This is a genomic window from Mangrovitalea sediminis, from assembly GCF_002514725.1.
GTDB lineage: Bacteria > Pseudomonadota > Gammaproteobacteria > Pseudomonadales > Oleiphilaceae > Mangrovitalea > Mangrovitalea sediminis.
This window is the reverse complement of record NZ_NTLB01000006.1, coordinates 287,485-344,626: the sequence shown is the minus strand read 5'-3', so window position 1 is coordinate 344,626 and position 57,142 is coordinate 287,485. Positions and strand designations below refer to the sequence as shown.

Annotated in this window: 53 protein-coding genes, 3 tRNA genes and 1 pseudogene (1 of these 57 cut by a window edge); 41 read left to right on the top strand and 16 right to left on the bottom strand. The window is 57.0% G+C overall.

All coding sequences use genetic code 11. The features are described from left to right. Positions 1–80: 80 nt before the first annotated feature. From CLR77_RS16650 to msrA, 3 genes are all read left to right on the top strand, one after another. Positions 81–1,802 (top strand): ShlB/FhaC/HecB family hemolysin secretion/activation protein, encoded by a 1,722-nt coding sequence (locus CLR77_RS16650; RefSeq protein WP_097461812.1) that lies wholly within the window; start codon positions 81–83, stop codon positions 1,800–1,802. A gap of 56 nt (positions 1,803–1,858) precedes the next feature. Then, positions 1,859–5,821 (top strand): two-partner secretion domain-containing protein, encoded by a 3,963-nt coding sequence (locus tag CLR77_RS16645; RefSeq protein ID WP_097461811.1) that lies wholly within the window; start codon positions 1,859–1,861, stop codon positions 5,819–5,821. A gap of 112 nt (positions 5,822–5,933) precedes the next feature. Continuing rightward, positions 5,934–6,569, top strand: a complete 636-nt coding sequence (msrA, locus tag CLR77_RS16640; protein ID WP_198962800.1) for a peptide-methionine (S)-S-oxide reductase MsrA — start codon at positions 5,934–5,936, stop codon at positions 6,567–6,569. Here the strand turns inward: msrA and pyk are convergent. Continuing rightward, positions 6,566–8,014, bottom strand: coding sequence for a pyruvate kinase (gene pyk, locus CLR77_RS16635; RefSeq protein ID WP_097461809.1), 1,449 nt, complete (start codon positions 8,012–8,014; stop codon positions 6,566–6,568). The two genes, msrA and pyk, sit on opposite strands and share 4 nt — an antisense overlap. Positions 8,015–8,201: 187 nt before the next feature. On the opposite strand from pyk, the gene CLR77_RS16630 reads away from it, so the two are divergent. The 3 genes from CLR77_RS16630 (at position 8,202) to CLR77_RS16620 (ending at position 10,677) form a co-directional block, all read left to right on the top strand. After that, complete coding sequence (locus CLR77_RS16630) at positions 8,202–8,801, top strand: 5' nucleotidase, NT5C type (protein WP_097461808.1); 600 nt, start codon at positions 8,202–8,204, stop codon at positions 8,799–8,801. 87 nt (positions 8,802–8,888) lie between these two features. Beyond that, the gene (locus tag CLR77_RS16625) at positions 8,889–9,668 is read left to right on the top strand and encodes a 3-hydroxybutyrate dehydrogenase (RefSeq protein ID WP_097461807.1); all 780 of its coding nucleotides are present in this window, start codon (positions 8,889–8,891) and stop codon (positions 9,666–9,668) included. A gap of 103 nt (positions 9,669–9,771) precedes the next feature. Continuing rightward, positions 9,772–10,677 (top strand): D-hexose-6-phosphate mutarotase, encoded by a 906-nt coding sequence (locus tag CLR77_RS16620; protein WP_097461806.1) that lies wholly within the window; start codon positions 9,772–9,774, stop codon positions 10,675–10,677. 4 nt (positions 10,678–10,681) lie between these two features. Here CLR77_RS16620 and CLR77_RS16615 read toward each other — a convergent pair whose 3' ends face one another. The 4 genes from CLR77_RS16615 to CLR77_RS16600 form a co-directional block, all read right to left on the bottom strand. Further along, the gene (locus CLR77_RS16615; protein WP_227519963.1) at positions 10,682–11,605 is read right to left on the bottom strand and encodes a DMT family transporter; all 924 of its coding nucleotides are present in this window, start codon (positions 11,603–11,605) and stop codon (positions 10,682–10,684) included. Positions 11,606–11,911: 306 nt separating this feature from the next. After that, positions 11,912–12,898 carry a bile acid:sodium symporter family protein gene (locus CLR77_RS16610; RefSeq protein WP_097461805.1) on the bottom strand — a complete coding sequence of 329 codons (987 nt, stop codon included), beginning with the start codon at positions 12,896–12,898 and terminating at the stop codon, positions 11,912–11,914. A 4-nt stretch (positions 12,899–12,902) separates the two neighbouring features. Further along, positions 12,903–13,103: a DUF2905 domain-containing protein gene (locus CLR77_RS16605; protein ID WP_097461804.1), complete on the bottom strand. Its 201-nt coding sequence runs from the start codon at positions 13,101–13,103 to the stop codon at positions 12,903–12,905. An 83-nt stretch (positions 13,104–13,186) separates the two neighbouring features. After that, positions 13,187–13,672: an Lrp/AsnC family transcriptional regulator gene (locus tag CLR77_RS16600; protein ID WP_097461803.1), complete on the bottom strand. Its 486-nt coding sequence runs from the start codon at positions 13,670–13,672 to the stop codon at positions 13,187–13,189. A gap of 297 nt (positions 13,673–13,969) precedes the next feature. On the opposite strand from CLR77_RS16600, the gene leuA reads away from it, so the two are divergent. Then, positions 13,970–15,664: a 2-isopropylmalate synthase gene (gene leuA / locus CLR77_RS16595; RefSeq protein WP_097461924.1), complete on the top strand. Its 1,695-nt coding sequence runs from the start codon at positions 13,970–13,972 to the stop codon at positions 15,662–15,664. 62 nt (positions 15,665–15,726) lie between these two features. Here leuA and CLR77_RS16590 read toward each other — a convergent pair whose 3' ends face one another. Next, positions 15,727–16,290: an acetate uptake transporter gene (locus CLR77_RS16590; RefSeq protein ID WP_097461802.1), complete on the bottom strand. Its 564-nt coding sequence runs from the start codon at positions 16,288–16,290 to the stop codon at positions 15,727–15,729. A 265-nt stretch (positions 16,291–16,555) separates the two neighbouring features. Here CLR77_RS16590 and CLR77_RS16585 point away from each other — a divergent pair, with 265 nt between their 5' ends. Further along, positions 16,556–17,197 carry a SagB/ThcOx family dehydrogenase gene (locus tag CLR77_RS16585; RefSeq protein ID WP_097461801.1) on the top strand — a complete coding sequence of 214 codons (642 nt, stop codon included), beginning with the start codon at positions 16,556–16,558 and terminating at the stop codon, positions 17,195–17,197. A gap of 41 nt (positions 17,198–17,238) precedes the next feature. On the opposite strand, the gene xseA is transcribed toward CLR77_RS16585, so the two are convergent. Beyond that, positions 17,239–18,603, bottom strand: coding sequence for an exodeoxyribonuclease VII large subunit (gene xseA / locus CLR77_RS16580; protein ID WP_097461800.1), 1,365 nt, complete (start codon positions 18,601–18,603; stop codon positions 17,239–17,241). A 167-nt stretch (positions 18,604–18,770) separates the two neighbouring features. Here xseA and guaB point away from each other — a divergent pair, with 167 nt between their 5' ends. The 6 genes from guaB (at position 18,771) to CLR77_RS16550 (ending at position 25,412) form a co-directional block, all read left to right on the top strand. Then, a complete protein-coding gene (guaB, locus tag CLR77_RS16575; RefSeq protein ID WP_097461799.1) occupies positions 18,771–20,234 on the top strand; it encodes an IMP dehydrogenase in 1,464 nt (487 codons plus the stop codon). 142 nt (positions 20,235–20,376) lie between these two features. Beyond that, positions 20,377–21,954: a glutamine-hydrolyzing GMP synthase gene (gene guaA, locus CLR77_RS16570; protein WP_097461798.1), complete on the top strand. Its 1,578-nt coding sequence runs from the start codon at positions 20,377–20,379 to the stop codon at positions 21,952–21,954. Positions 21,955–21,975: 21 nt separating this feature from the next. Beyond that, the gene (tadA, locus tag CLR77_RS16565; protein ID WP_227519962.1) at positions 21,976–22,515 is read left to right on the top strand and encodes a tRNA adenosine(34) deaminase TadA; all 540 of its coding nucleotides are present in this window, start codon (positions 21,976–21,978) and stop codon (positions 22,513–22,515) included. A 67-nt stretch (positions 22,516–22,582) separates the two neighbouring features. After that, positions 22,583–23,584, top strand: a complete 1,002-nt coding sequence (gene galE, locus CLR77_RS16560) for a UDP-glucose 4-epimerase GalE (RefSeq protein WP_097461797.1) — start codon at positions 22,583–22,585, stop codon at positions 23,582–23,584. 30 nt (positions 23,585–23,614) lie between these two features. Next, positions 23,615–24,952 (top strand): UDP-glucose dehydrogenase family protein, encoded by a 1,338-nt coding sequence (locus CLR77_RS16555; protein ID WP_097461796.1) that lies wholly within the window; start codon positions 23,615–23,617, stop codon positions 24,950–24,952. Positions 24,953–24,974: 22 nt separating this feature from the next. Continuing rightward, positions 24,975–25,412 (top strand): HIT domain-containing protein, encoded by a 438-nt coding sequence (locus tag CLR77_RS16550; protein ID WP_198962799.1) that lies wholly within the window; start codon positions 24,975–24,977, stop codon positions 25,410–25,412. A gap of 15 nt (positions 25,413–25,427) precedes the next feature. Here CLR77_RS16550 and fabR read toward each other — a convergent pair whose 3' ends face one another. Continuing rightward, positions 25,428–26,054 carry an HTH-type transcriptional repressor FabR gene (fabR, locus tag CLR77_RS16545; RefSeq protein ID WP_097461795.1) on the bottom strand — a complete coding sequence of 209 codons (627 nt, stop codon included), beginning with the start codon at positions 26,052–26,054 and terminating at the stop codon, positions 25,428–25,430. Positions 26,055–26,382: 328 nt separating this feature from the next. Here fabR and CLR77_RS16540 point away from each other — a divergent pair, with 328 nt between their 5' ends. The 16 genes and pseudogenes from CLR77_RS16540 to nadA all read left to right on the top strand — a co-directional run bounded on the left by CLR77_RS16540 (position 26,383) and on the right by nadA (position 38,867). Continuing rightward, positions 26,383–26,667 (top strand): FmdB family zinc ribbon protein, encoded by a 285-nt coding sequence (locus CLR77_RS16540; protein WP_097461794.1) that lies wholly within the window; start codon positions 26,383–26,385, stop codon positions 26,665–26,667. 53 nt (positions 26,668–26,720) lie between these two features. Continuing rightward, entirely contained in the window at positions 26,721–28,502 is a 1,782-nt protein-coding gene (aspS, locus tag CLR77_RS16535) for an aspartate--tRNA ligase (protein ID WP_097461793.1), read from the top strand. Between the two features lie 70 nt (positions 28,503–28,572). Next, entirely contained in the window at positions 28,573–29,322 is a 750-nt protein-coding gene (locus CLR77_RS16530) for a YebC/PmpR family DNA-binding transcriptional regulator (protein ID WP_097461792.1), read from the top strand. 66 nt (positions 29,323–29,388) lie between these two features. After that, positions 29,389–29,904: pseudogene (ruvC, locus tag CLR77_RS16525) on the top strand (crossover junction endodeoxyribonuclease RuvC); the annotation flags it as partial. A 62-nt stretch (positions 29,905–29,966) separates the two neighbouring features. Next, entirely contained in the window at positions 29,967–30,584 is a 618-nt protein-coding gene (ruvA, locus tag CLR77_RS16520) for a Holliday junction branch migration protein RuvA (protein WP_097461790.1), read from the top strand. A 109-nt stretch (positions 30,585–30,693) separates the two neighbouring features. Continuing rightward, entirely contained in the window at positions 30,694–31,731 is a 1,038-nt protein-coding gene (gene ruvB, locus CLR77_RS16515; protein WP_097461921.1) for a Holliday junction branch migration DNA helicase RuvB, read from the top strand. Further along, on the top strand, positions 31,731–32,150 hold the full coding sequence (gene ybgC, locus CLR77_RS16510) for a tol-pal system-associated acyl-CoA thioesterase (RefSeq protein ID WP_097461789.1): 420 nt from the start codon (positions 31,731–31,733) through the stop codon (positions 32,148–32,150). Before ruvB ends, ybgC begins: the two co-directional genes overlap by 1 nt. A gap of 73 nt (positions 32,151–32,223) precedes the next feature. Next, the gene (gene tolQ / locus CLR77_RS16505) at positions 32,224–32,913 is read left to right on the top strand and encodes a protein TolQ (RefSeq protein WP_097461788.1); all 690 of its coding nucleotides are present in this window, start codon (positions 32,224–32,226) and stop codon (positions 32,911–32,913) included. A gap of 36 nt (positions 32,914–32,949) precedes the next feature. After that, a complete protein-coding gene (gene tolR / locus CLR77_RS16500) occupies positions 32,950–33,381 on the top strand; it encodes a protein TolR (protein ID WP_227519961.1) in 432 nt (143 codons plus the stop codon). A 6-nt stretch (positions 33,382–33,387) separates the two neighbouring features. Next, positions 33,388–34,350: a cell envelope integrity protein TolA gene (tolA, locus tag CLR77_RS16495; RefSeq protein WP_158227227.1), complete on the top strand. Its 963-nt coding sequence runs from the start codon at positions 33,388–33,390 to the stop codon at positions 34,348–34,350. Beyond that, entirely contained in the window at positions 34,347–35,663 is a 1,317-nt protein-coding gene (gene tolB / locus CLR77_RS16490) for a Tol-Pal system beta propeller repeat protein TolB (RefSeq protein WP_227519960.1), read from the top strand. The genes tolA and tolB overlap by 4 nt, the downstream gene beginning before the upstream one ends. A 67-nt stretch (positions 35,664–35,730) precedes the next feature. After that, entirely contained in the window at positions 35,731–36,300 is a 570-nt protein-coding gene (pal, locus tag CLR77_RS16485) for a peptidoglycan-associated lipoprotein Pal (protein WP_097461786.1), read from the top strand. Positions 36,301–36,334: 34 nt separating this feature from the next. Continuing rightward, on the top strand, positions 36,335–37,171 hold the full coding sequence (ybgF, locus tag CLR77_RS16480) for a tol-pal system protein YbgF (RefSeq protein WP_097461785.1): 837 nt from the start codon (positions 36,335–36,337) through the stop codon (positions 37,169–37,171). Positions 37,172–37,256: 85 nt separating this feature from the next. Continuing rightward, positions 37,257–37,332: transfer RNA gene (locus CLR77_RS16475), tRNA-Lys, on the top strand. A gap of 123 nt (positions 37,333–37,455) precedes the next feature. Beyond that, positions 37,456–37,531, top strand: a tRNA-Lys gene (locus CLR77_RS16470). 274 nt (positions 37,532–37,805) lie between these two features. After that, entirely contained in the window at positions 37,806–38,867 is a 1,062-nt protein-coding gene (gene nadA, locus CLR77_RS16465; protein ID WP_097461784.1) for a quinolinate synthase NadA, read from the top strand. Between the two features lie 43 nt (positions 38,868–38,910). Here nadA and CLR77_RS16460 read toward each other — a convergent pair whose 3' ends face one another. Further along, positions 38,911–40,347, bottom strand: coding sequence for a M48 family metalloprotease (locus CLR77_RS16460; RefSeq protein WP_097461783.1), 1,437 nt, complete (start codon positions 40,345–40,347; stop codon positions 38,911–38,913). Positions 40,348–40,664: 317 nt separating this feature from the next. On the opposite strand from CLR77_RS16460, the gene CLR77_RS16455 reads away from it, so the two are divergent. Together CLR77_RS16455 and CLR77_RS16450 are read left to right on the top strand one after the other, a co-directional pair. Continuing rightward, on the top strand, positions 40,665–40,922 hold the full coding sequence (locus tag CLR77_RS16455; protein ID WP_097461782.1) for a sulfurtransferase TusA family protein: 258 nt from the start codon (positions 40,665–40,667) through the stop codon (positions 40,920–40,922). An 85-nt stretch (positions 40,923–41,007) separates the two neighbouring features. Continuing rightward, the gene (locus tag CLR77_RS16450; protein ID WP_097461781.1) at positions 41,008–42,072 is read left to right on the top strand and encodes an AI-2E family transporter; all 1,065 of its coding nucleotides are present in this window, start codon (positions 41,008–41,010) and stop codon (positions 42,070–42,072) included. Between the two features lie 58 nt (positions 42,073–42,130). Here CLR77_RS16450 and CLR77_RS16445 read toward each other — a convergent pair whose 3' ends face one another. Both CLR77_RS16445 and CLR77_RS16440 read right to left on the bottom strand, forming a co-directional pair. Then, positions 42,131–42,598 (bottom strand): peroxiredoxin, encoded by a 468-nt coding sequence (locus CLR77_RS16445; protein ID WP_097461780.1) that lies wholly within the window; start codon positions 42,596–42,598, stop codon positions 42,131–42,133. A gap of 77 nt (positions 42,599–42,675) precedes the next feature. Continuing rightward, positions 42,676–43,224 carry a glycine cleavage system protein R gene (locus tag CLR77_RS16440; RefSeq protein ID WP_097461779.1) on the bottom strand — a complete coding sequence of 183 codons (549 nt, stop codon included), beginning with the start codon at positions 43,222–43,224 and terminating at the stop codon, positions 42,676–42,678. A 291-nt stretch (positions 43,225–43,515) separates the two neighbouring features. Here CLR77_RS16440 and dapA point away from each other — a divergent pair, with 291 nt between their 5' ends. The 7 genes from dapA (at position 43,516) to CLR77_RS16405 (ending at position 49,031) form a co-directional block, all read left to right on the top strand. Next, on the top strand, positions 43,516–44,391 hold the full coding sequence (gene dapA / locus CLR77_RS16435) for a 4-hydroxy-tetrahydrodipicolinate synthase (RefSeq protein WP_097461778.1): 876 nt from the start codon (positions 43,516–43,518) through the stop codon (positions 44,389–44,391). Between the two features lie 96 nt (positions 44,392–44,487). Further along, on the top strand, positions 44,488–45,585 hold the full coding sequence (gene bamC / locus CLR77_RS16430; RefSeq protein ID WP_097461777.1) for an outer membrane protein assembly factor BamC: 1,098 nt from the start codon (positions 44,488–44,490) through the stop codon (positions 45,583–45,585). A 59-nt stretch (positions 45,586–45,644) separates the two neighbouring features. After that, positions 45,645–46,358 carry a phosphoribosylaminoimidazolesuccinocarboxamide synthase gene (gene purC / locus CLR77_RS16425; RefSeq protein WP_097461776.1) on the top strand — a complete coding sequence of 238 codons (714 nt, stop codon included), beginning with the start codon at positions 45,645–45,647 and terminating at the stop codon, positions 46,356–46,358. Positions 46,359–46,410: 52 nt separating this feature from the next. Continuing rightward, complete coding sequence (locus CLR77_RS16420) at positions 46,411–47,154, top strand: TIGR04219 family outer membrane beta-barrel protein (RefSeq protein WP_097461775.1); 744 nt, start codon at positions 46,411–46,413, stop codon at positions 47,152–47,154. Between the two features lie 41 nt (positions 47,155–47,195). Then, positions 47,196–48,203 carry an NAD-dependent epimerase gene (locus CLR77_RS16415; RefSeq protein ID WP_097461774.1) on the top strand — a complete coding sequence of 336 codons (1,008 nt, stop codon included), beginning with the start codon at positions 47,196–47,198 and terminating at the stop codon, positions 48,201–48,203. 172 nt (positions 48,204–48,375) lie between these two features. Then, positions 48,376–48,452: transfer RNA gene (locus CLR77_RS16410), tRNA-Val, on the top strand. Positions 48,453–48,617: 165 nt separating this feature from the next. Then, positions 48,618–49,031: a helix-turn-helix domain-containing protein gene (locus tag CLR77_RS16405; protein WP_097461773.1), complete on the top strand. Its 414-nt coding sequence runs from the start codon at positions 48,618–48,620 to the stop codon at positions 49,029–49,031. 5 nt (positions 49,032–49,036) lie between these two features. On the opposite strand, the gene CLR77_RS16400 is transcribed toward CLR77_RS16405, so the two are convergent. The 4 genes from CLR77_RS16400 to CLR77_RS16385 form a co-directional block, all read right to left on the bottom strand. Next, positions 49,037–50,023 (bottom strand): hypothetical protein, encoded by a 987-nt coding sequence (locus tag CLR77_RS16400; protein ID WP_097461772.1) that lies wholly within the window; start codon positions 50,021–50,023, stop codon positions 49,037–49,039. 58 nt (positions 50,024–50,081) lie between these two features. Continuing rightward, the gene (galU, locus tag CLR77_RS16395) at positions 50,082–50,921 is read right to left on the bottom strand and encodes a UTP--glucose-1-phosphate uridylyltransferase GalU (RefSeq protein ID WP_097461771.1); all 840 of its coding nucleotides are present in this window, start codon (positions 50,919–50,921) and stop codon (positions 50,082–50,084) included. 230 nt (positions 50,922–51,151) lie between these two features. Beyond that, the gene (locus CLR77_RS16390) at positions 51,152–51,838 is read right to left on the bottom strand and encodes a TSCPD domain-containing protein (protein WP_097461770.1); all 687 of its coding nucleotides are present in this window, start codon (positions 51,836–51,838) and stop codon (positions 51,152–51,154) included. A gap of 36 nt (positions 51,839–51,874) precedes the next feature. Then, entirely contained in the window at positions 51,875–54,013 is a 2,139-nt protein-coding gene (locus tag CLR77_RS16385; protein WP_097461769.1) for an adenosylcobalamin-dependent ribonucleoside-diphosphate reductase, read from the bottom strand. Between the two features lie 784 nt (positions 54,014–54,797). Here CLR77_RS16385 and CLR77_RS16380 point away from each other — a divergent pair. Then, positions 54,798–55,625 carry a DUF6160 family protein gene (locus tag CLR77_RS16380; protein WP_097461768.1) on the top strand — a complete coding sequence of 276 codons (828 nt, stop codon included), beginning with the start codon at positions 54,798–54,800 and terminating at the stop codon, positions 55,623–55,625. 99 nt (positions 55,626–55,724) lie between these two features. On the opposite strand, the gene CLR77_RS16375 is transcribed toward CLR77_RS16380, so the two are convergent. Further along, on the bottom strand, positions 55,725–56,045 hold the full coding sequence (locus CLR77_RS16375; protein ID WP_143269432.1) for a DsbA family protein: 321 nt from the start codon (positions 56,043–56,045) through the stop codon (positions 55,725–55,727). A gap of 255 nt (positions 56,046–56,300) precedes the next feature. Here CLR77_RS16375 and CLR77_RS16370 point away from each other — a divergent pair, with 255 nt between their 5' ends. Next, a protein-coding gene (locus tag CLR77_RS16370) for an AMP-binding protein (protein WP_097461766.1) crosses the window boundary here: on the top strand, positions 56,301–57,142 show its 5' portion. It continues 826 nt past the right edge of the window; only the first 842 of its 1,668 coding nucleotides appear in the window; it begins with the start codon at positions 56,301–56,303; its stop codon lies beyond the right edge, outside the window.

Genomic DNA, 57,142 nt, shown 5'->3' with positions numbered 1-57,142 from the left:
CACCGAAGGTCTGATCCTTCCTAAAGTTGGCGAAATAATACTAAACGTTTTGTACAAATCCTGAATTCGAAGGGGGCTTGATGCGTATCCGAGCAGGGCACCATGGCATGGTGTTCCGGCAGTCTTTTGCCGCAGTTTTTTCCATCCTATTGGCGAGCGGCGTTGCCGCCCAAACAGCCCCGAATGCAGGACAGTTGCTCCAACAACAGCCGAAACCTCCCGGCACGGCGCCCGCTGAACCTCAGCAGATCCAACCGGCCACACCTGAGTCGCCCCAGACTCCGCAGGGACCCACGATCCTCGTCAAGGGGTTTCGGGTCGAGGGGGCTGTCCTGGTCCCGGCATCTGAACTGCAGAACGTGCTGAAAGGTGCGATCGGCCACAAGCTTACCCTGAACCAGCTGCGTGCTCTGACCTATGTCATCACGAACTATTATGTCAGCAAAGGCTATATCGCACGCGTGATCCTGCCGCCGCAAGAGATTAAAGATGGCATCGTGCTTATCCGGGTCATCGAAGGCAAGCGGGGAAGTATAAAGATTGACCAGAAAGGCACGCGTATCGATGACGCGCGTGTAAAAGGCTTTATCGATCACCGCTTGCCAAAAGGGGCGCCGTTCAACCTTCCCCAGTTGGGGGAGGCGCTGAGCATCCTGAACGAGCAACCAGGCGTTAAGGTGAAGACCTCACTCGCGCCTGGCAGTGAAGAGGCGGAGATCAACCTGGACGTGCTGGCGATTGATCAGCCGTTGTTCAGTTATGGCGTGGGTGTGAACAACGAGGGCTCCTATGCGACGGGGCGTTTGCAGGCGAACGGTAGCATCCGGTTGAACAACCCCACCGGGCATTTCGATGCTGCGTCGCTGCTCGTCAACAAATCGCAGGGCAGTAACTATGTGCGGGCTGACTACGGCCTGGCGGTAGGCAATCGCGGTTTGCGCCTCGGTGTCAACGCGTCCTACCTGGATTATCACCTGATCACGTCGGCATTTTCCGCACTGGACTCCAAAGGGACCGCCAACACGGAGGGGCTCTCAGCGAGCTATCCCCTGGCACGACGTGTCGGCTTTAACCTGAGCCTCACCGGGAACTACAACGACCAGAAACTGGTGGAACGCACGATTGCCGGGGAAACCAGCAATCTTCGTGATCGCGCCTTCAACCTCGGCCTTTCCGGCTACACCGTAACGCCCCGCCTGGGTGGTGGGGTGCTGAGTTTTGGTGCGAACGTCTTCGCGGGTAACAGCGACGAGACAAATGCCACGGCACGAGCCACCGATACTGCGACGCGCCAGGCACAGGGCGCCTTCTACAAGCTGACCTATAACTTCGGCTGGTTGAGCAGCCTGCCTTATGACTGGAACCTCAATGCCACGCTGCATGGCCAGTTCGCCGGCGATAACCTCGACTCCGCCCAGCAGATATCCCTTGGCGGCCCCTATGGCGTCCGCGCCTACCCGGTAGGCGAAGCGACCGGCGATGAAGGCTGGCTCTTCAATCTCGATGTGAGCCGGTCGCTGGGGCAGGCCCTGACCGGTCACCTGTTCTATGACGCCGGTGGTATTCGGTTGAACCACAGCCTGTGGTCGACCTGGAATGCGTCCAATTCCGGACAGCCGAATAACTATACCTTGAGTGGTGCCGGAGCAGGTATGGACTGGCGTATAGCTCGTTCCTGCCTCTTGACGGGCAGTATCGCCTCTCCGCTGGGTTCCAACCCTGGAGCGGACAGCAATCATCATAACGTCGACGGTAGTGGCAACAGTGTGCGTGTCTGGGTAGCCCTAAACGCCCAGTTCTGAATCGAAACGCCCAGTGATCTCACACTAAAAGCATTGAAGTCTTCGGGAGCAGTAACATGAATAAGGTCTATCGCATTGTCTGGAGCAACGCTCGCCAGGCCTACACTGTGGCATCTGAACATGCGGTTGCCCATGGCAAAACTGCAAACACCGTAAAGCGCGTCGCGGGCGTTGTAGTGGGTGCTGTTATGGCGCAATCCGTCCTGGCTGCCCCGGCGCCGGGTGCCTTGCCGACGGGGGGGCAGGTTGTGGCCGGTCAGGCGGCGATTACGCAGTCCGGTAATGCCATGACGATCCAGCAAGGCAGCAATAAGGCCATCATCAACTGGAATTCGTTCAACGTTGGCAGCCAGGCCAGTGTCAAATTCCAGCAGCCTTCCAGCAGTGCGGTGGCACTCAACCGCGTCACCGGCAGTGATCCGTCGGCGATCTACGGCTCGCTGTCGGCCAATGGCCAGGTGTTTCTGGTTAACCCGAACGGCGTATTGTTTGCGCCGGGGGCGCAGGTCAATGTCGGCGGTCTGATTGCGTCCACGTTGAACATTCGCGATAAGGATTTCCTCGACGGCAACAATCGCTTTACCCGGGACGGCACCAGCGCCGGTGTCATCAACCAGGGAAGCATCAATGCGAAGTACGTGGCCATGCTGGCGCCGGAGGTCCGCAATGACGGCGTGATCGAGGCGAACATGGGTACGGTCGCGATGGCGGCGGGTGACGCGGTCACGCTCAACCTTACCGGCAATCAGTTGATCGACGTACAGGTGGACAAGGCGAGTATCAACACCCTGGTCGAGAACCGGCATCTGGTCAAAGCCGATGGCGGCAAGGTGATCATGTCCGCCCGGTCCGCGGACCAGTTGCTGGGGCAGGTGGTGAACAGCGGTGCCATCGAGGCGCAGGGCATCGTGAATGATGGCGGCACCGTGCGCCTCCTGGCGAGCAGCTCGGTGAATGATAGCGGCAGCATCAACGTGGATGCCGGTGCGAACGGCAAGGGCGGCACGGCCAGCCTGATCTCTGATTTGTCGAACAGCGCGAGCCAGACCGTGATCAGCGGCAGCATCAGTGCGCAGGGCGGCAGCCAGTCGGGCGATGGCGGCTTTGTCGAGACCAGCGGCACACACCTTGCCATTACTGACTCGGCCAGTGTCCGTACCGGTGCGTCGAATGGACAGAGCGGCCAGTGGCTGCTCGACCCCTATGACTTCACGATCGCGGCCAGCGGCGGCGATATGACGGGAGCAGCCCTGGCGACAGCCCTGGGCGCCGGGAATGTCACCATTCAGACCTCCAGCGGCAGCGTATCCTGTACCGGTGCCACCTGCGGTAGCGGCACTTCCTCGGGGAATGGCGATATCTTCGTCAACGACACCGTGAGCTGGAGTGCGGCCAATACGCTCACCCTCAATGCCTGGCGTAACATCGACATCAATTCCGCGATCAGTGTGCCGGCAGGCGGCGGGCTGGCACTGAAGTATGCGCAGAGCAATACCACCGCGAATACCCCGGCAGGGGACTATTTTGTGGATGCGCCGGTCAATCTGACGGCCACCTCCACCTTTACGACCCAGAAGGCCACTGACGGCACGCTGATCAACTACACCGTGTTGACCGATCAGACCGGACTTCAGGGCATGACGCTTGAGGACACGACGGTGCATTACGTTCTCGGCAACAATGTGACCGCCAGTGGGAGCTGGACACCGATTGGTGGGGCGACGGATCCTACTAACATCAACAGCCCAAATTACGGCTTTAGGGGAACGTTCGACGGTCTGGGCCATGTGGTCAATAAGATCAATATATCGTCAACAACCCTGGAATATCTGGGGATGTTCGGGAACATCGGTCCCTCTGGCCTTGTGCAGAACATTGGCATCACCAATGCCAGCGTCACCGGCACGCGCTATGTCGGTGCTTTGGCCGGAGACAACCAGGGTACGGTCAATCATGTTTACTCGACGGGGACGGTCACCGGCACCACCGCAACGTCGACGGCTATTACTGCCATCGGCGGCTTGGTCGGACAAAACGACGGCATCATTCAGCGTAGCCGCTCCTCCGCCACCGTAACCGGCACCAACGATACGGCCGGTAATACCTATAACGGGGGGGGGATCGATGGCGGTATTGGCGGCCTGGTCGGTATCCAGATGGCTGGCAGTACCACTGACAGCTACGCCACGGGTGCTGTCAGCGGTATTCAGGATGTGGGGGGGCTAATCGGTTATGCCGACGGTTCCGGTACCCTGAACACGAGCTATGCAGCGGGCAGTGTTACGCTGGCTTCGGGTGGGCACAACGCCGGTGGTCTGATCGGCGCCACAACGCCCGGACTGACCGGCGCCGGGAATTTCTGGGATACCACCACGAGTGGCCAGTCGACCAGCGCCGGCACGATCGCGACGGGCATGACGACGGCCAACATGCAGACGGCTGCGAACTTCACCAGCGCCACCACCGCCAACGGCAATGCCAATCCGAACTGGAATACGGCCTTTTGGACCCTCTCAAATGGCAGCTATCCCAGCCTGACGTTCTCAGCCGCCACGGCCTCGATTAACATCACACTGGCCTATGTCAACACCAGCCGCACCTACGGGGACACGTCTGCGCCCAGCCTGAGTGCGGGAAGTTGGACGATCACCAGTGGAAGCCTGGAGTCCGGGGATTCCCTGGGGGCGGGAAGCTGGGGTAGTGCGCTGACCAGTTATCTGGATGCGGGTACCTACTACTACGATACGACGGCCAACCTGTTGACCCCGTCCCTCAACCTGGCCACCGGCCATAGCTTGAGCGATTACACCATCACCCTGGCGCACAACAGCCTGACGGTGAACAAGCGGGCGCTCTCTGCCACCGTGTCCAAGACTTACGATGGGACCACGGGGCTGGGCAATGGAACGGTGACGCTGTCCAATCTGGCCGGCAATCAAACCCTCACCTACAGCGGCCTTACGCTCAGTAGCGCCCACGTCGCCACGGCCAATAAGACGGCCACGCTGACCCTGGGTGACGGTACCAATGGCGGCAAGGCCAGTAACTACGTGCTGCCGACCGCCAATACCACGGTGACCATCAACCCCAAAGCGCTGACGATGAGTGGGCTGACGGTGCCGGCCAGCAAGGTGTATGACGGGACAACGTTGGCGGTGGTCGGTGGAACACCGGTGCTGCTGGCGGCGGAGGCCGTCGGCTCCGGCACCGCTGGGGATGGCAAGCCGTTCTCGGGCGATGTCGTGAACTTCACCGGGACGGCGACGGGCACCTACAACAGCCAGGATGTGGCGACAGCCAAGACGGTCACGTTCGGCGGTTTGAAGCTGGATAACAGCGATTACGCGCTAACCATGCAGGGCAATGCCGCTGCCACGATTACCCCCAAACCGGTTACCCTGTCGCCTCCGGCGGCGCTCACTAAAACGTACGATGGCTCAACGGCATATACCGGGGACATCAATTATGCTTCCCTGACATCGGCTTTGGGCGTGACTGGAGATAGCGTCACGGGTATCACGTTGACCTACAAGACGCCGGATGCCGGCACGGGTATACAGGTCTCCGCTTCGAACGCGGATATTACGCGCAATGGGGTTGATATTGGCGGTAACTACAAAGTGAAGTATGGGACGACGAATGATGGAGTGATAAGGAAACCCTTGACCGCGGCCGATATCGTAGTTTATTTGCTCGATCACGGTAATGAACAGAAGTCTGACGCGACTAAGCAGATCGACGACTATCTTGCAGAAGATGAGGTTAAAAACTTCGAATCGTATAAAAGTTGTTTGGGGATGGCGTGTCTTACTGCCAATTTAGAGGGCGTTGTTGCAAGTTATGTAATGTACTTTCAGACCGTCAGTGCTGATACGCTGTCTTCAACCTCCTACGACTCTTATTACCGCGCGTTCAATGGTCTCTTGAGCGAATTTCATGTCGCGCCGGTGACTAAAGATGCATTTACATTTTTTTCTAACATAGCCATATTGCGCAACAAGATAAAATCCTCTCAATAATGAACATCGACCACATGCTGTGGGGCTTACCGTCACTTGGGGCAGCCTGTATCTGAATGAGTGGCAGCTTTTCAGCTACTGGCAGGCCCTCTGACATTGCAGGAGAGTGACCATGTTCGGTCTGGGTAAGAAACTGGAAATGCCGTCACCGGATCAGGCATTACCGGGACGGGAACAGGCGTTGCCGGTCACCAACCGGCATTACGTGAGCGGTGCTCCGATCCTGCCGCCGTTTCCTCAGGGGAGCGAGGAGTTGGTGGTGGGAATGGGGTGTTTCTGGGGGGCGGAACGCTGCTTCTGGACACTCGGCGGCGTGATAACCACAGCGGTGGGTTACGCCGGTGGTTATACGCCGAACCCGACCTATGAAGAAGTCTGCTCAGGAATGACCGGCCATACGGAAGTGGTTCGGGTCATTTACGACCCGCAGAAGATCTCCCTCGAACATGTGCTGCAGGTGTTCTGGGAATCCCACGATCCCACCCAGGGCATGCGTCAGGGCAATGATCGCGGGACCCAGTACCGTTCTGCCGTCTATGTCGACAGCCCGGCTAAACTCAAACAGGTACTGGCCAGCCGGGAGCGTTATCAGGCGGCATTGACTGCCGCCGGTCGGGATAGCATCACAACGGAAATCCGCGAAGCCGGTCCCTTCTATTATGCCGAGGATTATCACCAGCAGTATCTGGCGAAGAACCCCAACGGCTACTGCGGCCTGGGCGGCACCGGTATCCGCTGCCCCGGCTAGCGGATGGCGTCGCCGACCCTGACGATCTTGAGGCCGTTGGTACCGCCCTGGGCATTGACATAGTCACCCTTGGTGATGAGGACCAGATCCCCATCCTGGACAATGCCGTTTTGCTTGAGGATTTCGACAGCGCCGGCGTTAATTGCCTCGTTGGGCAGGGCTTGCGCATCGAACGGGATGGTCTGCACGCCGCGGTACATGGCGACCCGGTTCTGGGTACTGTGATGGCGCGAGAACGCGAAGATCGGCACGGACGATTTGATGCGTGACATGATCAGTGGCGTGGCGCCGGACTCGGTCATGCTGATGATGGCCCGTACCCCTTCCAGATGGTTCGCCGCATACATGGCCGAGAGCGCGATCGCTTCGTCGATGCGTTGCATCGTCAGGTTGATGCGGTGTCCGGATTGCTGAATGGACGGATTCTTCTCCGCGCCGAGACAGATCCGCGCCATGGCGCTGATTGCTTCCACCGGGTATTCGCCCACCGCGGTTTCCGCTGACAGCATAACGGCATCGGTATAGTCCAGCACGGCATTGGCGACATCGGACACTTCCGCCCGTGTCGGCATGGGGTTGTGGATCATCGACTCCATCATCTGGGTGGCAGTGATGACGGCACGGTTCAGGCGTCGTGCGCGGGCGATGATATGTTTCTGGACACCGACCAGTTCCGCGTCGCCGATTTCCACCGCCAGGTCGCCGCGGGCAACCATGACGGTGTCCGACGCTTCGATGACCGCATCCAGGCGCGCTTCGTCGTGAACCAGGTCAGCCCGCTCGATCTTTGCGACGATATGGGCCTGACAGTTCACGGCAGTGAGAAGCTTTCGTGCCTCGTGGATATCTTCGGCATCGCGCACGAATGAAACGGCGACATAGTCGATGTCCATTTTTGCGATGGTCTGGATGTCGCGTTTGTCCTTCTCCGTTAAAGCCGGAGCCGACAGGCCACCGCCTTGCTTGTTGACCCCTTTATTGTTGGAAAGCACGCCGCCAATCAGGACTTCACAATGGATGCGGGTACCCTCGATGCGTTCCACCCGCATTTCGAGGCGGCCGTCGTCGAGGAGGAGGGTATCGCCGGGTTCGACGTCCTGATGCAGGTTTTTGTAGTCAATGCCCACGCCGGCTTCTGTTCCGCCGTCCTTTGGCCAGGCCGCATCGAGGAAAAAGGCCTGTCCCCGCTTGAGGATGATCTTGTTGTCGACAAAACGGGCAATACGTAGTTTGGGGCCCTGCAGGTCGGCCAGTATGGCCACAAAGCGGTCGTGCTTATGCGCCAGCTCACGAACCAGCTTGGCGCGCTCGACGTGATCTTCCGCGTCGCCGTGGGAAAAGTTCAGCCGGACAACGTTGACGCCGGCTTTGATAATGGCCTCCAGGGCCTCCGGCGACTCAGTGGCGGGTCCCAGTGTTGCCACGATTTTGGTACGTCTCAACATCATGTGCCTCGAACGAAGGGGTAAAGGAGAGTATCTGAATACGGGTGTCAGCATGCATCGCTTTGACAAGGATCGCCAGTAGCCATCTTGCTGATAGTCCGGTAACGTCATTGTCATTCATTGCGTATTCAGTTGTTTTCAGCAGACGTTTTTCGTGAGGGACCCTTGCATTGGGAAAGGTGACGGGATGACATCCGAAGAAGGGCATGTGGTGTTAGGGGTGGATCTGGATGGCGTCTGCGCTGATTTCTATCAGCGGATGCGTGAAATCACGGCGGAATGGTTTGAGGTCGATGTCGAGACCCTGCCGACCGAGGTCTCCTTCGGCCTGACGGAGTGGGGGGTGAGGGATCCGAGCGTCTATGAAAGCATCCACCGTTTTGCCGTCACGCAACGAGCCTTGTTCGAGACGGTGCCGATGATCCCGGGGGCACGGAAATACCTCCGGCGACTGTCGGAAGAGGGCTATCGCATTCGCATCATCACCCACCGGCTGTTTATCAGCTACCTGCATGAAAAGGCGGTCCGGCAGACCATCAACTGGCTCGATATGAATGGCATTCCCTACTGGGACCTGTGCTTCATGAAGGAAAAGGATCAGGTCGGCGCCGATGTCTATATCGAGGACAGCCCGACCAACGTGCGTCGCCTGCGGGAGACCGGGCATTACACCATCTGTTTTGCCAATAGCACCAATCGTGATATCGCGGCCCCGCGGGCTGAGACCTGGGCTGATGTATATGAACTGGTGCGGCGCCAGTTTCCGCTTAAGACCCAGGCACAATAGCGGGTTGCTGGACGGCGCGCTAAAGTCTTCGTTTGCTAACCACTTTTCTTAACCCGTTTTTCCGTTCGTCTGATGAGAGGATCTTCCATGAAGCTAAAAGACAAGGTGGCTATCGTTACCGGTGCTGCCAGTGGTATCGGCAAGGAAATCGCGATGACATATGCCCGGGAAGGCGCCAAGGTTGCTATCGCGGACCTGAACTTGGAAGCCGCTCAGGCGACAGCTGCAGAAATCGAGGCAAAACATGGCCGTGCTATCGGTGTTGCCATGGATGTGACCGATGAGGATGCGGTTAATCGGGGTGTCGAACAGGTGGTTTCCGAGTTGGGTGGCGTGGATATCCTGGTCAGTAATGCGGGTATTCAGATCGTGCATCCGGTGGAGGAGTTTGCCTATGCCGACTGGAAAAAAATGCTGGCCATTCACCTTGATGGTGCCTTCCTGACCACCAAGGCCTGTCTGCCGCATATGTACAAGGCCGGTGGCGGCAGCGTGATCTATATGGGCTCTGTGCACTCCAAGGAGGCTTCGCTCCTGAAGGCGCCGTATGTGACGGCTAAACACGGTCTGCTCGGTCTGGCCAAAGTCGTCGCGAAAGAAGGCGCCAAGCACGGGGTCCGGGCCAACGTCATCTGTCCTGGCTTCGTACGTACGCCGTTGGTGGACAAGCAAATCCCGGAGCAGGCGCAGACCTTGGGCATTTCTGAAGAGGAAGTGATCCGCAATGTGATGCTCAAGGAAACCGTGGATGGCGAATTTACGACCATCGAGGATGTGGCCGAAGTGGCACTGCTGTTTGCCTCCTTCCCATCCAATGCGTTGACCGGCCAGTCGATGGTGGTCAGCCACGGCTGGTTTATGCAGTAATACTGTTCATGCCTCTGCCTGCGCAGGCCGTTGTCTCGACAGCGCCTGCGCATCTGTTCACAATGCCGGTCATCGTCTCTTCATTGGCATTGAATGGAACTCCATGAATCCCTCCTCCATGCTTTCTCTGCAGCATATGACCTTTTGCCGACCGGGCCGACTCGGTGAGCTGGATGCCATCCATGTCGACCATCCGGCCTTTACGGCAACAGTGTTGTTGCAAGGTGCGCAACTGGTTTTCTTTGCCCCCCGTGGACAGTCGAACTGGTTGTGGGTGAGTGGGGAGGAGCGCTATCTACGCGGGAAATCGGTGCGTGGCGGTGTTCCTGTCTGCTGGCCCTGGTTCGGAGCGGTCGAGCGCAACCCAGAGGCGGTCCGCCGACAGATCCGGACGGATCTCGCCCATGGCTTCGTCCGCACGGGGAACTGGACGCTGACGGGGATCGAGGAGCGGGTCGATGCCGTGTCGATGACCTTGTCGCTGGAGACCGACAGCGCTGCCAAGCGTCTCTGGTTGGGCCGTGCGCGTGCTGACCTGCACTTTCGGTTCACCGGGCGGGATGTTTCACTGACGTTGGTGAGCCAGAACCAGGGCGCCGAGCCACTGTCGCTGACGGCGGCGTTGCACAGCTATTTCCCGACCGACGATATTGGCAGCGTCACCCTGCATGGGTTTGAAGATGCCGAATACGTAGACACCCTGGCTGGCTGGCGGCGCTGCCGACAGACCGGAGCGGTACGATTCAGTGGCGAGACTGACCGTATTTACTTTGCCGACCGCACATTGCGGCTACGGACACCGGGCAGGACCTATATTCTGGAGCCCTCCGGAAGTGGCAGTGCCATTGTCTGGAATCCCTGGGTCGAGAAAGCGCGCCGCCTTTCCCATTTCGGGGATGCGGAATGGCAGCGCATGTTCTGTGTGGAAACCGCCAATGCCCTGGACGACAGTGTGACCCTGGCGCCCGGGCAATCGCACAGTTTGGGGTGTCGGCTCAGCCTGTCCTGAGACTTCAGGTCTGGTGGCCGCTCCGACGGGGCAGTACCGCAACGATCACGGCCCCGGTCAGGATCAGCGCTCCCAGTATGCCGATGGCCGTCATCGTTTCACCTAACACGACCCAGGCCAGGATAGCGGCGAACAGGGGTTCCAGGGTGACGATGATGCTCGACAGCGTGGCCGTTGTGGTCCGCATCCCCTGAAAGAAACAGACATAACTCAGGCAGGTGGGTATCAGGCCGATATAAAGCACCATCAGCCAGTCACGTAGTCCGAGTGTGCTCATCCCATCGAGGTTGCCTGTCGAGTAGGCAATCGGGAACACCATCAAGGCACCTACCAGGAAGCAGATAAAGGCCGCCTGGAAGGGGGCAAATACGCCCGCCGTATGTCGGCTGGTCAGGGTGAAACTGGCATAGATCACGGCGGCGAGTGTCGCGACACCCAGTCCCAGCAGCCAACCGTCCATCGGGTGCATGCCGCGCTCCATCGCCAGCATGGCGGTACCGGCAATGGCAGCCACCAGTGCGATCAGGGTGCTGCGGGTCAGTCGTTCTTTCAACAGGGGCACGGCCAGGATGGCCACTACGACGGGGGCCAGGCAGAGGGCAATCAATGTGGCGACGCCGGCGCCCGCCAGCTTGACTGCACCGAGATAGGCCATTTGATAGCCACCCTGCGTCAATCCCAACAGCAGCAACCAGCGTTTGTGTCCTTGATGTCTGAGCGGCAGCCGGTGTTCGCCCCGCCAATAGGAAAGCAGCAGGAAACAGGGGCAGGCGATCACCAACCTGAGCAGGGCAAGCCCCATGGGATGGAGTGACGAATGGGCAAACAGTAGCCGGGCGACGACACCCGTTGTCCCCCACAGCATAGCTGCGCAGGCGATGAGAAGAGCACCCTGTAATTCGGGAGCCATCTGAAAACGCGTTTTCATGGTGAATCCTTATATCCGGTCGTTGGGCATATCACGAGGTGCCGGGCATAAGGAGAACGCGCTACCTGAAAGGCATCAGGCAACGAAAGTGCACGTTATCCGCACCGGCTTAGTGAGCGACCGGCGGCGGAGTGCTGGAGGATAAGGTCGGAGAATAATGTCTGCTCATGGCCGCATCATATCGGCAAAAGGACAGGCAGGTAAACCCTCGTGCATCGCTTCGACAGGGGCAGGCTGGAAGTTCTTCGTTGAGTGCTCTTGTGCCCCGTTGATTGCCCATTCTTCAGAGCATGGCAGCGATGGGGGTCAGGCGGCCTCTTCTCCGGAAGGCGACTCCAGTCGTTTTGCATAGCGTCTGGCAATCAGGGGGCCGATGAGGATCTGCAGCTGGTTGTAGCACATGATGGGGAGAACGATGAGACCGAGGGCCGGGTTGCCGGCGAAGAGTACCTTGGCCATGGGTAGGCCGGAAGCCAGGCTCTTTTTCGAGCCGCAGAAGACCGCGGCGATTTCGTCGCCCTTTGTGAAATGCAGACGCCGGCTCAGCCAGCTCGTTGTCGCCAGAACCAGCCCCAGAACCAGCCCGCAGAATACAATGGTCCCGACAATCAGTTGCGTAGGCAGGTCATGCCAAACGCCTTCCCGCATCGACTCGGCAAAGGCGACGTAGACCACCATCAGTATCACCACCTGGTCGGTCAGCCGTTTGATGACGGGCGTTTTATCCAGCAGGTCCGCCAGTAAGGGCCGGCATAGCTGCCCTACAGCGAAGGGGAGCAGCAGTTCGAGAACGATCCGCTTTAGCGCCGTCGCGATATCGAAACTTTGCTGCCCCGCGGTATGGGCGAGGAGGGCGAGCAGGAACGGCGTCAGCATAAGCCCAAACAGGTTGGACAGTGCTGCGCTGCAGATGGCCGCAGGCACATTGCCCCGGCCCATGGCCGTGAAGGCAATCGAGGAGGATACCGCGGAAGGGAGAACCGACAGGTAGATGATGCCCAGCCGCAAGGGTTCGGGCAGCCACCCCCCTGCCAGGTGAGCGAGGGGCACCAGCAGGATGGGGAAGCCGATAAAGGTAATGCTGAAGATGAACAGGTGAAGGCGCCATTGCGTCATGCCGCGAATAACCGCCTGCCGGGGCAGGGCGGCGCCATGCACAAAGAACAGGATGGTGATGCCGATGCTGGACAAGGGGTTCAGGAGTGCAAGCACCGGGGCGCCGGGCGGCCATACGCTGGCCAGCCCAATTGCCGCCAGGAGCAGTACCGTGAAGGTGTCGAGTTGTTTCAGCATGAACTTACCGATTCAGGAACCATAGGATCAGCGACAGGACGGCGCTGACCAGCAGCATGGTCGTCACGGGGAAATAGAAGGCCATATTCTGCTTTTTGATCACGATGTCGCCGGGCAGGTGCCCCAGCGGCAATTTGCTGATCCAGGGCCAAAGCAGGCCTGCCAGGACGATCAGCAACCCTATTACGATGAGAAGGCGTGACATGGCGACCCTCGGGAAAATGGACTGTCTGTTGCGATCAACGTCGCCAGTATAAGAAGCGACGGCTATCCGTACAAAACCGTCGTTTACAGGTAACCGAGAGGCAGCTCGGTACTGTCGATGATCCTGCGCATGACAAAACTAGAGTGAACGCCGCTGACACCCGGGATGCGGGTGATCTTGTTCAGCAGGAACTCCTGATAATGCTCCATGTCCGGCACCACGACTTTCAGCATGTAGTCCGCGTCCTGGCCGGTGACAAGGTAGCACTCCTGCACTTCGGGATAGCTGCGTACCAGCTCGTCGAACCGCTCGAACCGTTCCGGTGTGTGGCGGTCCATGCCAATCTGGATGATCGCGATTAGCGACAGGCCCAGTTTCTTGGGGTCTAGGAGGGTGACCCGGCGCTGAATGATACCCGCGTCCTCCAGGGCCTTGACGCGTCGTGAACAAGGCGAGGCCGACAAGCCGACTCTTTCTGCCAGCTCCTGGTTGGACAGGCCGCCATCCCGCTGAAGTTGCTCCAGGATACGGCGATCCGTTCGATCGATATTGACCAGTTTTTCTTTCATGTCGCAATTATTTTTCAATAAAAGATGGTTTGTTGGTAAGTTCTGCCAAGTATTCGCGATTTTAGCCTGAATTTGCAAACACTTTGCGCGCGACCATGGATACACTGTTCAGGTATTGGGATACCCGTGACCGCACTATCTGCAGCGCTCACGTAGCCGGATCGCCCACGAAGCGACAATGGCGGGTAACAGGTCACAAGCCCGTTCCTGATGTCTTCTGTACCCGGGAAGTGGCGGCGCCGGCGAGGGCCGCCCGATCAATTTATGGAATTACCTTTCGGCAACGAGGCCATCGCTATGAGTTTTGATCATCGCAAGTACCGTCCCTTCTCACCCATCGGCAAACGCGATCGCCGCTGGCCGGATCAGGTTATCGAAAAGGCACCGCTATGGTGTGCCGTTGACCTGCGCGATGGCAATCAGGCCCTGGTCAAGCCGATGAATGTCGACCAGAAGCAGCAGATGTTCGATCTGCTGGTGAAACTGGGATTCAAGGAAATCGAAATCGGTTTTCCGGCCGCCAGTCAGCCCGATTTCGATTTTTGCCGCCGCCTGATCGAGGAAGGCCGTATTCCGGACGATGTCCGTGTTCAGGTTCTCACGCAGGCGCGCCCGGAACTGATCGAGCGGACCTTCGAGGCGCTGAAAGGGGCCAAGCAGGCTATTGTGCACCTGTATAACTCGACCTCCACGGTTCAGCGGCAGCAGGTTTTCAAGCTGGATAAGGCGGGTATTCGCGATATTGCGGTACGTGGAGCGGAACTGGTCAAGGCGCTGGCCACGAAGGAGCCAGGCGTAGAGTGGACCTTCCAGTATTCTCCCGAAAGTTTTACCGGGACGGAATTGGATTATGCCGTCGAAGTCATCGACGCGGTCAACGCTGTCTGGCAACCGCAGAACGGGCAGCGAGTCATCATCAATCTGCCGGCGACGGTTGAGATGGCGACACCCAATGTCTTTGCGGACCAGGTCGAGTGGGTCTGCGACCACATGCAGCACCGGGCGCACATTGAAATTAGCGTTCACACCCACAACGACCGGGGTTGTGGTGTCGCGGCTGCGGAACTGGCGGTGATGGCTGGCGCGGATCGGGTTGAAGGAACCCTGCTGGGTAATGGCGAGCGGACCGGCAACATGGACCTCGTTACAATGGCCATGAACCTGTATTCCCAGGGTATTGACCCAGAACTGGATCTTTCCGGAATGGCGGAGATCACCGATGTGGTCGAGCGTTGTACGGAGATCAGCACTCATCCTCGCCACCCTTATGCCGGCGACCTGGTCTTTACCGCTTTTTCCGGCAGCCATCAGGATGCGATCCGGAAATGCCTGGCACAATACCGTCCCGGCGATGCCTGGCAGGTCGCCTATTTGCCGATCGATCCGGCGGACCTGGGACGCCGCTACGAAGAAGTGGTACGGATCAACAGTCAGTCGGGCAAGGGCGGTGTGGCCCATGTGCTGGAACGGGATTACAAAATCAGCCTGCCGCGCTGGTTACAGATCGAATTCAGCAAGGTGGTCCAGCAGGAGGCCGAGCAGACGGGTGGCGAAATCAACTCGTTGGAGATTCATCGCCTGTTCGAGCAGCACTATCTGGCGGTGCCTCAGGGATGGCGTCTGAAGTCCTATGATCTGCATCGGACTGATGAGGGTGTGCAGGCTCAGGCTGAATTTGGTGAGGGTGCCAGCATCTCGGCGGTTCGCGGTCAGGGGCAGGGGGCGGTGGAGGCCTTGGCCGAGGCGCTCGAACGTCGCCAGGGCATTACCTTGTCGGTTGATGCCTATGAAGAGTTTGCGCTAGGTGAAGGCACCAATGCCAATGCACTCGCCTGTATCCGGCTGAAGATCGGTGGACGCTCATTTACGGCAGGTGCCTTGGCCGAGGATACGACGTCGGCGACCCTTCAGGCGTTGCTGTCAGCGGTTGGTCGCCATGCGGCGTTGGCGCCGGCCCGCACGCAGAGCATCGTGGAAAGCGCGGTGGGTTAACTCCGGTTTCTCCACCAACGAAAAACGGCGCCCTGGGGCGCCGTTTTCTATTGGGGCAGCAATCAGCTCTGATAAGGTCCAACCGGTAGTACGGTGCGCTCGAAGGATTCGTTGATCACTTCGGCGGCAGAGAGGTAGCCTGCCAGTATTGCTGTCAGCATGCCAACGTAACCGCCCGCATGAGTCAGTGCCGGCGAACTCATCCAGATGCCCAGGGCCAGGAGCAGGAAGGTGATCCACAAGGCCAGGAAGATCAATTGCAGGGCGCGGTTTTTACGGAAGGTTGCGATCCACATGTAGAAGGTGAATACGCCCCAAACGAAGAGATACCAGGCAATGAAACTTCCGGGTACTTTGGCGGCAAAGAAGTGCACAAAGAGCGCGAAACTCCACCAGAAAGCCCCGTAACTGATGAAAGCCACGGTGCCGAAGGTGTTACCGGTAGGATATTCCATGATGCCTGCAATCATCTGGGCTGTTCCACCGAAGGCAAAGGCCATGGCGAGAACCAGTCCGATCGCGTCACCGGAGAACCAGCCCGCATTATGCATGCTGAGGAGCCAGGTTGTTGAGGCGAAGCCTATCAATCCTAGCGGGGCCGGGTTAGCGAGTTTGTTGGAAGTCATAGATGTGCCTCTCTGTCGACTGTTACTGTTTGTTTTTATAAAGCGTCGTTCGAGGTGCAGAGCGAGAATGGAGATAAGCGGGGATTCCCTCGTCGGACCATGTCACCTCGATCTACACTTGCAGTTTTGATGAGGTCCCAAACGCTGGCAATGCGACTTTGGTGTAGGTGGATTCGGTTATGCCTGTCGTAAAAGGGGTGGGAGTGTCCGTATTTGCTGGGGCTGGAGAATCATTGGATTACGAGCGAAAGGTGAGGTGCATAGTATGGATATTGAACTTCCAAAGCCTGTTCTGACAGGGACACTCAGTCTGGAGGAGGCCCTGATGGCCCGTCGCTCGGTCCGTCATTATGCGTCTGACCCTCTGACTCTGGAGCAATTGACTCAGTTACTGTGGGCGGCGCAGGGTGAGACAAGCGGGGATGGGCGGCGGGCAGCGCCGTCTGCGCACGCGCTTTACCCACTGAAGTTGCAGGTTCTGGCGACACGCGTGGATGGACTTGACGCAGGTGCTTACGGTGTGACGCCTGGAGTACAGGGGCTTCAGCTGCTCCACCGCGGTGACGATTATCAGTCTGAACTACAGCGCGCCTGTCTCGATGATCAGCCCTGGGTTGGCGAGGCAGCCGCCGTCATTGTGATTCTGGCGGATGCAGAGCGTATGCGTCGCCATTTCGCCGAACAGCCGCCGCATAACCGCAAAGGTGAGCGTTACCTGTATCAGGAGCTGGGCGCGTTGGCGCAGAACGTCTATCTGCAGTCCGTCTCGCTGAGGCTGGGAACGGTTCTGGTGGGGGGCATCGACGAAGTTGCTGCGTCCAGAGCGCTCGAGATCGAGGCACCCTGGCAGGTGGTTGCGGTGATGCCTGTTGGGTTGGCGCCAGCCCGTGCAGCGGTCCCGAAATGATCTTGCGTTGTTAAGCTTCGCGCTTCGCTTGGCTGACCGGGTTAAGGCGGGGTGTTGCCGGTACCCGGGGCCGTCGACTCCACGACCGACGTCACGGTTCCCTGGCCCAGGCGCGTCTGGATTCGCTCTCCTGGCGCCACCTCGTCATGATGGCGGACCACGGCATGATGGTCGCTGGAAACAATGGCGTAGCCTCGGCCAAGTGTGGCAAGGGGGCTGACGACATGGAGCGTCTGCGCAGCCAGTTGCAGTCGTTGGCCGGTGCGTTCCAGGCGGCTTTGCATAACCCTTTCGAGTCGCTGTTGCAGCTGAATCACTTTTTCATTGGCGGTATCTACCCGGCGAGCCGGAGACTGGTTACCCAGGCGCAAGTCGACTTGGGTCAGATGCCGTTGTTCCTGTTGCAGGCGCGTCGTGATTCCCTGCTGCAGCCGCATCTCCAGTTCATCGAGTCGTTGCGCCCGTTCCTGCAGCTGTTGTCGTGGATCCCGCAGGCGCTGTCGCATTTGCTCGACCCGTTGCTGGCGTTCTCTGAGTTGACGCAGCAATAGGGTGTAGAGACGCTCCTCGGTTCGCGTCAGACTGTCCAGCCAGTCCTGGCGGTTGGGGGAAGCCTTTTCCGCCGCGGCTGACGGCGTTGGCGCGCGCAGGTCGGCGACAAAATCGGCAATGGTGAAGTCCACTTCGTGGCCAACAGCGCTGATCACCGGGATGCGACTGTCATAGATTGCGCGGGCGACGATTTCCTCATTGAAAGGCCAGAGATCTTCCAGGGAGCCGCCGCCGCGTCCCACGATGAGGACGTCGCAGTCGGACTGTGTGTTGGCCAGTGCTATGGCTGCGGCGATGTCGCCTGCAGCAGCCTTGCCTTGCACAGCGGTCGGAAAGAGCGTGACGGGGATGGACGGAAAGCGGCGGGCGAGTACCGTCAATATGTCATGGATCGCTGCGCCGGTGGGCGACGTGACAACGCCTATGTGGTTGGGCACGGCCGGGATCGGGCGTTTGCGTGCCGTGGCAAACAGGCCTTCGGCTTCCAGTTTGCGTTTGAGTTCCTCAAATGCCCGTTGCAGGGCGCCGAGACCGGCCGGCTCGATGTCATCGACGAGGAGTTGGTAGTCGCCACGTCCCTCGTAGAGACTGACCTTGGCCCGGATAAGGATCTGGTCGCCTTCGCGCGGGATGCTGCGAACCGACTGGTTTCGCCCGCGGAACATGGCGCACCGGACCTGTGCCTTTGCATCTTTCAGCGTGAAGTACCAGTGCCCCGAGCTTGGACGAGAAAAACTGGACAGCTCACCTTCCACGTAAACCTGAAGGAAACTCACTTCCAGTAGGTGGCGGACCTGATGGTTGAGTTCAGACACACTCAGGGCGTGACGATGACTCATGTTGGGCGAAGGCATGGGTGAGGGTCCTGGCAAAATTCTGCTAATGCATGTGCTTGTAGGTACTAATACTTGTAAGTAAGTACTGGTGCCGGCGGATATAGATGGTAATGCTCGGTTTACGGGGAAAACCTGCAGTTTTATAATAGTCCGATTAAATTTGGCAAGTTGAGAAGGCAGGTCCCATGCTGCGAATCGCACACGAAGCACTCACCTTTGACGATGTTCTCCTTATCCCTGGCTATTCGGAAGTGCTTCCCAAGGATGTCTCTCTCAAAACGCGACTGACGCGCGGCATAGAACTCAATGTGCCTCTTGTCTCCGCTGCGATGGACACCGTTACCGAAGCAGAGCTGGCCATTGCGATGGCTCAGGAAGGCGGCATCGGCATTATCCACAAGAATATGTCGGTCGAACAGCAGGCCTCTGCCGTTCGCAAGGTCAAGAAATTCGAAAGCGGCGTCGTCAAGGATCCGATTACCGTAACGCCGGACACCACGGTCCGGGAACTGCTCGATATTACCTTTGCCAACAAGATTTCGGGACTGCCGGTTGTCGACGGTCGCGATCTTGTCGGTATCGTAACCGGTCGGGATATCCGTTTCGAGAGCCGCCTGGATACCCGCGTCGCTGAAATCATGACGCCGAAGGAAAAACTGGTCACGGTCAAGGAAGGGGCGGACCTCGAAACCGTCAAGAACCTGCTGCACCGTAACCGGATCGAAAAGGTGCTGGTCGTCAACGACAGTTTCGAGCTCAAGGGCCTGATTACGGTCAAGGACATCCAGAAGGCCTCCGACTACCCGAATGCCTGTAAGGATGAGCACGGCCGCCTGCGCGTGGGCGCTGCGGTGGGAACCGGTGGCGATACGGAGACGCGTATTGCCGCATTGGTCGAGGCCGGCGTCGATGTGATCGTGGTCGATACGGCTCATGGGCATTCGCGGGGCGTCATTGACCGTGTCCGTTGGATCAAGCAGAGCTTCCCGGATGTTCAGGTCATCGGCGGCAATATCGCGACGGCGGAAGCGGCCATTGCACTGGCGGATGCCGGCGCGGATGCGGTCAAGGTTGGTATCGGCCCGGGGTCGATCTGCACGACCCGTATTGTGGCAGGTATCGGTGTGCCTCAGATTACGGCGGTCTCCAATGTCGCAGAAGCGTTGAAGGAACGTCAGATTCCTCTGATCGCCGACGGCGGCGTGCGTTTCTCCGGCGATATCGCCAAGGCGCTGGTAGCCGGCGCTTACTGTGTGATGGTCGGCAGCCTGCTCGCCGGCAGCGATGAGGCGCCGGGTGAGGTCGAGCTCTATCAGGGGCGGACCTACAAGGCTTATCGCGGCATGGGGTCTCTCGGTGCGATGGGGCAGGGTTCCAGCGACCGGTACTTCCAGGATGCCAGCGAAGGTGTCGAGAAACTGGTGCCGGAAGGTATCGAAGGCCGTGTCGCCTGCAAGGGGCCGATGCGCAACATCGTGCATCAGTTGATGGGCGGTGTGCGGGCTGCGATGGGGTACACCGGTTGTGCGAACATCGATGACATGCGTACCAAGCCGCAGTTCACCCGCATCACCAACGCGGGCATGCGTGAGAGCCACGTTCATGACGTTACCATTACCAAGGAAGCGCCGAACTACCGTATTGGCTGATGATGTAAGCCAGCGCGGGATGGATGGCGCATGCAGGGTAATGTATAGAGGACTGAAAGGCGCGGTTGGCATACAATAGCCAGCCGCCACCATGACGGGGCGACAGGCGCCCCGTTTGCGTTTCTACAATTCGAGGACCCTCATGGCCCATAACATTCACGATCATCGTATCCTGATCCTGGATTTTGGCTCTCAGTACACGCAGTTGATTGCCCGCCGCATACGCGAAATCGGGGTCTACTGTGAAATCAGGCCGTTTGATGTCACCTGTGATGAGATTCGGGCCTTTAACCCCAAAGGGTTGATTCTGGCCGGTGGTCCTGAGTCGGTGACCCAGCTTGGCGGTCCGCGCGCACCGGACGGTCTGTTCGACCTGGGAATCCCTGCGCTGGGGATCTGTTACGGCATGCAGACCATGGCGGAGCAGCTCGGCGGGCGCGTTGCCAGTTCTGAAAAACGTGAGTTCGGCTATGCGCAGGTCAAGGTGCGCGCTGAAAGCCCGCTGTTGCGAGGCATTGCCGATCACCTGACGGTGCAGGGTGAGACACTGCTGGACGTTTGGATGAGTCATGGCGACAAAGTCGTGGTCATGCCGGACGGCTTCGAACTGCTGGCATCGACCGAAAGCGCGCCCATTGCAGCCATGCAATCGGTCGAGCGCAACCTCTATGGTGTCCAGTTTCATCCCGAAGTGACGCATACCTTGCAGGGCAAGCGTATTCTCGAACACTTCGCCCTGAACATCTGCGGCTGCGAGGCGCTCTGGACACCGGGTCAGATCGTCGATGACGCTGTACGCCAGATTCGTGAGCAGGTGGGTTCCGATAAGGTGCTGCTGGGACTGTCTGGCGGTGTGGATTCGTCCGTTACTGCCGCTCTGCTGCATAAAGCCATTGGCGACCAACTGACCTGTGTCTTCGTCGATAACGGCCTGCTGCGCCTCAATGAGGGCGATCAGGTCATGGATATGTTCTCGAAGAACATGGGCGTCAAGGTCATTCGCGCCGATTCCGAAGAGCTTTTCCTCAGTCGCCTGAAGGGTGTGGCTGATCCCGAGCAGAAGCGCAAAATCATCGGCAATACCTTTATCGAAGTTTTCGATGAGGAGGCGGCACGCATCACGGGTGTGAACTGGCTGGCACAAGGCACCATTTACCCGGATGTTATCGAATCGGCAGCTTCGAAGACCGGCAAGGCTCACGTGATCAAGTCGCATCACAATGTGGGCGGTCTTCCTGAGACCATGAAGTTGAAGCTGGTCGAGCCCCTGCGGGAGCTGTTCAAGGATGAAGTGCGTCGGATCGGTCTCGAATTGGGGCTGCCGTACGACATGGTCTACCGTCACCCTTTCCCCGGTCCGGGGTTGGGCGTTCGTATTCTTGGCGAAGTCAAAAAGGAATTCGCCGACCTCCTGCGCCGTGCAGATGCTATCTTTCTGGAAGAACTGCATCGGGCTGAGCTATATCACAAGGTCAGTCAGGCCTTTGTGGTATTTATGCCGGTCAAGTCCGTTGGCGTGGTCGGTGATGCACGGCGTTACGAATATGTGGTGGCGTTACGCGCGGTGGAAACCATTGATTTCATGACGGCTCGCTGGGCACATCTGCCCTATGAGTTGCTGGAAACCGTCTCGAACCGGATTATCAATGAAATTGAAGGCATCTCCCGCGTTGCCTATGACGTTTCCTCCAAACCGCCTGCTACGATTGAGTGGGAGTAACGGTTCGGCGGGGCTTGCGTTGTGACCCGGCAGCATGAGCCAGAGCGTGTGGCTGAAGACGAGCGCTGGATGCGGCGGGCACTCGAACTTGCCGGAGAAGGCGAACGTCTCGGTGAAGTACCGGTTGGCGCTGTTCTGGTGCGCGATGGTCGCGAAATCGGGGCTGGTTTCAATCGGCCTATCGAGGCGCATGATCCCACGGCCCATGCGGAAATCGTCGCATTGCGGGCTGCCGCCAGCAATGAAGGCAACTATCGGTTGCCGGGTGCTACCCTCTACGTGACCATTGAGCCCTGCACCATGTGTGTCGGGGCCATCGTGCACGCCCGGGTTTCGAGGCTGGTATTCGGTGCCAGGGAGCCCAAGGCGGGTGCGATCGTGTCCAGCGACCGGTTGCTGGAGCGGCCGGCTGTCAATTGGCGGGTCGAGATCGATGAAGGGGTTCTGGCGGATGCCTGTGCCGACAAGATATCGACTTTTTTCCGGCAAAGGCGCGCTTTGACAAAGGCGTCAAAACTATCGCCGGGCCAGGATGGCAATGAGCAACACCTGAAGGATTGACTGACGAAGGGCTGTCCGTTTAACGGCGTTCTCCACAGTATTATCAGCAAAGGATATGGTTGAGACTATGAAGGTATTGGTGACGGGTGGGGCCGGTTATATCGGTAGTCATGTGGTTCGTCAGTTGGGTGCGGCGGGTCACGATGTCGTTGTTTATGACAACCTTTCCACGGGGCATCGCTGGGCGGTTACGACCGGTGAGTTGGTGGTGGGGGACCTTGCTGACGAGGCTTCTCTGGATGCGGTCTTCAGTAAGCACCGTTTCGACGCCGTGTTGCACTTTGCTGCCAATATCGTCGTTCCCGAATCCGTTGCCAATCCTCTCAAGTATTACAGCAACAATACCCGAAACACACTGAATCTTCTCAAGGCCATTGAGCGCCACGAGACGGCGTACCTGGTATTTTCCTCTACCGCTGCAGTCTACGGTATGCCGGCCATAACGCGCTTGTCCGAATCAACGCCGTTGGCGCCGATCAATCCCTACGGTGCCTCGAAGATGATGAGCGAGCGGATGATCACCGACCTGGGTCTGGCGTCGTCGCTCAACTATGTGCTGCTGCGCTATTTCAACGTCGCAGGAGCCAACCCCGATGGTGTTATCGGGCAGGCCACGCCGGATGCAACCCACCTGATCAAGGTGGCCTGTGAGTGCGCTACCGGTCAACGCGAGGGTATGAAGATTTTCGGGACCGAGTTCGATACTCGGGATGGCACTTGTATCCGTGATTATATTCACGTTGAGGATCTGGCCAAGGCGCACGTAATGGCGCTGGATTACATGGCTGGCGGTGGCGAGTCCGAGATACTGAATTGCGGTTATGGACGCGGTTTCACCGTGCGCGAAGTGATTGATGCCGTAAAGCGCGTTTCAGGTGTCGATTTCCCGGTCACGGAGACGGGGCCGCGGGCCGGAGATCCGATTGAATTGATGGCCGATAATACGCGTATTCGCGAGGTCCTCGGCTGGTCACCGGACTATGACGACCTCGACACCATTGTGCGCACGGCATACGAGTGGGAGCGCGTCTGGCTTCAGCGCAGAGAGCAGGCCTCTTCGGCGTCATAAAATTTCTTTCTTGAGTTAGGAATCAGTAGCATGCGGATAACGATCTTTGGAACCGGTTATGTGGGTTTGGTAACGGGCACCTGTCTGGCGGACGTCGGACACCACGTCATGTGCGTGGATGTCGATCAGTCTAAAATCGACGGCCTCAAGCGCGGTGTGATCCCGATCTACGAGCCGGGACTCGAGCCTCTGGTGAAGCATAATTTCGAGTCGGGCCGACTGACCTTCACCACGGACGCCGAAGAGGGAGTTAAGCACGGGGAGCTTCAGTTTATTGCCGTCGGTACGCCACCGGACGAGGATGGTTCCGCGGACCTGCAATATGTGTTGACGGTGGCCCGTACCATCGGTCAGTACATGACGGATTATAAGGTCATTGTCGATAAGTCCACGGTTCCAGTCGGTACGGCCGACAAGGTCAAAGAGGCCGTACAGGCCCAGTTGGACAAGCGTTCTGTCGATCTGGCATTCGATGTCGTTTCCAATCCGGAGTTCCTGAAGGAAGGTGCGGCCATCAACGACTTCATGAAGCCGGACCGTATCGTGGTCGGAACGGAAAGCGAGCGGGCGCAGGACGTGCTGCGCGAGACTTACTATCCGTTCAACCGCAATCACGACCGTATGATCTTTATGGACGTGCGCTCCGCCGAGCTGACCAAATACGCCGCGAATGCGCTGCTGGCGACCAAGATCAGCTTCATGAACGAAGTTGCCGGTCTGGCCGAGCGTCTGGGGGCGGATATTGAGGACGTGCGTAAAGGTATCGGCTCAGATCCCCGTATCGGTTACCACTTTATTTATCCGGGGTGCGGCTACGGCGGTTCCTGTTTTCCAAAAGACGTTCAGGCGCTGGCCCACACCGCACGCCAGTGCGGCTATGAGCCGCGAATCCTGGATGCGGTCGAGCGGGTCAACGGTGCACAGAAACACGTGCTGTTCGACAAGATTTCCCACTATTTCGGCGGTGCGCTGGAAGGCAAGGTCATTGCTCTTTGGGGGCTGGCATTCAAGCCCAATACGGATGACATGCGTGAGGCACCGAGCCGGGTGCTTATGGAGGCGCTGTGGAAGGCTGGCGCCCGCGTCCAGGCGTTCGATCCGGAGGCTATGCAGGAAACCCAGCGTATCTACGGGGATCAATCATCTCTGCAACTCTGCGGCACCAAGGAGCAAGCGCTGAAGGGCGCCGATGCCCTGGTCATCTGTACGGAATGGAAAGAGTTCCGCTCTCCCGATTTCCAGCAGATCGCAGAATCGCTCAAGGAACCGGTGATCTTCGATGGTCGTAACCTGTACGACCTCGACATGGTCAATCGTCATGGCTTGACCTATTACGCCATCGGCCGCGGTCGTAACCAGTTCCATTGATAACCCTGAGGTAGGCGTCGCCGTGACATTGGATACCTTCAGTCTGCATGAACAACTGGCCCGGGATACCATTCGCCTGGGTAGCTGGCCGTTGTGTGAAGTGTTGCTGATGAACGATAGCCAGTATCCCTGGCTGATTCTGGTGCCGCGGCGCTCTGGCCTGCGAGAGATATACGAACTCGACGATGCCGACCTGCAGCAGTTCATGCGGGAGTCATGCTGGCTGGGGCAGCGCCTGATGGCCGAGTTCGACGGCGATAAGCTGAACGTGGCGGCGCTGGGCAATCAGGTGCCGCAACTGCACGTTCACCATATTGTACGTTTTCGGGACGATGCTGCCTGGCCGGCCCCCATTTGGGGTAAATTCCCGGCGACGGCGTACGCACCGGAGGCGATGTCTGCCATTTGCGAGCGCCTTGCAGCCGTTGTGGACGCGTTTCCCAACGGAACTTCCTGTTAAGGGCATGTTGCTCGTTTAAGGCTGCAGCGTGTCATCTGCTGCCAGTGTCTGGGCACCAACCAGTACCATGCGTAATTCCTGCTTGAGTTTCCCCTGAACTTCCTGACGCTCCCGTGGCGTTGCGTCAAGCGCCTCTGCACCGTGATGGAAAACCAGCGTGACCATCGCTTCGGCGACCAGCTTTGAGTCTGACAGTGGGCGGCGGCGTTCTCCTGCAAAGCGAAGCAGGTCTTCGGCAAGTTCCGTGACAAAATGGTCGATTTCTGCCTGAATTGCCGTGCGAAACTGCTTGGATATGCCGGTTCGCTCGCGTAGCAGCAACCTGAACAGGTTGGCGTTATTTCCCAGATATTCCATGAAGGTGTCAACCGACGTCTCGATTGCGCTGCCGTTTCTGGCAATGCGTTTGCGTGCCTGCCGCATCAGTTGGCGCAGCGCCACGCCGGCTTCGTCGACGAGGGCCAGACCCAGCTCATCGAGGTCGGCAAAATGTCGATAGAACGAGGTAGGCGCGATGCCGGCTTCCCGGGCGACCTCCCGCAGGCTGAGACTGGCGAAGCCCCGGTCGGCGTTGATTTGCCCCAGAGCGGCATCCATCAGGGCGCGGCGGGTCTTGAGTTTCTGTTCGGCGCGGGCAGTCAAAAGCGTCTCCCTGTGGGATGGATGGTAAGTGTTTATCGCTGGACGAAAGCGCACATGGTAGCCAGCATGACCTCATTCGTCATCCAATGAGGCGTCAACGGTCAAATTCCGGAAACGGGAACCGCTCCCGGATGCGGGCAGGTTGTCCTGATTTTACCGGTCAATGTGTTTATAATACGACGCTTTTTACGGGATCGCCGAAGACGTGCCGGCGCAAGCTGGCGACAGTCACAGGTTGGGCGGGCGGTTCCGGAGTGAGAGAGAGGCCGGGGGCAGGGACCTCCGGTGCTGCATCGTTAAGCAATGGCTTTGAAAAGGTGATATTGCCATGCCTATCTATGAATACGTCTGTGATGCCTGTGGCCTGGAAAAGGAAATCCTGCAGCGGATGAGCGACGAGCCTTTGCGGGATTGCCCGGAATGCGGTAAAGACGCCTTCCGCAAGCGCATCTCCGCAGCTGGTTTCCGCCTCAAAGGCAGTGGTTGGTATGAGACCGACTTCAAAACCGGCAGCAAAAAGAATCTGGTGGATTCCGGCGGTACCGGAAGCGCCAAAGCGAGCGCCAGCGACAGTGGGTCGGGCAGCTCGGCGTCGTCATCGGCGGCGAGCTGATTTTCAACGGCCCTTGCGGCACATGAATACAAGCACAATCAACAGGTATCGGTATGCGCAGTCATTATTGCGGTGGAATCAACGAAACACACATTGACCAGGACGTGACGCTTTGCGGCTGGGTACATCGTCGTCGCGATCATGGCGGCGTTATCTTTCTCGACCTGCGCGACCGTGACGGTATCGCGCAGGTTGTCTTCGATCCCGATACCGAAGCCAGCTTTGCATTGGCGGAACGGGTACGCAGCGAATTCGTCCTGCAGGTGAAAGGGCGTGTCCGTCGCCGTCCCGCCGGCACAGAGAACAACAATATGCCGACCGGGCAGGTCGAAGTCCTGGGCAAGGAGCTGGTGATCCTTAATGCGGCGGCAACACCTCCGTTCCCGCTCGACGAGTATGTCGATGTGGGGGAGGACGTGCGTCTGCGTTACCGCTTCGTTGACCTGCGCCGTCCGGAGATGCTCAATCGCCTGCGTTTCCGTTCCCGCGTGACCAACTACATCCGCAACTTCCTCGACAGTCAGGGCTTTCTGGACATCGAAACCCCGATTCTGACCCGGGCAACGCCGGAAGGTGCACGGGATTATCTGGTGCCCAGTCGTACGCATCCAGGCTCCTTCTTCGCGTTGCCGCAGTCGCCGCAATTGTTCAAGCAGCTGCTGATGGTTTCCGGTGTGGATCGTTACTATCAGGTAGCCAAGTGTTTTCGTGATGAGGATCTGAGGGCAGACCGTCAACCTGAGTTTACCCAGGTGGATGTCGAGTGTTCCTTTATCGATGAAAACACCCTGACAGGTATCATGGAGCAGATGATCCGCGAGTTGTTCCATGACTTGTTGGAGGTCGAGCTGCCGGTATTCCCCCGCATGACCTACGCCGAGGCGATGCACCGCTATGGCAGCGACAAGCCGGACCTGCGTATTCCGCTGGAGCTGGTGGACGTTGAGGATCTGGTCGCGGATTGTGGTTTCAAGGTGTTTGCCGGTCCGGCCAGTGATTCGAAAGGGCGTGTCGCGGCCCTGTTGCTGCCGAACGGTGGCGAGCTGACCCGTAAGCAAATCGACGACTACACCAAGTTCGTGGGTATTTACGGGGCTAAGGGGCTTGCCTATATCAAGGTCAACGACATCGAGAAAGGTGCCGAGGGCCTGCAGTCGCCAATCGTCAAGTTCCTGGGCGATGAAGTGGCTATGGCTATCATGAATCGGCTGGGTGCGAAGAACGGCGACCTGGTTTTCTTTGGCGCCGATTCCATCAAGGTCGTCAACGAATCCCTGGGTGCGTTGCGTATCAAGCTGGGGCACGATCTCAAGCTGCTGGAAAAAGAGTGGGCGCCCCTGTGGGTGGTTGACTTCCCCATGTTTGAGGACGACGACAAGGGGGGGCTGACGGCCATTCATCACCCGTTCACCGCTCCGTCCTGTACGCCGGAAGAGCTGGAGCAGGCGCCGGAAAAAGCGTTGTCGCGTGCCTATGACATGGTGTTGAACGGGACCGAATTGGGTGGAGGCTCAATCCGTATTCACGACGAGAAAATGCAGGAAACGGTGTTCCGCATTCTGGGTATCGGGGAAGAGGAAGCGCGAGCCAAGTTTGGCTTCCTGCTGGACGCCCTGAAGTTTGGTTGCCCGCCTCACGGTGGTTTGGCGTTTGGCCTGGATCGCCTGATCATGCTGATGACCGGTGCTCAATCGATCCGCGACGTGATTGCCTTCCCGAAAACCCAGACGGCGACCTGTTTGATGACGCAAGCGCCGGGTGAAGTCGACGAAAAAGCGCTGCGGGAACTGCATATCCGTCTGCGGAAACCTGCAACTGAGCAAGCACAGTCCTGAGGTACCACGCTGCCACGACCGACCGTGGCAGCGTTTTCACGTGTTTTTAGTGTCTTAACGGAAGGACGATATGGCTGGACACAGTAAATGGGCCAATATCAAACACCGTAAAGCCGCACAAGATGCCAAGCGCGGTAAAATTTTTACCAAACTGATCCGAGAGCTAACGGTCGCCGCCCGTAGTGGAGGTGGCGATCCCAACGACAATCCGCGCTTGCGGGCGGCTGTCGATAAGGCTCTGACGGCAAATATGAAGCGTGACACCATCGACCGGGCGATTGAGCGCGGTGCCGGCGGCGGTGACGACAGTCAATACGAAGAATTAACCTACGAAGGGTACGGCCCCGGTGGCGTTGCGATCTATGTCGAGGCCATGACGGATAACCGTAACCGTACCGTAGCCGATGTGCGCCATGCTTTTTCCAGGCATGGCGGCAACCTTGGAACCGATGGTTCCGTGGCCTACCTGTTCAATAAGCGCGGACACCTTATGTTCGCTCCTGGCACTGATGAAGACCGTTTGATAGAGGTGGCACTGGAGAGTGGTGCTGAGGACATCGAGTCCCATGATGACGGCTCTTTCGATGTGCTGACCTCCGCGGAAGCGTTCCTGGATGTCAAAACCGGGTTGACCGAGGCGGGGCTTGAGCCGGAAATGGCGGAGGTGAGCATGGATGCCACCACGATGGTGACACTGGACACTGATGGTGCCGCGCCTGTTCTCAAGCTGATCGATATGCTGGAAGATCTGGATGACGTCCAGAATGTCTATTCCAATGCCGATATTTCGCCTGATGTCATGGACGCCCTGGCGGGGTGATCTTTCCCACTTGTTCCGTGCCACTGTATTGGCGCGGACTCTCTGCTAAGCGGACCGAGTAGCGGCATGACGATTATTCTAGGCGTCGATCCCGGCTCCCGTATTACCGGTTATGGCGTTATCCGACGGGAAGGCGGTAAAACCGAATACCTCGACAGTGGCTGTATTCGCATGGGCGAACGTCCCATGGCGGAGCGTCTGCAAATCATCTACAGTGGCTTGTCCGAAATCGTGGCGACTTATCGTCCCGCAGAATTTGCTATCGAGCAGGTTTTTTTGGCCCGTAATGCCGATTCCGCACTCAAGCTCGGACATGCCAGGGGTGTCGCCATATTGGTTGCGGCCAACTCAGGTCTTCCCGTATTCGAGTACTCTGCACGCCAGGTCAAGCAGGCTGTGGTTGGCAAGGGGAGTGCTGAGAAGCATCAGGTTGGGCATATGGTCCAGGTCATTTTGGCTTTGTCCCGCAAGCCGCAGACTGACGCCGCCGATGCTCTGGCCATTGCACTGTGTCATGCCAATATGCAGCAGAGCGTCTTGCGGGTGGCGGGAGCGGGCAAGGTTCGCGGTGGACGTTTGCGCACTATGCCTGTCGTAGAACGGGCGACGAGGGCGAGCGCCGATAATCAGGAGGATGGATCGCAGTGATTGGTCGTTTACGGGGCACGTTGCTGGAGAAGGCGCCTGGTTTGGTGCTGATCGAGGCAGCAGGTGTCGGCTATGAGGTGGATATTCCCTATACCACTTTCTTTCATTTGCCGGAAATCGGCGCGACGGTCACACTGCATACCCACTTCGCGGTCCGTGAAGATGCGCAATCCTTGTTTGGTTTTGTTGCCAGGCTCGATCGCGACCTGTTTCGTTTACTGATCAAGGTGAATGGTGTGGGGCCGCGTTTGGCGCTGGCGATCTTGTCCGGCCTGGAACCTTCCCGTTTCGTGCAGTGTGTTGAGCGAGCGGATACCGCGGCGCTGGTCAAAATTCCTGGTGTGGGCAAAAAAACCGCTGAACGCCTTCTGATCGATATGCGAGACCGTATCAAACAGCTGTCGGGTATGCCGGATACCGTGTCGTTGCCGCTGTCGCCCGGGGCTGTCCAGCGACAGGATTCCAGTGCTGTCGACGAAGCTGAGGCTGCGCTGATCTCTTTGGGGTATAAGCCGCAGGAGGCGTCCCGGGCCATTAGTCAGGTCGCTGAAGAGGGTATGTCGAGTCAGGAGATCATCCGGCAAGCCTTACGGAGCATGATTCCAGCGGGTTAGCGGGCACAGGAGTTGCAGCTTCCTGACAGTCCGGTAATGTGAAAGGTTGTGAACGGTCTGTAAAATGGCCGTCAATTTCAATAATGACTCGGGTCAATCGGCTGGCAACATGATCGAATCGGATCGTCTTATTTCTGCACAGACCTCCTTAAACGAAGAGTTTCAGGATCGGGCGATTCGGCCGCGTCTGCTGGCAGATTACGTCGGGCAGCCGGCGGTCCGTGAGCAGATGGATATTTTCATCAGTGCTGCCCGTGCACGTCAGGAAGCGCTGGATCACGTTCTGATATTCGGCCCGCCGGGTCTGGGCAAAACCACCCTGGCGAACATCATCGCCAACGAAATGGGCGTTGCAATCAAGGCAACGTCCGGTCCGGTTTTGGAAAAGGCGGGGGATCTTGCGGCCCTGCTGACCAACCTGGAAGCGGGTGATGTCCTCTTCATCGATGAAATCCACCGAATGAACCCGTCCGTCGAGGAAGTACTCTATCCGGCGATGGAAGATTATCAGTTGGATATCATGATCGGCGAAGGGCCAGCCGCCCGTTCCATCAAGCTCGATTTGCCACCCTTTACCCTGGTGGGGGCGACGACGCGAGCGGGACTGCTGACATCGCCTTTGCGTGATCGTTTTGGTATTGTCCAGCGCCTTGAGTTCTACAACACCGATGACCTGACGCATATCGTCAGTCGCTCGGCAAACTTGCTCGGTGTCGGTGTCGATGCGGCCGGAGCCCGGGAAATCGCAAGACGCTCGCGGGGAACGCCGCGTATTGCCAATCGCCTCCTGCGACGGGTACGGGACTTTGCCGAAGTCCGGCATGACGGGCAGGTGTCCAGTGAAGTTGCGGATCTGGCCTTGAATATGTTGAAGGTGGACGGTCTCGGTTTTGATCATATGGATCGCCGATTGCTGTTGGCGCTGATTGAGAAGTTCGGCGGAGGCCCTGTGGGCGTCGAAAGTCTTGCTGCGGCGATCAGCGAAGAGCGGGGGACTATCGAGGATGTTCTGGAACCCTATCTTATCCAACAGGGCTACATCATCCGCACACCGAGAGGCCGGATGGTGACTCCCCAGGCCTATCTCCATTTCGGGCTGGTACCGCCAGGTGGCGCTCAGGTCACCCCGGATCGGTTGGAGGATTGATGGCGGCGGATGCAGCTTTCAGCTGGCCCTTGCGCGTTTATATCGAGGATACCGATGCCGGCGGCATCGTGTTCTATGCGAACTATCTCAAGTACATGGAACGTGCCCGTACCGAATGGGCCCGCAGTTGCGGGGTTCAGGTGCGTGGTGAGATTCAAAATGGCATCAACTTTGTCGTTCACAGTCTGAATGTACGCTATCACCGTTCGGCGCGGCTGGACGACGAACTCGTCGCCACGGCGGCGGTCATAGCGTTGGGGCGTACCTGGCTGCTATTTCAACAGCGTGTGGAACGGTCGGTTGACGGCGAGCTTTTATGTGAAGCAGAGGTCAAGGTAGCCTGTGTCGGCCTGGAAAGCGGGCGCCCTTGCCGCTTGCCGGCGACGATGCAGTCGGCCGCAGAAAAAATTATGGTGTGACGTGCTCCTGAAGAGGGGGATCGTCAATAACAACATCGTCAGGATGATTTGGATTTAACAGCGGGAGAAAAGCGTGGACACACAATCCTCAGTGTGGAGTCTGGTTTCCGATGCAAGTGTGCTGGTGCAATTCGTCATGTTGCTGCTGGCTCTGGCATCCATTGGGTCCTGGTGGATCATTTTTCAGCGGATCCAGACGTTCAAGCAGGCACGCCGGGCCCAGTTGGCGTTTGAAGAACGGTTCTGGTCGGGTATGGACCTGGGGCAGCTCTATCGAGAAGTGTCCTCCAATCCTGTACCTTTCAGCGGATTGGAAAGCGTGTTTCGCGCAGGATTCAAGGAGTTCTCCCGTTTGCGCCAGCAGAGCCAGGATCCGGATGCAGTGATGGACGGGGCCTTGCGTGCTATGCGGGTGGCGTTGTCGCGTGAGCAGGAAAAGCTCGAGTTGCACCTGCCTTTCCTGGCGACAGTGGGTTCGACCAGCCCCTATGTTGGTCTCTTTGGTACTGTCTGGGGGATCATGACCGCCTTTCGCGGCCTGGCGCAGCTGCAGCAGGCGACCCTGGCCACGGTTGCGCCGGGTATTTCCGAAGCCCTGGTGGCTACCGCTATGGGGTTGTTTGCGGCGATTCCGGCGGTGATTGCCTATAACCGTTTCAGTTCCCGTGCCGATGCCCTGTTGAAGAATTACGACACCTTCGCAGAAGAGTTCTCCAGCATCCTGCATCGTCGTGTACACAGTGGCGAGCGACAAAGCGATTAACGGGGCGCTCTTCACCGTTCAACCGGAGCTGACGACATGGCTATGACTCCTCACCAGCGGCGCAAACCGATGTCGGACATCAATGTGGTGCCCTACATCGACGTTATGTTGGTGCTGCTTGTGATCTTCATGATTACAGCCCCCATGCTGAATCAGGGGGTGAAGGTGGATTTGCCGAAGACGGTATCCAAGCCGATTACACTGCAGAAAAATGCGGAGCCCTTGATCGTTTCCGTCGATGCCAACGGGGCTTATTTTTTGAATGTCGGCGGCAAGGGTAGCAAGCCGATGCCGCTGTCCGAACTGACTGACAAGGTGGCAAAGATTCTGAAGGCGAAGCCTCAAACGGATGTTCTGGTGCGGGGTGACAGTCACGTCGAGTACGGCACTGTGGTTTCGTTGATGGCTGCGCTACGGCAGGCAGGGGCGCCCAGCGTGGGGCTGATTACCGAGAAGCCGCGGAGTTAGATGGGCGTGGCGGACAACCTTCGTGATCCGGTCAAACAGGAGAGCAAGCCTCGGGCCTGGAAGTCCCTGGGACTTTCGGTTGGACTGCATGTCATCTTGCTCGGGTTGTTTTTTGTGGGCTGGCACTGGACAACGCCAACTCCCGAAAAGGAGCCAAACTTCATTACCGCTCGGCTTGTGCAGGAGCAGCGGCTGCCGACGGCGCCGCATCCGGTAAAACAGGAAGCGCAGGCAGCAACGCCCCCGGCGCCAAAGGCCAAACCCAAGCCGGAGCCGAAGAAACCACCGGAACCGACACCCCAGCAGAAAGCGTTGGCAGAGAAGAAGGCCGCTGAGGAAGCCGCGCGGCAAAAGGCTATCGCCCTGCAACAGGCCAAGGAGAAGAAGGCCGAGGAAGAAAAACGTAAGCAGGATGCTGAGCGTAAGAAACGCGAGGAGGCGAAGCGCAAGGCCGAAGCCGCGGAGAAGCAGCGCCTGGCGGAAGCTCGCAAGAAAAAGGAAGAGGAAGAGAAACGTCAGGAAGAGGCTAAGCGCAAGGAGCAGGAGCAGCGTCTACAAAACCTGGTGCAACAAGCGCAAGAGGCTCAGAAGAAACGTCAGGCCGAGGAGGCGCTCAAGGCTGAGCAGGAGCGGCAGCGAGCCGCGGCCGCCAAAGCGCAGCAGGCGAGGGCATTGACCGAGCGGGACAAGTATATTCTGTTGATCAAGCAGCGGGTAACGGACCATTGGTTCCGGCCGCCCTCGACAGACTCTAACCTTTCAACGGTCGTCACGATCAGGCTCTTGCCTACTGGTGAGCTGATCAGCGCGACCATTAAGGATAGTAGTGGTAATGCCGCTTTCGACAACTCTGTGTTGAGTGCGATCCGTAGTATCAGTCGTTTCCCCGTGCCGGATGACCCCACGGTGTTTAACGAGTATTTCCGGCAACTGAGCTTCCAGTTCTCGCCTCAGGGGAGCCCACAATGATTGCAGGATTGATGATGCGTATTATTCGTTTTCTGGTTGTTCTATGTTCATTCAGCCTGCTTGCCCAGAGCGCGCGGGCCGAGTTATTGATTCACATCACCAAGGCGGCGTCGGATGCGATTCCGATCGCCATCGTGCCTTTCGCTTCACCTAATGGAACCGGTCCTAACGAGGACCTGACGCAAATTGTCCGCGACGACCTGGATATGAGCGGTAACTTCAAGTCCCTCGATCCTTCTCGGATGCTGAGCCTGCCTTCTCAGGGCTCTCAGGTGTATTACCGGGACTGGCGACTACTTGGGCAGCGTTATCTGGTCATTGGCCAAATCCAGCGCGGGGCTACAGACCAGAATTATCATGTGCAGTACGAGCTGTTCGATGTGACTCAGCAAAAGCAGATGCTGAAGAGCAATTTGACGACGACGGCCAACAATCTTCGTTCATTGGCGCATGTCATCAGTGATCAGGTTTACAAGGCGATTACTGGCGTTCGCGGAGCCTTTTCCACCCGGCTGGCCTTTGTCACGCTGGATAAAGAGGGTGGGAAGTCGGTCTACCGGTTGCAGGTTAGCGATGTCGATGGGCAGCGTGCCCAGGTGTTGCTGAAATCGACCCAGCCCATACTGTCGCCGGACTGGTCGCCGGATGCGAAAAAGCTCGCTTATGTCTCGTTCGAGACAGGGCAGCCTGCTATTTATATCCAGGATATTGCAACAGGCAAGCGGCAGAAGTTGACGGATTTCCAGGGGCTGAACTCCGCGCCGGCCTGGTCGCCGGATGGCAAAGACATGCTGATGACGCTGTCCAAAGATGGCAATGCCGAAATCTATGAGATGGATCTGGCCAATCGCCAGCTGACGCGCCTGACGCACCATTGGGCCATCGATACCGAGGCAAACTGGGCTCCGGATGGGCGTCAGATCGTCTTTACCTCAGACCGTTCAGGCGGGCCGCAGATCTACCAGATGGATCTGCGGACTCAGGACGCCAAGCGGCTGACGTTTGGAGGGCCTTACAATGCCAGCCCGCGTTACAGTCCTGACGGGAAATACATCTATTACGTTCACCGTGACGGCGGTAATTTCAATATTGCCAAGATGAACCTGAGTACCGGTGAACAAACTATTCTGACGCATACCGACCTCGACGATTCGCCTAGCGTAGCGCCTAATGGGCGAATGTTGATTTACTGTACGCATCAGGGTACAAAAAGCGTTCTGTCCGTGATTTCCGTGGACGGCGGCTCCAAGTACTTTTTGCCGGCTAAGTTCGGCGATGTCAGGGAACCCGCATGGTCGCCGTTCGGGAGTTGATTCGCCAGATCGAAAATGTTGAATTGAACATCACCTAAACCAAGCTAGTCACAACCAAGGAATTAATATGATCGACTCAGTCAAGCAAAAAGCAGTGGTGCTGATTCTGTCCATGGCCGTCATGGCGGGCTGTAGTTCAACGGCAACGCAACCTGGCCAGGGCTCGTCGGAAGTGGCTCCGACGGATCAGAATGGTGGTGCGCAGGTTTATTCCGGCAACGGTGCCGGTGGCGTTTCCTCGTCAACGTCGACGGAAGGCCAGAGTGCTCAGCAACAGCAGACCAAGCAGCAGCAGGAAGCGGCACTGCGTCAGGTCCGCACCTTCTATTTCGATTTCGATACGGCTGAAATCAAGCCGGAAGCCCGCGATGCCCTGATGGCCCACGCCGCCTATCTCGCTGCCAATCCGAGCGCCAAGGTTCAGCTTCAGGGCTATACCGATGAGCGCGGTTCCAAGGAATACAACCTTGCACTGGGCGAGCGTCGTGGCAACGCTGTCAAGCAATTCCTGGTGCTGAACGGTGCATCCGCAGACCAGATTTCGGTCATCAGCTACGGTGAGGAAAATCCGGCAGATCCGGGTCACAATGAGGCGGCATGGGCCAAGAACCGTCGCGTTGTTCTGATCTACAAATAACATTCCGACTCAGACATAAGTTGTCGAACTGACCATGAGAAAACGACTCGTGGTTGCTATGGCGCTGTCCCTGTCCTGCTGGGGCGGCGCCTTTGCGCAACCGGTACCTGCGTATCAAACCGCTGACTCTGCGGCAGCGTCGGGTTCGAGTGGCGGTAATGCCACCTCCCAGCTGTACTTCATGATCCAGCAGTTGCAGCAAGAGGTTTCCCGTCTTGAGGGGAAACTTGAGGAACAGCAGCATCGTATCGATCAGCTGCAAAGCCAGGCCAAGGATCGTTATATCGACCTCGATCAGCGTATCCTGGATCTCAATAAGAAGCTGGCTGCCTTGTCTACGTCTGCGGCGCAGAATGCTCCCTCTTCGGCAAGTGGCGTGGCGGAGACTGGCAGTGCACAGGCTGGAGCCGGCGTTGCGGGCGCGAGTTCCGGGGCAGGGGGAGCCAACGGTAAATATGCGCCACCGACTGCACAGGAGTCAGCGGATTACGAGGCGATTCGCAAGCTGATCAAGGACAAGCAATACGATAGTGCCATAGATCGCTTGTATCAATTCATCTCGAAATATCCGCAGGGTGACCTGACTGTAAATGCCTATTATTGGCTCGGCGAAGTTTATCTCGCCAAGCCTCAGCTGGAGCAGGCGAAGCAGGCATTCACAATTGTGACCACCCAGTATCCTGATCACCGTAAGGCGCCTGACGCGCTGTATAAGCTGGCCGTCGTCAACAACCGGATGGGTAACACGGCTGAGGCGCGTAAGCTGCTTGGCCAGGTTCAGAGCCAGTATCCAAGCACGCATGCGGCAGATCTTGCGCAGGCGTACCTGGATGGTCTTGCAGGGAGTGGCAGCTCGTCCGCCAAGAAGTGAGGTGCAATCTATTGTATGGATTGTGGTTGGGTGTAAAAAAGGACTTGCCAACCCCGGAAAAATCCGTACCATATGCGCCTCGTTTGGGTCGTTAGCTCAGTTGGTAGAGCAGTTGGCTTTTAACCAATTGGTCGCTGGTTCGAATCCAGCACGACCCACCACCGAATTCCTGAGTCGCTCTATGCACCTCGGCCAAGGGTGGTGACAAAGTAAGGAATGTATTGTCGAGTAGTCTGTCGGTGATACTGAATGACACTGTCACAAAGAGTCCTCAGCACGTTTTTGGGTCGTTAGCTCAGTTGGTAGAGCAGTTGGCTTTTAACCAATTGGTCGCTGGTTCGAATCCAGCACGACCCACCATTCTTCGGGCCGGGTTGCCATTGGGCGCTCGGCCCGATTTCTTTAAAGCCTGCTATATCCTGCATTTTCCCCTACCGGTCCATTCGCGGAGAAACCGCTTGGGCAAGTATGGCGTATAATGCCTTTCCAAATGATAACCTGCGTATATGACCGTTATGCTGTGAATTTTACGTGGGTGAACGGTGTATAATTCCTGGCCCGCCCCCATATCTCGAGAGCAACCTATTGTATATGTGGGTGATTGAAGGGCAGAACTACGGTGAGCGAGAGCGCGATGAGTAATACCTCGAACCGGATATTCGTCCAGGAGTACCTGGCCCATGAGCATGAAGCGCCTGCGTTGAGTCCTGAGACTCGTGAGCGGCTGTTGGCGGATATCAAGGCCGAACTAAAGCGTCAGGACGCCGTGTTGGTCGCGCATTACTATACGGATGCGGATCTCCAGGCGTTGGCGGAAGAGACGGGTGGTTGTGTTTCTGACTCGCTGGAAATGGCGCGGTTTGGCAATAATCACCCTGCGTCCACGCTGGTGGTGGCGGGTGTTCGTTTCATGGGGGAGACAGCGAAGATCCTGAATCCGGAAAAGCGTGTTCTTATGCCGACGCTTGAGGCAACCTGTTCTTTGGACATCGGTTGCCCGATCGACGCCTTTTCGGCATTTTGCGATGCACACCCGGATCGGACCGTCGTGGTCTATGCCAATACCTCTGCTGCCGTGAAAGCCCGCGCCGACTGGGTGGTTACCTCAGGCTGCGCCCAGGACATTATTGAACACCTCGACCGGCAGGGTGAGAAGATCCTTTGGGCACCGGATCGGCACCTTGGTAGCTATCTACAGCGCACCACCGGCGCCGACATGTTGCTGTGGGATGGTTCGTGCATTGTGCATGAAGAGTTCAAATCTCGCGGCGTGGAAGACCTGAAGGCGCTTTATCCCGACGCAGCTGTGCTGGTACATCCGGAATCCCCGGAATCCGTGGTTGCCCTCGCCGATGTGGTTGGGTCAACGTCACGTCTGATCCAGGCAGTGCAGACTATGGAGCAGGAGCGCTTCATCGTCGCGACCGACAACGGCATCTTTTACAAGATGCAGCAGTTGGCGCCGAATAAAACACTGATCGAAGCGCCAACGGCTGGTAACGGTGCCACCTGCAGGAGCTGCGCGCATTGCCCCTGGATGGCCATGAATGGTTTGGAGAACCTGCTGCAGACGCTTCAGCAGGGTGGTCAGGAGATTCATGTGCCCGAGGATATGCGGGTTCGCGCGCTGGAACCGTTGCGACGGATGCTGGACTTTACCGCGCAGCGTCAGGTGAGGGTGGCGGGTAACGCTTGAGTCGCCTGCGCGCTTCCGGGCGCGCAGTGATAACCCTTGGCGATCAATGTGCTTCCCGCTGAAGCTTACGGGCCTCTTCCATTCTCTGTTGAATGATGTCCTGCACCGGGCCGTTGTCTCCCGCCTTGGCCAGGGCCTGCCGCAACTGCAGCATGGCGGATTGCGGATTCCCCATCAGCAGGTCGTACTGGGCGCGAGCCAAGTGCACTTCTACGATGTTTCCCGATTTGCCTTCGGCATCCGCCAGGCTTTGCCAGAGAAAGGCATCCTGGGGGTGGTCTGTAGTGAGATGACGCAGCAGTAGGGCGGCTTCTTCTGGTCGATTGTCGAGCATATCCACTTTGGCCAACTCCGCCATGATGGGAAGGTTTCCGGGATTGCGTGAAAGCGCGTCGCTCAGCCTGTTGTAGGCTTCGGCGGGTTCCCCTGCCTTTAGCTCAGCGTTACCCAGGGTGACCTCGTAGGTAATACGGTTGGGGTTTTCACTGAGAAGCCGCTGTAGTATCGGCATGGCCTTTTTGGGGTGGCCGTCCTGAATCAGGGCGACAGCGAGTCCGTAGCGTAAGGGCTGACTGCCGCCTTTGCTGGCATCATCTACGCGGGCCTGGAATTGACGCACTGCCGCATCCGGCGAATCCGCGAAATAGACCATCATCCGTGAACGCACCAAGTGATATTCAAGACTGTCGTGGTATTTGCGACGAGGATATTGCTCAGCGCGGTTGCGAGTGTCCGCTATACGCGACTCTGTCACCGGGTGACTCGAAAGATACTCTGGCAATTGCGTCCCCTGAATGCGGGATTCCCTGAGCAGTTCCTCGAACATCTTCGGCATGGCGCGGGGGTCAAAGCCCGAATCGGCCAAAATCTGCAGGCCGACCCGGTCTGCCTCGCGCTCGTTCTCCCGGCTGTAATGTAGCATTTTCTGGACGCTGGCTGCCTGGGTGCCGGCGATGGTGGCAATGCCGACATCTGAATTGGTGACGGCGGCCAGAATGAATCCGGTGATGATGCCGGCCACCGTCCAGGGCATATCGGATTTTTCCCGTTCTAACTGGCGGGCGAAATGTCGTTGGGACAGATGCCCCAGCTCGTGAGCCAATACGGCCGCGAACTCCTGTTCTGTCTGCGCATGGACAAAGAGACCGCCGTTCACGCCAATGATCCCTCCCGGCACGGCAAAGGCATTAACCTGCGGATCGTTGATGACGATTGTTGTCAGATTGCGATCGTCGAGAGGTGCGCTGGGAACCAGTCGGTAGACGAGGGTGTGCAGGTAGTCGAGGGTAAGGGTGTCGTTGAGCAATGCGCCTGACTTGCGCAGAGAGCGCAGTACCTGATGACCGATCTCGTTTTCCTGTTGGCTGGAAAACAGGCCGCCGCCACTGCCTCCCAAATTCGGGAGTGTCGTGTCGTCCGCCCAAGTGGCGGTGACTGGTATCGCCAGTAGCAGCAATACCCAGGACAAAAAAGTCGCCATGCAGGCGCTCGTGCGCTTCTTTGGCGGGCAAAAGTATCTTGGCGTCAGCTGCATGTGTCAGGTCGTGTCGGTTGTAAAATGCGTCTTTCCAACAGGGTTGTGCATTGGTGGAAGATGCGGTGGTCTGCCACCTTGTGTTATGGCATTGTACTGCCACTCAGCGGCTCGCTGTGTTTGCGTAATTCCCTCTGTTGTAGGGATTAAACCTGATTTTATGTCATTATCACAGGCGTCTCGATGAATTTACGGAAAGGCTGGCGAAACGGCGGCCAACGGTCCCGTTAATATCGTCGCGTCAGGAGGCTCGACTTAATTTCATGCGAAAAACTGAAGCCGTATCGACGCCGCAGCGTGTCCTGGATACTTCCGGGTTGACTTGCCCCATGCCGTTACTCAAAACCAAGCTGGCGCTTAATGGTATGTCTGCGGGAGATGTCCTTGAAGTGGTCGCTACAGACCCCGGGTCTTTGCGTGACATCCCTGCCTTTATCAAGTTGTCCTATCACGAGCTTGTCGATGTGGAAGAGGCTGCAGACCGCTTCCGGTTTTTTATTCGTTGTGGGCAGTCTTCCTGAGACAATTCCTGACCTGGACATCACCACTGGCGTTCGATGGCGCCGGTACGATGTGCCACCTGACGCTGATGGTGTGTAGATAGCCATGATCAAGGTTCTTAAAGCAATCGCGGAGAAGTATTTCTCAGACGAAGAGGCGATCATTCTGTTGTTGATGCTGGTGCTGGCGACGCTTGTCGTTGTCGTGCTGGGCGGAATTCTTGCGCCGATTATCGCTGCGGTGATTATTGCCTTTATCCTCCAGGGACTGGTCACTCGGCTGGTATCCTTCGGGCTGCCGGTGAAGTTGGCGGTCGTTGTCGTATTCCTGTTGTTCGTCGGCTTGTTGATGGGGTTTACGCTCGGGCTCTTACCCTTGCTCTGGACGCAGTTGACGTCATTGGTCAGCGAGCTGCCGCGAATGTTCAGTGCCACCCAGGACGCGATACAGCGACTCCCGTTCCAGTATCCACACCTGATCTCTGTCCAGACAATCAATGACCTGTTTACCCAGCTTACGAGTGAGGTCGGGCATATGACGCAGCGGGTCCTGTCGTTCTCGTTGCGGAGTATCCCCAATCTGGTGGCCTGGTTGATTTACCTCGTGTTGGTGCCGATCCTGGTGTTTTTCCTGCTCAAGGACAAAGTGGTTATCCTGAACGGGCTGGCCCGGCTGCTGCCACGGGAGCGGCCGATGATGCAGCGAATCTGGCAGGAGATGAATCTGCAGTTCGCCAATTATGTCCGGGGCAAGGCGCTGGAGCTCGTGGTTGTGGGAGGGGCGACCTACATTGCGTTCAAGGCGATGGGGTTGCACTACTCGGCCTTGCTGTCGATGCTGGTCGGATTGTCTGTGGTGATCCCGTATATCGGCGTGGCCGTGGTAACCATTCCGGTTGCCATGATCGCCTTGTTCCAGTTCGGTTTGAGTTCGCACTTTATCTGGCTGATGGTTATATATGCCGTGATTCAGGCGATCGACGGTAACGTCTTCGTTCCCTTGTTTTTTTCGGAAGTGAACAATCTGCATCCAGTGCTGATCATACTGGCAGTGTTGTTCTTTGGCGGGATCTGGGGGATCTGGGGCGTTTTCTTCGCGATACCGTTGGCGACCCTGTTGAAAGCGGTTCTATCGGCCTGGCCGGTGCATACGGCCGAAAACTCATCCTGACGGAAGCTGCCCGCCTCGGCATAGGTGGGCGGGCCGAACAGCTTACGGCGGGGTTTGCCTAGAGGGCTTTTACCGCCTCCAGAACCTCAGCCACATGGCCTTTTACCTTGACGCCTCGCCATTCCTTGCGCAGCACGCCAGTTTTGTCGATCAGGAAGGTGCTGCGATCGACGCCGATATATTCTTTGCCGTATAGCTTCTTCAGTTTCATGACATCGAACTGTTTGCAGACGGTTTCGTCTTTGTCGGAAAGGAGTTCGAAGGGGAAGCTTTGTTTGGCTTTGAAGTTCTCGTGGGACTTCAGTCCATCCCGCGAAATGCCGAAAATGACGGTGTCGAGCGCCTGGAATTCGCTGTAATGGTCGCGGAAATCCTGGCCCTCGGTGGTGCAGCCCGGGGTGCTGTCCTTCGGGTAAAAGTAGATGACGACATTCTTGCCGATGAGATCCGACAGGCGAATTTCCTGGTCGCCTGTTGCAGGGAGGGTGAAGTCATCCACTTTTTTATCGAGTTGTACTGTCGACATCTGCGGGTCTCCAACAGTTGATTTAGGGCGAATTCCAGGGCGGCGCAAAGAGGCTGACTGGACGCTGTTAGGGTACGTCAGGAGCCCCGTAATGGCTCAATTACGGCATCGAGATTGCGTTCGTCGCAGAACATCATGAACTCTTCACGCAGGGCAGGCAGGTGCGTGGTGGCCGGGAGGCGCAGAATCATGTTCATGGAAAAAACTCGGGTGTCGGACTGAGGCGCGCAGTAAGTGGTCGCCTGCAGGTCCTCGACGCCGATATTGCGTGCGGCAAAAAAGACAACGAGGTCATGGACGATGCCAGGACCGTCGGCGGCAACCACATTGACGCTGTAGGGCATTCCTGGACGGTTTGGGCGGCTGGGGGTGCGAACGACACACACCTCGAAATCGAGGCCACGTTTCCATTCAGTGATCGCCGACTCCAGCTTGGTCAGGGCGTCCCATTTACCGGTGACCAACATATAGACCGCAGATTCTTCGCCCAGTACGGTCATGCGGCAATCGAGAATGGTGCAACGAAGTGCTGCAACCTGATCGGAGATTTCGATCAGCACATCTTGTTCTTCTTTACCCACCGCCGTGATGACGAGGTAGTTTTCACGTTTTACCGGGTGCAGCATGGTATGGCCTTGTCGAGCAGGGAGTATCGTCACTAAAGACCGGGAGCGGTCCGTTGGGGGAAGGCCCGGCGACGGGACAGGAGCCCGCCGGAGCGGGCGCTTCGACGCCATCATGGTCGATGTGTGCGGTGGACAAGTCAAGCCTTGCCTGAGAGGGAACCTTCGAATGCGGCTCCGGTCGGGTATTGCGTGGTCCGATACTGTGGCTGAGTCTCCCTGGGACAGTTTGAGGCCTTGTGTCGGCTGCTATCCGCACATTACCATTAGCGTTTTACGAGTTTCGGAGCGGACATGATCACTGGAAGCCTCGTCGCCCTGGCTACGCCGATGCACGTTGACGGCGCCCTTGATTGGGAAGGGTTGGATAGATTGGTCGATTTTCATATCGATAACGGCACGAACGGTATCGTTGCCGTTGGGACCACGGGAGAGTCTGCCACCCTGGACCCGGACGAACACTGCGCGGTGATACGTCGGGTGGTGGAGCGGGTTAATGGGCGAATTCCGGTGATCGCCGGCACCGGCGCCAACTCGACGACAGAAGCGATCGACCTGACACGGGCGGCCAGCGAGATTGGTGCGAACGCCTGTCTGCTGGTTGTTCCCTATTACAATAAGCCGCCCCAGGAAGGACTTTACCGGCATTTTCGTGCTATCGCCGAAGCGGTTGATATTCCACAGATTCTTTATAACGTGCCGGGTAGAACCTCGTGCGATATGTTGAACGAGACGGTGGCTCGCCTGGCGGATATTCCCAATATTGTCGGCATCAAGGATGCGACGGGTAATATTCCCAGGGGCGAAGAGTTGATTGCCCTGGTGGGAGATCGTATGGCCGTCTACTCCGGCGATGACGCTACCGCGATGGAACTGATGTTGCGTGGCGGGAAAGGCAATATTTCGGTGACAGCCAATGTGGCGCCCGCGGAAATGGCTCGTCTTTGCGCTGCAGCCATGGCGGGTGATGCAGAAACGGCGGCGGCGATTAATGATCGGTTGATGCCGTTGAACCGCAAGCTCTTTGTCGAAGCGAACCCCATTCCTGTTAAATGGGCGCTTCAGCAGATGGGATTGATTGCGGAGGGGATTCGGCTACCCTTGGTTCCGCTGAACGAAAAGTACCATGCCGAAGTGCGCGAAGCACTGAATGCTGCGGGCTTGCTGTAAGCCGCGACCGCATTTGTCTTAGCGCCGACTGTAAACGGCGTCAGAAGGTTCCCTTGTCTCCGGCCACTGACGCCGTCTCTCGTTAAGGAAGTCTGCATGCTCCATAGCAAGTATTCCCCGTTGAATCTTCGTCGCTTTCTGATCGTGGTTCCGTTTTTTTTCAGTCTATCTGCCTGCGGCATCGTCCATGATCGCTCCAATGAATATCTTCAGGCTGCGTCGCTGCCACCGGTCAAGGTTCCAGCCAATGCCAATGACGACCAGATTAAACCGCTACACCCCATTCCCAAGGTCAACAGGGAGCGGGTCCTGAACAAACAGTACCAGTTGCCCAAGCCGCCGGATATCACCTCGGACATCCTCGATAAGAATTATGTGATCGAGCAGCTCGATGGGCAGACCTGGTTATTGGTGAATGAAGAACCTGGCCGTATCTGGCCGGCGACCATCGCTTTCCTGAAAGATCATGGCCTGGATCTGGCGCAGCAAGAGCCTCGTTCGGGCCTGATGCAGAGCGTGCCGACCAACGATCATCTGAAGGCCAGTCGCTGGCTGACGTTGAAAGGTGACGGTCAGGCCGCTGCATCAAGCGACCAGGCAATCGGCAAGAAGGTGAGGGTCGTCCAGGCTAAGCTGGCGCCCGGGTTGCGTCGCCGTACGACGGAGGTTCAGTTCCGCGTACGTGACCTTGATGCGGCTCCCGATAGTCTTTTGGCCTGGCCGAAGGGAAGCGAGCACGCTGCACTTGAGCGGCAGATGCTGAGTCAGTTTTCGGACTACCTGAAGACGCAGGAGAATACCAAGTCGTATTCGCGCCTGGCACTGCAGATTTCCAGTACGCCCAAGGTGAAATTGATCTCACAGGAGCATGGCCAGCCGCACCTGTTGTTGAATATGGGCTATGATCGTGCCTGGTCCGAGGTGGGGCGGGCATTGGGCGATGCACATGTCGATATTGTGGATATCAATCGCAGCCAGGGGCTGTGGTATGTTGATTTCCGGACCAAAGATGAAAAGTCCGGTGGTTGGTTCAGTTGGTTCCGCTCCAAACCCAAGTCGGAATATACGTTCCTGGTGCATTTGGCGAGGGACGACAAGAATGATCTTATTGTGACTGCGCAACGAGCACCGGACTACGACGGTACGGACCGCTCCGCGCGGTTGCTGTCGACGATTTACGAACATATGTATTAATCGACCAGGCTCATCCTTCAGTGGGAGGCCGGTTCGGTCATGGTATTTGGAGATGATTGATGGAAAAGCGTGACGAGTTGTATGCCGGCAAGGCGAAATCGGTGTACCTCACCGATGATCCGGACCGTTATATCATGGTATTCCGGGACGATACGTCGGCATTCGACGGCCAGAAGAAGGAGAAGCTGGCGCGCAAAGGTATGGTTAATAACCGCTTCAATGCCTTCGTAATGGAAAAGCTTCAGGCGGCCGGGATTCCTACGCATTTTGAGCGGGTTTTGTCAGATACCGAATCGGTGGTCAAGCGGCTGGATATGATTCCCGTTGAATGCGTGGTGCGTAACTTCGCAGCGGGGAGCCTGTGCCGTCGTCTGGGCGTTGAAGAGGGCCTGGCGCTGAATCCACCCACCTTTGAGCTGTTCCTGAAAAATGACGCGTTGCATGACCCCATGATCAACGAGTCACATGCCGCGGCTTTTGGGTGGGCTACCGAGTCCGACTTGGCGACAATGCGCACATTATCCTTTCGGGTCAACGATGTGCTTAAGGCGCTGTTTGACCAGGGGGATATGCTTTTGGTGGATTACAAACTGGAATTTGGCCGTTTTGGCAATGAGATTGTTTTGGGCGACGAGTTCAGTCCCGATGGATGTCGTATCTGGGACAAGAGCACCCGCAAGAAAATGGATAAAGACCGCTTTCGCCAGGATTTGGGGGATGTCATCGAAACTTATGAGGAAGTGGGGCGCCGCCTCGGTATTTCCTTTGATTGAGCGTCGGTGTCGGCAGCAATGGAAGTCATCATAATTCGAATAGGGGATCGGCATGCGTAAGGCAGGCTTGGTAGGCGTAATGGTTGGTGGGCTCTGTCTTTGGGGGCCGCTTCAGGCACAGGCGGAGACTTTCGGGGCTTCAGCGTCGGTGGCTTACTGGCAGGCGACGCATTCGGGCACTGTCAAGAACGGCGCAGACAATGTCAGCATCGACAATGATCTGGGATTTCATGATAGCTCCTTTGCCGTCATGAGTTTCTCCTTTCAGCACCCGGTCCCCTTCTTGCCGGATTTCAAATTCCAGTACTACAAGATGGACCAGGTGGCCAATGGCTCCATCCCGCTCAATAAGACCTATGATGGTTTTAACGGCGACGTCCATACCAATCTGGATTTGAGTAACTACGATCTGACCCTCTACTACCAGCTGTTGGATAACTGGGTGCATTTGGATCTGGGTTTGACGGGGAAGGTGTTTAGTGGGCATATCAACGTTCGCCAGGCCAACGGTACCCAGCAAAGCAATACCAGTATCAATACCGCTGTTCCCATGTTATACGCGGCTGCACGGTTCGACCTGCCGGCTACAGGTCTGTCCGTTGGGGCTGAAGGTAACGGCATTGCATACAGTGGCAAGCACCTCTACGACGCTTCTGCGTATGTGAATTACCGCTTGGTGGTCTTCAATCTCCAGGCCGGTTATCGGCAGATGGCCATGAAGGTGGACGATATCGACGGTATCGGGGTCGACGTCAAGTTACATGGCCCCTATGTGCAGGTTGGTGTGGCGTTCTGACGCGCCGACAATTGATTTTGGGCAAGAAGTGAGGATAGCTGGTGCGAGTGCTTGTGACCGGCACGGCAGGTTTTATCGGCTTTCATTTGGCACAGCGACTGTTGGCGCGCGGCGATGAAGTTATCGGCGTGGATATCGTCAACGATTACTACGATGTCAGCTTGAAAGAATCTCGGCTCGATCAGCTCAAGTGCCATGCCGACTTTACGGAAGTGCGCAAGGATATTGCAGACAGGGAAGCCATGGCGGATGTCTTCGCGCAGTACAAGCCCCTGCGCGTAGTGCACTTGGCGGCTCAGGCTGGGGTGCGCTATTCGTTGAGGAATCCGCATGCCTATGTTGACGCCAATGTGGTGGGCTTTCTCAATATCCTCGAAGGATGTCGGCATAACCAGGTGGAGCACCTTTTGTATGCCTCCAGCAGCTCCGTGTATGGCGCGAACGAGGCTATGCCGTTCTCGGTTCATGATAACGTTGATCACCCGGTAAGCCTGTATGCGGCGACCAAGAAAGCCAATGAGCTGATGGCGCATACCTATAGTCATCTATATGGGTTGCCCACGACTGGTTTGCGATTTTTTACTGTCTATGGCCCTTGGGGGCGTCCCGATATGGCGCTCTTCACCTTCACCAAAAAGATATTGGCAGGGGAGCCTATCGACGTATTCAATCATGGGCATCATCGGCGGGACTTTACCTATATCGACGATATTGTGGAGGGGGTTGTTAGAACGCTTGATCATGTTGCTGAGCCTAACCCTGATTGGAATCCGCAGCAGCCGGATCCTAGTACCAGTAAGGCGCCGTTTCGGCTGCATAACATCGGTAGCAACAATCCGATCGAGTTGTCGCGCTTCATTGAGATACTCGAGACGCGTTTGGGCAAAACTGCACAAAAGAATCTGCTTCCTTTGCAGCCTGGCGATGTGCCCGCAACATACGCAGACGTGCAATCCTTGATTGACGATGTTGGCTATCAGCCGACAACGACAGTGGAAGAGGGCGTCAGTCGCTTTGTGGACTGGTATCTGGCGTATTATCACGGGTGATGGGGACGGCTTTAGCGGGGCTTGAGGCGTACTGTACTGGGTCGGTGCGGACTCGGGCCCAGCCGTAGGGGCTGAGACATTTCGGTATCCACGGCAGGAAATTTTGAGGAATGATAAAAAACGGGTTGACCGCCCCCATCTACCTCGTTATATTACGCACCCGCAGCGCAGTAGGACCATAGCTCAGTTGGTTAGAGTACCACCTTGACATGGTGGGGGTCGGCGGTTCGAGTCCGCCTGGTCCTACCAACCTTTTCAATAGGTTGGCCCCTCTGGATATATTCTTTTCGAAACACTTTCAGTTTACGCATACCGCCTGTTCGGGTTTATGGCAGAAGGCGGTTACGCCGTTACTTTGCCTGTCGATCCATCTCAGCGCATAATGCGCGGGGAGACTTTTCAGGGTGGGGTGCCATGCGTTACCTGCGGTCGTTCAATCGTCGTTTGCAAGAATTTCGGGATGCCAGACATCTGACGGACAGTGATATCGCTGCGCTGCTTCGGGTGGATGATGCTGTCATTCGATATTGGGAGATGAACGACGAACGCAAGCGCACCTACCCCTCAATCGATAATCTGCTCGATCTCTGCCTGAAGACGGAGACGCCGCTAGAGCACTGGCTGGACCTGGATGGAATTCCCAATGGTACCCAGTTGCAGCTGCCGGGCTTGGCGATGGTGGAGGAGAGTGACCTCGGTCCCCTGTTGGAGCAATTGCAAATGGAGGTCTTGCGTCTGGTTCCGAGCGAAGAGGAAAAGGAACTATTGAGACGCTTTAGGCGTGCCAACGATGAGAATCGGCGCTTGATCCTGCAATTGATGTCCTGATTGGGTTATTCGTGCTTGAGCGATATGTGGGCAATACGCTGCTCGGTGTCCTGCGCCAGCAGGATGTCGGCTGTTGAGGGTAAGGTGCGCAGCATATGCCGGGTGATGCGCTCATAGTGGTTGATAAAACGCATCAGTTGCTGAGGGTTATCCAGCCCTCCCCGGTAGTTGGCGCCTTGAGCCCGCATCAGTTTAGCTTCCTGCAAACGGCGCCATTCCATAACGACGTCCCAGTTGGGGGCTTGCATGAATATCAATCGGTTCAATGTTGAGAAGAGTGGCTCATAACGCTCGGCCAGTTGTCGATTGACCCAGCGTCGCCAGGCGCCCTGTGGGTCTTCGTCCAGCTCCAACGGGTTGATGGGTTCCTCCAGGGCGTCATTGGCTTCTGCATGGGCGCCTACACACCAACCCTCGAGAAGCACAATATCCGGTCGGCCGATGAAGCGGCCCCACTGAGTTTCCGGACGCCGGTCGTCGATACCCTTGTCGAACAGCGGCATTATCGTTTCCGAGCCTTCGTCCGCATGGAGCAACGCTCTCAGGGTGTTCCCAAGAAGCGCCGTATCATGGGTGCCAGGAACCCCTCGTGTAGCCAGGAGAGGGTGAATATCTTTGGCCAGTTGGTGTCGATAGGCTTGCGGCCAGTAATAGTCGTCCAGTGAGAGATGGCAGCAGGATAAGCCGAAGACATATTGGAACACGAGCTGGAGCGCCTGTGTCAGCGTGGTCTTGCCAGCGCCCTGGCAGCCTGCAATGCCTACCACCAGAGGCGATCTCTGTTGTTCGGTAAAGTGGCGAAGGTGTGCGGCGAGAGGCACCAGCAGGCGCGGGAAAAGTTCAAGGTATCGTCTGGGAAGCTGGTGGTGCGCCAGGAAACGTTCTCCAGCCACGGAGATATGCTGGCAGGCCGAGTGGATGTCGGTCTCTGTGAGTGTCTGAGAGGGCCATTGGGCCGTATCGGCAATAAGCGGTAGCCTTGCGGAAATCACGGCCCTTGCTCCCTGGTTGCCCGAAGAGGCGGCGCCGATGGCGCCGCCTCTTCGGGGATTATTTTGCCGACTTCTTATAGATGTTTTCGTAGACGTAATTGGTTGCCTCGACGAAACCATCGATACTGCCGCAGTCGAAACGGCGTCCCTTGAACTGATAGGCGAGTACGCAACCCGTACGTGCTTGTTCCAGCAGGGCATCGGTGATCTGAATCTCGCCATTCTTGCCCGGGGTCGTACGCTCCAGGATTTCAAAGATGTCCGGTGTCAGGATATATCGGCCAATAATCGCCAGATTTGAGGGGGCTTTATCGGCGGAAGGTTTTTCAACCATGTCGGTAATGCGGTAGAGGCCGTCTTTCATCGACTCACCGGCAATGACACCGTACTTGTGAACTTCCTCTTTGGGCACTTCCTCTATTGCGACGATAGAGCAGCGGAACTGATTGTACAGATGGACCATCTGGGCCAGAACGCCGTCTTTAGCGCCGTCAGTCACGCAGAAGTCGTCGGCAAGGACAACCGCGAAAGGGTTGTCGCCGATGAGGTTGCGCCCGGTCAGGATGGCGTGACCAAGCCCCTTCATCTCATTTTGCCGGGTGAATGCGAACGTGTTGTTGTTGATCAGGTCGCGGATTGACGCCAGAAGCTCTTCCTTACCGGTACCCGCAATCTGGTTTTCGAGCTCGTAACTGATGTCGAAGTGATCTTCCAGGGCCCGCTTCCCCCGCCCAGTGACGAAGCCGAATTCATGAATGCCTGCTTCAGTGGCTTCCTCTACACCATATTGGACAAGAGGCTTGTTCACGATCGGCAGAATTTCTTTCGGCATTGCCTTGGTCGCGGGCAGGAAGCGGGTGCCGTAACCGGCAACCGGGAAAAGGCACTTTTTGATCATCTGTACGTCCTTTCAGATTTAGCGGCTTTGAGTTCTGTGGATGCACCCATCCAGAAGCGCCTGAGGGGCTTGGCTGGAGGTTATCCGGTGATGAATGTTGCTGTAGTGTAAACAAACCCATCCCTAAAAAGGAATTGCAGTATCCCCGGACATGAAAAAGCCCGGCTGTAACAGCCGGGCTTTTGTGGTGCTGAGGGGGCTGCCGCTGGAGAACTAGCGCTTGAGTGCGGTCAGCCGCACTTGCTATCGCCGCAGGCCAGGCAGGTCTTGCAGCCGTCCATGATGATAACGGCCTTGGTCTGGCATTTGGCGCACAGCGTAGCGTTGGCGGGGTAGTTTGTGTCGTCGCCATCGTTGCTGCTGTTGTCGCGTAATTCGAACTCGGCCTTCTTCTCTGCCAGGATGCGCTTGGTCAAATCGCTCATCTCTTCACTGGCGATGAGGCCGATCGCCTTCATGTGTTTCTCGATAATGGCGCCGATCTCCGCCACCAGGGATGGCATGAATACGCCGCCTTTCTTGAAGTAGCCACCGTTGGGGTCGTACACGGAGCGCAACTCTTCCACCAGGAAGGTGACGTCGCCACCTTTGCGGAATACGGCGGAGATAACGCGAGTCAGCGCGATAACCCACTGGAAATGTTCCATCGACTTTGAGTTGATGAAAATCTCGTACGGGCGCCGGACCTCGTGGTCGGTATCCTCGTTCAGGATGATATCGTTGATCGTGATATACATCGCGTGCTCGGAGATAGGCGGCTTGATCTTGTAGGTGGTGCCCAGCAGGAATTCCGGGCGCTCCACGCTTTCGTTCATTTCGACCGGCTGCGGAGCTGCCGGTGCCGATGTTTCGTTGGCGGCATTGTCATTGCGAATGACGCGGTAGCCTACGATTTTCTTGTCGATTTTGACGGTCATGCTCATTGTCCTGTCTCTGACGTTGTCGGCGGCGGCTCAGTACTTACCGTAGGTGCCTTCCTTGAGGGCATCGAACAGGTTGGCGGCCGTATGGATTTCGCCGTCGTACTCGACTTCCTCATTCCCCTTTAGGGTGACCTTGGTGCCGTCTTCCAGGGTGAATTCATATTGCGTGCTTTCCAGGTCTTTCTGCTTGACCAGAACGCCCTGGAAGGCTTCCGGGTTGAAGCGGAAAGTCGTGCAGCCCTTGAGGCCTTTCTCATAGGCGTACAGATAGATATCCTTGAATTCCGGATAAGGGAAATCGGTCGGCACGTTAGCTGTCTTGGATATCGACGAGTCGACCCATTTCTGCGCTGCGGCCTGAATTTCCACGTGCTGCTGCGGTGTCACATCGTCAGATGTCGTGAAATAGTCCGGTAGTTTCTGGTCGTCTTCTTCGCTGAACGGCATCGCCTTGGCATTGATCAGGTGGCGATAAGCCAGCAGTTCGAAGGAAAAGACGTCGACTTTTTCCTTGGTTTTGCGGCCAGCGCGAATGACGTTCCGAACATAGTGGTGCGAAAAACTGGGCTCGATGCCGTTGCTGGCGTTGTTGGCCAGGGACAGCGATATGGTACCCGTAGGCGCTATCGATGTGTGGTGCGTGAAGCGAGCACCTTTTTCGGCGAGTGCCGCAACCAGTTCCGGTTCAACCTCGGCAATGCGTTGCATGTAACGGCTGTAGCGTGCATGCAGAATGCGTCCCTTGACCTTGTCGCCGACCTTGTAACCATCCTCGCGCATCTCCGGACGCTTGGTCAGTATCTCCTCGGTAACGTCAAAGTCCTGCTCCATGATCGGCGCCGAGCCTTTCTCTTCAGCAAGAGCCAGGCCCTGACGCCAGCCTTCCAACGCCATCTCCCGCACGACATCTTCTGTGAAGGTGACGGATTCGGCGGTACCGTAGGGCATTCTCAGCATGGCCAGGGTTGATCCCAGTCCAAGGATGCCCATGCCATGGCGGCGCTTGTGTGTGATTTCATGGCGCTGCTTTTCCAGCGGCAATCCGTTGATTTCAACAACGTTATCCAGCATGCGGGTAAATATCGCGACGACTTTGCGGTATTTCTCGTAGTTGAAGCGCGCCTTGTCGGTAAAGGGGTCGTCGACGAACTTGGTCAGGTTGATCGAACCCAGTAGACAGCTACCATAAGGGGGCAGAGGTTGTTCGCCACAGGGGTTGGTCGCGCGGATATTTTCACAGAACCAGTTGTTGTTCATCTCATTGACTTTATCGATGAGGATGAAGCCGGGTTCAGCATAATCGTAAGTCGACGTCATGATGCTGTCCCAGATAAACCGCGCCTTAAGGGTGCGGTAAATGCGACAGGCGACGCGCCCCTGCTTATCTGTAACGTATTCGTCTTTGATCGGGAATTCGCGGTAAACGAACTGGCTCTTGTCCGTCAGGTCCAGTTGCTCTTCCTCGACTTCGGCCTCTGTAACAGGGAAGGACAGGGCCCAGTCGCCGTCCTGTTTGACCGCCTGGATAAAGTCTTCGGTGATCAGCAGTGACAAATTGAACTGACGCAGGCGACCGTCTTCACGTTTGGCCTGGATGAAATCGACGACATCGGGGTGATGGATGTCGAACGTTGCCATCTGGGCACCACGCCGGCCGCCGGCAGAGGAAACGGTAAAACACATGCGATCGAAGATGTCCATGAAGGACAGCGGGCCGGAGGTCGTGGCACCGGCGCCAGCCACGTATGCCCCGCGGGGGCGCAGCGTGGAGAATTCGTATCCGATACCGCAGCCGGCCTTGAGGGTGAGTCCGGCTTCATGGTTTTTCTCGAGAATATCGTCCATGGAGTCATGGATGCTGCCCGATACGGTGCAGTTGATCGTCGACGTGGCGGGCTTGTGTTGCTCTGCGCCGGCATTGGATGTGATACGGCCGGCGGGAATAGCGCCATTCTGGAGGGCCCAGACGAAATCCTTGTAGACCTTGTCGCGCTTGCTCTTGTTCTCGACTTGGGCGAGGGCTTTGGCTACGCGGTCGTAGGTCGCGTCGATGGTGACGTCTACCGGGTCGCCATTTTTGGTTTTCAATTGATACTTGCTGCTCCAGATATCCTGGGACGCGTCTTGCATCGGGATGACGGTAGTGAGTTCCTGCACTTTAGCGTTCATGTCTGCCCTCTGATCCAACCCTGAATTTAACCTGCTGCCAGCTTTATCGCTTTTCGTTTTTTACGGGTGACGCGATGCCTTGTGCTTTCCATTGCATTGGCTGATACCGGCGTCCTTCGCTCATGCTGTGCGGTCGATATCACCCGATGTGGTGGGATACCACATGTTGTGCTTGTAAGACTTGCGTTTTGTGGGCGTAAAACCGGAGATTGCCGGTCTTATTTGGGGTTTCGTCGATGACTTTCGCTCACCGTCGTGGCAACGAATCAGCGGTGTAAACCACAATTTCTACCGATGTTCTGTCAAGCTTGACATTTTCGGTCTGGTTTGATCGAAACCCAATATATCCGTGTTTTCGGTGTGAAGTATAACACTATATTGTGGTCTGTGAAGATGATTTACCGCTGTTTGTTGTCGTCACCGATGAGCAAGAGGAGACCGCCGCGTCCGGCCAGTCCGCCGCAAAGTCGTGCCAGCTCAATGCTCTGTTCGTTGATTGTTCAGTGTGTTCTGGTTGAAGGTCCGATTACTAGATCTTGTGTTTCTTGGCAAGAGAATTGAGATCACTTTTTGGCATATATAGAGTGAGGTGATGAAGGAACGGTGTGCCACAGTGGCGATGTCGGAGCGTTTGTTCATATTGCGATCGATGTTCGTGACCGATGTCACAGTTGAGTTTTTCAACTCTATCTAGACTGGCATTGTGGGGAAATATTAAAAATTCTTAATTTCCCGCCTGCAAGGACAAGCTGAATAACAACCAGAATAAATAAGGGACATAACAATGAGAGGCCTGAAGAACGGCGTTGTGGCGTTGGCAGTAGCTGCACTGCCCGCTTTTGCGCAAGCAGAGGTCCATCCACTGGACGATGCTGCATTGGGGGAGGTTACCGGCCAGTCCGGAGTAACCATCGAACTTCAAACCAAAGTGAGTATGCAACAATTCAAATATACGGATGAGGGTTCGCTGACGATCGATAACGTAACGCTTGGCGGTGCCAACAAGTCTGATATGTTTGGTTTTACCGGTCTGGTGGCCAGTCCGGGGCAGGGCAATGATCTTCTCGATAATATCAAGTTGAATATCGACATCCTGAGTACCGGGGACGCAGTCATCAATATGTTGCCGGTGGTGTTCCAGGCGGTGGATTTCAAGATCACAACCGGTGCCTGGAAACTTAACGGCACTAACGGTTCGACGACCGTCCTGAATAACCTGAGCATCGAGGGCGCGGCGGGGTCTGGTTATGTCTGGATCCACAATGCCACGCACAAGATGGAGTTGCGTGCCGGTTTCGCGATCGACGACATGAGCGTCGACGTGCCCTTGCTGGCAATGTCGCTTAGGGGGATTACGGTAACGGGCGCGAATTTCGATCCGATTGTGCCGCAGCCGCTGGATCTCTTTCTCGATACCAAATGGGATATCTACAAGAGCACGAACGCGGCCGGTAATGATGCGCTAGCCATTGACCTCACGCAGTTCGGGACAGGAAATTCCGGGGCCAATATCAACATCAGCCAGTTTATGGTGGGTGGGGTGTCGTTGGGGTCGGTCAATATACACCAGCTCCAACTGTCCAACACCTCGTTACGGATCTACGGACACTGACGCGGTGAGGCTTGCCCTGGCGGTCACCGAACGGTGTGAGTTCGGTGCAGGGCTGTTGTGGCATAAGGATCGGGTGGTGAACGTCGAACGAGTAGCCTCTTAGACGCCAGGGTGTAGATAGATGTGGCGACGGTAGAAGTTTTGTCCTGCCCGATAGAGGGTATATCCAAATCCCGCCAGCAAAATGCCTGCAGCCACGACCAGCACAATATGCTGGAGGCTTCCCTTGTCTTCATCAAATTGCCATGCAGACATGGCGGCGCTGAGGTGTGTCAGCATGAGGTATAGCGCTACGCCGCCACCGATCAGTGCGGACACCAGTTGGCTGAAGACAATGAGTAGTGAGGGTATGGTGGCTGAATGTCCACAATGCCCGCACTGATACCTGTCCGTGTATTCAGGTTCTTCTTCATTTCGCACCGGGTCCATGAGTCCCTGGCGGCAATTGATACATATAAACATAACCGGTGTCTTCCGGGTTTTCGGTCAAGAGCCGATGATTCGAAGGCGATTTTCGCGTTTTGCACTGCGCCGGATTATTACTGATATCATAGTTTTCATGGCTACTGCTACGCTGAACGGGTCACTACATTAGCATCATCTGAAGCTTCACTTCTTATGATAGTCAATGACGGGACTGGTGGCGTCAATAACAAGAAATACAGGGGAAGAGCGATGCAGAAGACAATAAGCTTGCCGCTGGAAAAAGTGTACCACTGGGAAACGGCTCGGGCAGAAGAGGTTTATTTGACCCAGCCGATGGGCGATGGCCGCACAGAGGATTTCACGTGGCGGCGAGCCGTAGGCGAAGCGCGCCGCATGGCCTCTTACCTGAAGTCACTTAACCTGCCGCCTCGTAGCCGAATCGGGATTCTATCCAAAAACTGTGCGCACTGGATCATGTCCGATTGGGCGATCTGGATGGCCGGTTATATTTCAGTGCCATTGTATCCGACGCTGAGTGCGCACTCCGTCCGCTACATCCTTGAGCACAGTGAGGCCGAGGTGCTTTTCGTTGGCAAGTTGGATGACTGGGACTCGATGAAAGAGGGGGTTCCGGGAACGGTACACTGTATCTCTTATCCGCTGAGCCCTCCCAATCAATTTCCGACCTGGAACGACATCATTGAGCGGTTCCCGCCTTTGCCTGACAACACCGCCACCAAACCTGAGGATCTTGCCACTATCGTGTACACCTCCGGCAGCACCGGCCAGCCGAAGGGGGTGCAACTGACTTTCCAGAATATGGCTTATGCCGCAGAGGGGGGCGTGCAGGCGCTGGATATCACGGCCAGCGAACGCATGCTGTCCTATCTGCCGCTGTCTCATGTATTCGAACGCTTTGTCGTGGAAATGGGCTCGCTGTACCGAGGATTCCGCCTATATTTCGCCGAGTCACTGGAGACCTTTGTACGTGACCTGAAGGTCGCGCGCCCAACCTTGTTTATGGGAGTGCCGCGGATCTGGACCAAGTTTCAGCATGGTGTTTTCGAGAAGGTGCCGCAAGAGAAACTTGC

Excerpts from the sequence above, each read along its gene's own strand:
- CLR77_RS16650 (WP_097461812.1), top strand. The coding sequence starts at position 81 with ATGCGTATCCGAGCAGGGCACCATGGCATGGTGTTCCGGCAGTCTTTT.
- CLR77_RS16645 (WP_097461811.1), top strand. The coding sequence starts at position 1,859 with ATGAATAAGGTCTATCGCATTGTCTGGAGCAACGCTCGCCAGGCCTAC.
- msrA (WP_198962800.1), top strand. The coding sequence starts at position 5,934 with ATGTTCGGTCTGGGTAAGAAACTGGAAATGCCGTCACCGGATCAGGCA.
- pyk (WP_097461809.1), bottom strand. The coding sequence starts at position 8,014 with ATGTTGAGACGTACCAAAATCGTGGCAACACTGGGACCCGCCACTGAG.
- CLR77_RS16630 (WP_097461808.1), top strand. The coding sequence starts at position 8,202 with ATGACATCCGAAGAAGGGCATGTGGTGTTAGGGGTGGATCTGGATGGC.
- CLR77_RS16625 (WP_097461807.1), top strand. The coding sequence starts at position 8,889 with ATGAAGCTAAAAGACAAGGTGGCTATCGTTACCGGTGCTGCCAGTGGT.
- CLR77_RS16620 (WP_097461806.1), top strand. The coding sequence starts at position 9,772 with ATGAATCCCTCCTCCATGCTTTCTCTGCAGCATATGACCTTTTGCCGA.
- CLR77_RS16615 (WP_227519963.1), bottom strand. The coding sequence starts at position 11,605 with ATGAAAACGCGTTTTCAGATGGCTCCCGAATTACAGGGTGCTCTTCTC.
- CLR77_RS16610 (WP_097461805.1), bottom strand. The coding sequence starts at position 12,898 with ATGCTGAAACAACTCGACACCTTCACGGTACTGCTCCTGGCGGCAATT.
- CLR77_RS16605 (WP_097461804.1), bottom strand. The coding sequence starts at position 13,103 with ATGTCACGCCTTCTCATCGTAATAGGGTTGCTGATCGTCCTGGCAGGC.
- CLR77_RS16600 (WP_097461803.1), bottom strand. The coding sequence starts at position 13,672 with ATGAAAGAAAAACTGGTCAATATCGATCGAACGGATCGCCGTATCCTG.
- leuA (WP_097461924.1), top strand. The coding sequence starts at position 13,970 with ATGAGTTTTGATCATCGCAAGTACCGTCCCTTCTCACCCATCGGCAAA.
- CLR77_RS16590 (WP_097461802.1), bottom strand. The coding sequence starts at position 16,290 with ATGACTTCCAACAAACTCGCTAACCCGGCCCCGCTAGGATTGATAGGC.
- CLR77_RS16585 (WP_097461801.1), top strand. The coding sequence starts at position 16,556 with ATGGATATTGAACTTCCAAAGCCTGTTCTGACAGGGACACTCAGTCTG.
- xseA (WP_097461800.1), bottom strand. The coding sequence starts at position 18,603 with ATGCCTTCGCCCAACATGAGTCATCGTCACGCCCTGAGTGTGTCTGAA.
- guaB (WP_097461799.1), top strand. The coding sequence starts at position 18,771 with ATGCTGCGAATCGCACACGAAGCACTCACCTTTGACGATGTTCTCCTT.
- guaA (WP_097461798.1), top strand. The coding sequence starts at position 20,377 with ATGGCCCATAACATTCACGATCATCGTATCCTGATCCTGGATTTTGGC.
- galE (WP_097461797.1), top strand. The coding sequence starts at position 22,583 with ATGAAGGTATTGGTGACGGGTGGGGCCGGTTATATCGGTAGTCATGTG.
- CLR77_RS16555 (WP_097461796.1), top strand. The coding sequence starts at position 23,615 with ATGCGGATAACGATCTTTGGAACCGGTTATGTGGGTTTGGTAACGGGC.
- CLR77_RS16540 (WP_097461794.1), top strand. The coding sequence starts at position 26,383 with ATGCCTATCTATGAATACGTCTGTGATGCCTGTGGCCTGGAAAAGGAA.
- aspS (WP_097461793.1), top strand. The coding sequence starts at position 26,721 with ATGCGCAGTCATTATTGCGGTGGAATCAACGAAACACACATTGACCAG.
- CLR77_RS16530 (WP_097461792.1), top strand. The coding sequence starts at position 28,573 with ATGGCTGGACACAGTAAATGGGCCAATATCAAACACCGTAAAGCCGCA.
- ruvB (WP_097461921.1), top strand. The coding sequence starts at position 30,694 with ATGATCGAATCGGATCGTCTTATTTCTGCACAGACCTCCTTAAACGAA.
- ybgC (WP_097461789.1), top strand. The coding sequence starts at position 31,731 with ATGGCGGCGGATGCAGCTTTCAGCTGGCCCTTGCGCGTTTATATCGAG.
- tolR (WP_227519961.1), top strand. The coding sequence starts at position 32,950 with ATGGCTATGACTCCTCACCAGCGGCGCAAACCGATGTCGGACATCAAT.
- tolB (WP_227519960.1), top strand. The coding sequence starts at position 34,347 with ATGATTGCAGGATTGATGATGCGTATTATTCGTTTTCTGGTTGTTCTA.
- pal (WP_097461786.1), top strand. The coding sequence starts at position 35,731 with ATGATCGACTCAGTCAAGCAAAAAGCAGTGGTGCTGATTCTGTCCATG.
- ybgF (WP_097461785.1), top strand. The coding sequence starts at position 36,335 with ATGAGAAAACGACTCGTGGTTGCTATGGCGCTGTCCCTGTCCTGCTGG.
- nadA (WP_097461784.1), top strand. The coding sequence starts at position 37,806 with ATGAGTAATACCTCGAACCGGATATTCGTCCAGGAGTACCTGGCCCAT.
- CLR77_RS16460 (WP_097461783.1), bottom strand. The coding sequence starts at position 40,347 with ATGGCGACTTTTTTGTCCTGGGTATTGCTGCTACTGGCGATACCAGTC.
- CLR77_RS16455 (WP_097461782.1), top strand. The coding sequence starts at position 40,665 with ATGCGAAAAACTGAAGCCGTATCGACGCCGCAGCGTGTCCTGGATACT.
- CLR77_RS16450 (WP_097461781.1), top strand. The coding sequence starts at position 41,008 with ATGATCAAGGTTCTTAAAGCAATCGCGGAGAAGTATTTCTCAGACGAA.
- CLR77_RS16445 (WP_097461780.1), bottom strand. The coding sequence starts at position 42,598 with ATGTCGACAGTACAACTCGATAAAAAAGTGGATGACTTCACCCTCCCT.
- CLR77_RS16440 (WP_097461779.1), bottom strand. The coding sequence starts at position 43,224 with ATGCTGCACCCGGTAAAACGTGAAAACTACCTCGTCATCACGGCGGTG.
- dapA (WP_097461778.1), top strand. The coding sequence starts at position 43,516 with ATGATCACTGGAAGCCTCGTCGCCCTGGCTACGCCGATGCACGTTGAC.
- bamC (WP_097461777.1), top strand. The coding sequence starts at position 44,488 with ATGCTCCATAGCAAGTATTCCCCGTTGAATCTTCGTCGCTTTCTGATC.
- purC (WP_097461776.1), top strand. The coding sequence starts at position 45,645 with ATGGAAAAGCGTGACGAGTTGTATGCCGGCAAGGCGAAATCGGTGTAC.
- CLR77_RS16420 (WP_097461775.1), top strand. The coding sequence starts at position 46,411 with ATGCGTAAGGCAGGCTTGGTAGGCGTAATGGTTGGTGGGCTCTGTCTT.
- CLR77_RS16405 (WP_097461773.1), top strand. The coding sequence starts at position 48,618 with ATGCGTTACCTGCGGTCGTTCAATCGTCGTTTGCAAGAATTTCGGGAT.
- galU (WP_097461771.1), bottom strand. The coding sequence starts at position 50,921 with ATGATCAAAAAGTGCCTTTTCCCGGTTGCCGGTTACGGCACCCGCTTC.
- CLR77_RS16390 (WP_097461770.1), bottom strand. The coding sequence starts at position 51,838 with ATGACCGTCAAAATCGACAAGAAAATCGTAGGCTACCGCGTCATTCGC.
- CLR77_RS16385 (WP_097461769.1), bottom strand. The coding sequence starts at position 54,013 with ATGAACGCTAAAGTGCAGGAACTCACTACCGTCATCCCGATGCAAGAC.
- CLR77_RS16380 (WP_097461768.1), top strand. The coding sequence starts at position 54,798 with ATGAGAGGCCTGAAGAACGGCGTTGTGGCGTTGGCAGTAGCTGCACTG.